52 protein-coding genes and 4 pseudogenes (1 of these 56 running past the window's edge) are annotated in these 57449 nt (G+C 61.7%); 30 read left to right on the top strand and 26 right to left on the bottom strand.

All coding sequences use genetic code 11. The annotated features are described in order from the left end of the window. From gltB to ACP7CJ_RS10380, 9 genes and pseudogenes are all read right to left on the bottom strand, one after another. Window positions 1-2452 carry the 5' portion of a glutamate synthase large subunit gene (gene gltB, locus ACP7CJ_RS10420; RefSeq protein WP_276195950.1) on the bottom strand. It extends 1994 nt beyond the left edge of the window, so only the first 2452 of its 4446 coding nucleotides appear in the window; its start codon is at window positions 2450-2452; its stop codon lies off the left edge, out of view. Window positions 2453-2803: 351 nt separating this feature from the next. Beyond that, window positions 2804-4366, bottom strand: a complete 1563-nt coding sequence (locus tag ACP7CJ_RS10415; protein WP_276195949.1) for an SPOR domain-containing protein — start codon at window positions 4364-4366, stop codon at window positions 2804-2806. Between the two features lie 10 nt (window positions 4367-4376). Then, a complete protein-coding gene (gene aroB / locus ACP7CJ_RS10410; RefSeq protein WP_276195948.1) occupies window positions 4377-5477 on the bottom strand; it encodes a 3-dehydroquinate synthase in 1101 nt (366 codons plus the stop codon). A 125-nt stretch (window positions 5478-5602) separates the two neighbouring features. Continuing rightward, window positions 5603-6121, bottom strand: a complete 519-nt coding sequence (aroK, locus tag ACP7CJ_RS10405; RefSeq protein WP_024072964.1) for a shikimate kinase AroK — start codon at window positions 6119-6121, stop codon at window positions 5603-5605. 4 nt (window positions 6122-6125) lie between these two features. Then, window positions 6126-7379, bottom strand: a pseudogene (locus ACP7CJ_RS10400) (type IV pilus secretin PilQ); the annotation flags it as partial. A gap of 141 nt (window positions 7380-7520) precedes the next feature. Next, on the bottom strand, window positions 7521-8492 hold the full coding sequence (locus ACP7CJ_RS10395; RefSeq protein ID WP_276195947.1) for a pilus assembly protein PilP: 972 nt from the start codon (window positions 8490-8492) through the stop codon (window positions 7521-7523). Then, window positions 8489-9040 carry a PilN domain-containing protein gene (locus ACP7CJ_RS10390; RefSeq protein WP_276195946.1) on the bottom strand — a complete coding sequence of 184 codons (552 nt, stop codon included), beginning with the start codon at window positions 9038-9040 and terminating at the stop codon, window positions 8489-8491. The genes ACP7CJ_RS10395 and ACP7CJ_RS10390 overlap by 4 nt, the downstream gene beginning before the upstream one ends. Next, window positions 9040-9693, bottom strand: a complete 654-nt coding sequence (gene pilM, locus ACP7CJ_RS10385; RefSeq protein WP_276195945.1) for a type IV pilus biogenesis protein PilM — start codon at window positions 9691-9693, stop codon at window positions 9040-9042. Before pilM ends, ACP7CJ_RS10390 begins: the two co-directional genes overlap by 1 nt. 23 nt (window positions 9694-9716) lie before the next feature. Then, complete coding sequence (locus ACP7CJ_RS10380) at window positions 9717-9863, bottom strand: hypothetical protein (RefSeq protein WP_276195944.1); 147 nt, start codon at window positions 9861-9863, stop codon at window positions 9717-9719. 48 nt (window positions 9864-9911) lie between these two features. Here ACP7CJ_RS10380 and ACP7CJ_RS10375 point away from each other — a divergent pair, with 48 nt between their 5' ends. After that, on the top strand, window positions 9912-12377 hold the full coding sequence (locus ACP7CJ_RS10375) for a penicillin-binding protein 1A (protein ID WP_426100467.1): 2466 nt from the start codon (window positions 9912-9914) through the stop codon (window positions 12375-12377). Window positions 12378-12577: 200 nt separating this feature from the next. On the opposite strand, the gene ACP7CJ_RS10370 is transcribed toward ACP7CJ_RS10375, so the two are convergent. From ACP7CJ_RS10370 to rpmE, 3 genes and pseudogenes are all read right to left on the bottom strand, one after another. Further along, the gene (locus ACP7CJ_RS10370) at window positions 12578-13846 is read right to left on the bottom strand and encodes a malic enzyme-like NAD(P)-binding protein (RefSeq protein WP_247406539.1); all 1269 of its coding nucleotides are present in this window, start codon (window positions 13844-13846) and stop codon (window positions 12578-12580) included. Window positions 13847-14061: 215 nt separating this feature from the next. After that, window positions 14062-14151: pseudogene (locus ACP7CJ_RS10365) on the bottom strand (thermonuclease family protein); the annotation flags it as partial. A gap of 14 nt (window positions 14152-14165) precedes the next feature. After that, window positions 14166-14399 (bottom strand): 50S ribosomal protein L31, encoded by a 234-nt coding sequence (rpmE, locus tag ACP7CJ_RS10360; RefSeq protein WP_247406541.1) that lies wholly within the window; start codon window positions 14397-14399, stop codon window positions 14166-14168. A gap of 225 nt (window positions 14400-14624) precedes the next feature. On the opposite strand from rpmE, the gene ACP7CJ_RS10355 reads away from it, so the two are divergent. Further along, window positions 14625-16844 (top strand): primosomal protein N', encoded by a 2220-nt coding sequence (locus tag ACP7CJ_RS10355; RefSeq protein WP_426100469.1) that lies wholly within the window; start codon window positions 14625-14627, stop codon window positions 16842-16844. 3 nt (window positions 16845-16847) lie between these two features. Here the strand turns inward: ACP7CJ_RS10355 and ACP7CJ_RS10350 are convergent, their stop codons facing one another. Next, window positions 16848-17078, bottom strand: a complete 231-nt coding sequence (locus ACP7CJ_RS10350) for a hypothetical protein (RefSeq protein WP_426120558.1) — start codon at window positions 17076-17078, stop codon at window positions 16848-16850. On the opposite strand from ACP7CJ_RS10350, the gene argS reads away from it, so the two are divergent. The 9 genes from argS (at window position 17049) to ACP7CJ_RS10305 (ending at window position 27489) form a co-directional block, all read left to right on the top strand. Beyond that, entirely contained in the window at window positions 17049-18785 is a 1737-nt protein-coding gene (gene argS, locus ACP7CJ_RS10345; protein WP_276195939.1) for an arginine--tRNA ligase, read from the top strand. The two genes, ACP7CJ_RS10350 and argS, sit on opposite strands and share 30 nt — an antisense overlap. A gap of 1 nt (window position 18786) precedes the next feature. Further along, on the top strand, window positions 18787-19488 hold the full coding sequence (locus ACP7CJ_RS10340) for an SPOR domain-containing protein (RefSeq protein ID WP_276195938.1): 702 nt from the start codon (window positions 18787-18789) through the stop codon (window positions 19486-19488). Between the two features lie 271 nt (window positions 19489-19759). Continuing rightward, entirely contained in the window at window positions 19760-20290 is a 531-nt protein-coding gene (gene hslV / locus ACP7CJ_RS10335; protein ID WP_247399883.1) for an ATP-dependent protease subunit HslV, read from the top strand. A gap of 37 nt (window positions 20291-20327) precedes the next feature. After that, complete coding sequence (gene hslU / locus ACP7CJ_RS10330; protein WP_426100471.1) at window positions 20328-21665, top strand: ATP-dependent protease ATPase subunit HslU; 1338 nt, start codon at window positions 20328-20330, stop codon at window positions 21663-21665. 87 nt (window positions 21666-21752) lie between these two features. Beyond that, window positions 21753-22130: a DUF971 domain-containing protein gene (locus ACP7CJ_RS10325; protein WP_276195935.1), complete on the top strand. Its 378-nt coding sequence runs from the start codon at window positions 21753-21755 to the stop codon at window positions 22128-22130. 249 nt (window positions 22131-22379) lie between these two features. Further along, window positions 22380-24059, top strand: coding sequence for a class II poly(R)-hydroxyalkanoic acid synthase (gene phaC, locus ACP7CJ_RS10320; RefSeq protein WP_426100473.1), 1680 nt, complete (start codon window positions 22380-22382; stop codon window positions 24057-24059). 164 nt (window positions 24060-24223) lie between these two features. Then, on the top strand, window positions 24224-25069 hold the full coding sequence (gene phaZ, locus ACP7CJ_RS10315; RefSeq protein WP_247399872.1) for a poly(3-hydroxyalkanoate) depolymerase: 846 nt from the start codon (window positions 24224-24226) through the stop codon (window positions 25067-25069). 88 nt (window positions 25070-25157) lie between these two features. Beyond that, window positions 25158-26840 carry a class II poly(R)-hydroxyalkanoic acid synthase gene (gene phaC, locus ACP7CJ_RS10310; protein WP_276195932.1) on the top strand — a complete coding sequence of 561 codons (1683 nt, stop codon included), beginning with the start codon at window positions 25158-25160 and terminating at the stop codon, window positions 26838-26840. 28 nt (window positions 26841-26868) lie between these two features. Then, the gene (locus tag ACP7CJ_RS10305; protein WP_276195931.1) at window positions 26869-27489 is read left to right on the top strand and encodes a TetR/AcrR family transcriptional regulator; all 621 of its coding nucleotides are present in this window, start codon (window positions 26869-26871) and stop codon (window positions 27487-27489) included. Between the two features lie 23 nt (window positions 27490-27512). Here the strand turns inward: ACP7CJ_RS10305 and ACP7CJ_RS10300 are convergent, their stop codons facing one another. Next, the gene (locus ACP7CJ_RS10300) at window positions 27513-28208 is read right to left on the bottom strand and encodes a response regulator (RefSeq protein WP_426100475.1); all 696 of its coding nucleotides are present in this window, start codon (window positions 28206-28208) and stop codon (window positions 27513-27515) included. Between the two features lie 360 nt (window positions 28209-28568). Here ACP7CJ_RS10300 and ACP7CJ_RS10295 point away from each other — a divergent pair, with 360 nt between their 5' ends. The 6 genes from ACP7CJ_RS10295 (at window position 28569) to ACP7CJ_RS10270 (ending at window position 35052) form a co-directional block, all read left to right on the top strand. Then, window positions 28569-29150, top strand: coding sequence for a fimbrial protein (locus tag ACP7CJ_RS10295; protein ID WP_426100477.1), 582 nt, complete (start codon window positions 28569-28571; stop codon window positions 29148-29150). 82 nt (window positions 29151-29232) lie between these two features. Beyond that, entirely contained in the window at window positions 29233-30009 is a 777-nt protein-coding gene (locus tag ACP7CJ_RS10290) for a fimbrial biogenesis chaperone (protein ID WP_426100495.1), read from the top strand. A gap of 8 nt (window positions 30010-30017) precedes the next feature. Beyond that, entirely contained in the window at window positions 30018-30785 is a 768-nt protein-coding gene (locus ACP7CJ_RS10285) for a fimbrial biogenesis chaperone (RefSeq protein WP_426100479.1), read from the top strand. 147 nt (window positions 30786-30932) lie between these two features. Beyond that, entirely contained in the window at window positions 30933-33500 is a 2568-nt protein-coding gene (locus tag ACP7CJ_RS10280) for a fimbria/pilus outer membrane usher protein (RefSeq protein WP_426100481.1), read from the top strand. A gap of 43 nt (window positions 33501-33543) precedes the next feature. Next, entirely contained in the window at window positions 33544-34506 is a 963-nt protein-coding gene (locus tag ACP7CJ_RS10275) for a fimbrial protein (protein WP_276195926.1), read from the top strand. Window positions 34507-34524: 18 nt separating this feature from the next. Further along, entirely contained in the window at window positions 34525-35052 is a 528-nt protein-coding gene (locus ACP7CJ_RS10270) for a fimbrial protein (RefSeq protein ID WP_276195925.1), read from the top strand. 73 nt (window positions 35053-35125) lie between these two features. Here the strand turns inward: ACP7CJ_RS10270 and ACP7CJ_RS10265 are convergent, their stop codons facing one another. From ACP7CJ_RS10265 to ACP7CJ_RS10255, 3 genes are all read right to left on the bottom strand, one after another. Beyond that, a complete protein-coding gene (locus ACP7CJ_RS10265) occupies window positions 35126-36010 on the bottom strand; it encodes a phasin family protein (protein ID WP_276195923.1) in 885 nt (294 codons plus the stop codon). Window positions 36011-36022: 12 nt separating this feature from the next. Then, entirely contained in the window at window positions 36023-36445 is a 423-nt protein-coding gene (locus ACP7CJ_RS10260) for a phasin family protein (protein ID WP_247397023.1), read from the bottom strand. Between the two features lie 104 nt (window positions 36446-36549). After that, window positions 36550-36825: a polyhydroxyalkanoic acid system family protein gene (locus ACP7CJ_RS10255; RefSeq protein WP_247397021.1), complete on the bottom strand. Its 276-nt coding sequence runs from the start codon at window positions 36823-36825 to the stop codon at window positions 36550-36552. A gap of 144 nt (window positions 36826-36969) precedes the next feature. Between ACP7CJ_RS10255 and ubiE the strand changes: the two genes are divergently transcribed. From ubiE to ACP7CJ_RS10195, 12 genes and pseudogenes are all read left to right on the top strand, one after another. Next, on the top strand, window positions 36970-37740 hold the full coding sequence (gene ubiE, locus ACP7CJ_RS10250) for a bifunctional demethylmenaquinone methyltransferase/2-methoxy-6-polyprenyl-1,4-benzoquinol methylase UbiE (protein ID WP_426100483.1): 771 nt from the start codon (window positions 36970-36972) through the stop codon (window positions 37738-37740). Next, window positions 37740-38363, top strand: coding sequence for a ubiquinone biosynthesis accessory factor UbiJ (locus ACP7CJ_RS10245; RefSeq protein ID WP_276195921.1), 624 nt, complete (start codon window positions 37740-37742; stop codon window positions 38361-38363). The genes ubiE and ACP7CJ_RS10245 overlap by 1 nt, the downstream gene beginning before the upstream one ends. Beyond that, window positions 38360-39964 (top strand): ubiquinone biosynthesis regulatory protein kinase UbiB, encoded by a 1605-nt coding sequence (gene ubiB / locus ACP7CJ_RS10240; RefSeq protein WP_276195919.1) that lies wholly within the window; start codon window positions 38360-38362, stop codon window positions 39962-39964. The genes ACP7CJ_RS10245 and ubiB overlap by 4 nt, the downstream gene beginning before the upstream one ends. 41 nt (window positions 39965-40005) lie before the next feature. Then, entirely contained in the window at window positions 40006-40398 is a 393-nt protein-coding gene (gene hisI / locus ACP7CJ_RS10235) for a phosphoribosyl-AMP cyclohydrolase (RefSeq protein WP_017849884.1), read from the top strand. 2 nt (window positions 40399-40400) lie between these two features. Further along, window positions 40401-40733: a phosphoribosyl-ATP diphosphatase gene (locus tag ACP7CJ_RS10230; protein ID WP_247397012.1), complete on the top strand. Its 333-nt coding sequence runs from the start codon at window positions 40401-40403 to the stop codon at window positions 40731-40733. Window positions 40734-40758: 25 nt separating this feature from the next. Then, window positions 40759-41037 carry a twin-arginine translocase TatA/TatE family subunit gene (locus ACP7CJ_RS10225; protein WP_276195917.1) on the top strand — a complete coding sequence of 93 codons (279 nt, stop codon included), beginning with the start codon at window positions 40759-40761 and terminating at the stop codon, window positions 41035-41037. A 10-nt stretch (window positions 41038-41047) separates the two neighbouring features. Next, on the top strand, window positions 41048-41458 hold the full coding sequence (gene tatB, locus ACP7CJ_RS10220; RefSeq protein ID WP_276195916.1) for a Sec-independent protein translocase protein TatB: 411 nt from the start codon (window positions 41048-41050) through the stop codon (window positions 41456-41458). Further along, window positions 41455-42249 carry a twin-arginine translocase subunit TatC gene (tatC, locus tag ACP7CJ_RS10215; RefSeq protein ID WP_247402944.1) on the top strand — a complete coding sequence of 265 codons (795 nt, stop codon included), beginning with the start codon at window positions 41455-41457 and terminating at the stop codon, window positions 42247-42249. Before tatB ends, tatC begins: the two co-directional genes overlap by 4 nt. Next, window positions 42246-42953, top strand: coding sequence for a 16S rRNA (uracil(1498)-N(3))-methyltransferase (locus ACP7CJ_RS10210; protein ID WP_276195915.1), 708 nt, complete (start codon window positions 42246-42248; stop codon window positions 42951-42953). Before tatC ends, ACP7CJ_RS10210 begins: the two co-directional genes overlap by 4 nt. An 81-nt stretch (window positions 42954-43034) precedes the next feature. After that, window positions 43035-44045, top strand: a pseudogene (locus tag ACP7CJ_RS10205) (methyl-accepting chemotaxis protein); the annotation flags it as partial. Window positions 44046-44078: 33 nt separating this feature from the next. Further along, the gene (locus ACP7CJ_RS10200) at window positions 44079-44951 is read left to right on the top strand and encodes a methyl-accepting chemotaxis protein (protein WP_426244274.1); all 873 of its coding nucleotides are present in this window, start codon (window positions 44079-44081) and stop codon (window positions 44949-44951) included. A gap of 143 nt (window positions 44952-45094) precedes the next feature. Beyond that, a complete protein-coding gene (locus ACP7CJ_RS10195) occupies window positions 45095-47002 on the top strand; it encodes a methyl-accepting chemotaxis protein (protein WP_276195913.1) in 1908 nt (635 codons plus the stop codon). A gap of 22 nt (window positions 47003-47024) precedes the next feature. Here ACP7CJ_RS10195 and ACP7CJ_RS10190 read toward each other — a convergent pair whose 3' ends face one another. From ACP7CJ_RS10190 to ACP7CJ_RS10150, 9 genes and pseudogenes are all read right to left on the bottom strand, one after another. Then, window positions 47025-47759 (bottom strand): amino acid ABC transporter ATP-binding protein, encoded by a 735-nt coding sequence (locus ACP7CJ_RS10190; protein ID WP_426100485.1) that lies wholly within the window; start codon window positions 47757-47759, stop codon window positions 47025-47027. Beyond that, a complete protein-coding gene (locus ACP7CJ_RS10185; RefSeq protein WP_247402931.1) occupies window positions 47752-48711 on the bottom strand; it encodes an amino acid ABC transporter permease in 960 nt (319 codons plus the stop codon). Before ACP7CJ_RS10185 ends, ACP7CJ_RS10190 begins: the two co-directional genes overlap by 8 nt. 146 nt (window positions 48712-48857) lie before the next feature. Continuing rightward, a complete protein-coding gene (locus ACP7CJ_RS10180) occupies window positions 48858-49655 on the bottom strand; it encodes a transporter substrate-binding domain-containing protein (RefSeq protein ID WP_276195911.1) in 798 nt (265 codons plus the stop codon). Between the two features lie 219 nt (window positions 49656-49874). Next, the gene (locus ACP7CJ_RS10175; RefSeq protein WP_276195910.1) at window positions 49875-50675 is read right to left on the bottom strand and encodes a transporter substrate-binding domain-containing protein; all 801 of its coding nucleotides are present in this window, start codon (window positions 50673-50675) and stop codon (window positions 49875-49877) included. Between the two features lie 171 nt (window positions 50676-50846). Next, window positions 50847-53434 (bottom strand): annotated as a pseudogene (mdoH, locus tag ACP7CJ_RS10170) (glucans biosynthesis glucosyltransferase MdoH); the annotation flags it as partial. Then, window positions 53427-55154, bottom strand: coding sequence for a glucan biosynthesis protein G (locus ACP7CJ_RS10165; RefSeq protein WP_426100487.1), 1728 nt, complete (start codon window positions 55152-55154; stop codon window positions 53427-53429). The pseudogene mdoH and the gene ACP7CJ_RS10165, both read right to left, overlap by 8 nt. A 266-nt stretch (window positions 55155-55420) precedes the next feature. Then, window positions 55421-55858, bottom strand: a complete 438-nt coding sequence (gene dtd, locus ACP7CJ_RS10160) for a D-aminoacyl-tRNA deacylase (RefSeq protein WP_247407480.1) — start codon at window positions 55856-55858, stop codon at window positions 55421-55423. Continuing rightward, a complete protein-coding gene (pip, locus tag ACP7CJ_RS10155; RefSeq protein ID WP_276195908.1) occupies window positions 55855-56826 on the bottom strand; it encodes a prolyl aminopeptidase in 972 nt (323 codons plus the stop codon). Before pip ends, dtd begins: the two co-directional genes overlap by 4 nt. A 152-nt stretch (window positions 56827-56978) precedes the next feature. Further along, window positions 56979-57218 carry a hypothetical protein gene (locus tag ACP7CJ_RS10150; protein WP_426100489.1) on the bottom strand — a complete coding sequence of 80 codons (240 nt, stop codon included), beginning with the start codon at window positions 57216-57218 and terminating at the stop codon, window positions 56979-56981. On the opposite strand from ACP7CJ_RS10150, the gene ACP7CJ_RS10145 reads away from it, so the two are divergent. Beyond that, window positions 57217-57449: hypothetical protein (locus ACP7CJ_RS10145; protein ID WP_426100007.1), on the top strand; the 233-nt coding region annotated here is incomplete at its 3' end. The genes ACP7CJ_RS10150 and ACP7CJ_RS10145 overlap by 2 nt on opposite strands.

Raw genomic sequence — 57449 nt, 5'->3', positions numbered from 1 at the left:
TATATTCCTTGAACTTGGCGTAGTCGCCCTGCTGCACGGCGGCTTGCAGGGTGCTGACCACGTCCGGGTTGTAGGCGTGATATTCGCCACCGTGTACGAACTTGAGCAGGCCGCCTTGCTGGATCGGCTTGCGCGCACTCCAGGCTTCGGCCGCCAGGGCTTTCTGTTCGGCTTCGATGTCGACGAAACGCGCACCCTTGATGCGGCTCGGCACGCCACGGAAGCTCAGGTCGCAGACTTCTTCCGACAGACCGATGGCCTCGAACAACTGCGCGCCACGGTAGGAGGTGACGGTGGAGATGCCCATCTTCGACAGGATCTTCAGCAGGCCCTTGGTGATGCCTTTGCGGTAGTTCTTGAACACCTCGTAGAGGTCGCCCAGGACTTCGCCGGTACGGATCAGATCACCGAGCACTTCATAGGCGAGGAACGGGTACACCGCCGAGGCGCCGAAACCGATCAGCACCGCGAAATGGTGCGGGTCGCGGGCGGTGGCGGTTTCCACGAGGATGTTGGAGTCGCAGCGCAGGCCTTTTTCGGTCAGGCGGTGATGGACCGCGCCGGTGGCCAGGGAGGCGTGGATCGGCAGCTTGCCCGGTGCAATGTGACGGTCGGTCAGCACGATCTGGGTACGCCCGGCGCGCACGGCTTCTTCGGCCTGGTCCGCGACATTGCGCACCGCGGCTTCAAGGCCGAGGCTCTCGTCGTAGTTCAGGTCGATGATCTGACGGTCGAAGCCTGGGCGCTCCAGGGTCATCAGCGAGCGCCACTTGGCCGGGGAAATGACCGGCGAGCTGAGGATCACGCGGGAGGCGTGCTCAGGCGATTCCTGGAAGATGTTGCGCTCGGCACCGAGGCACACTTCCAGGGACATCACGATGGCTTCACGCAGCGGGTCGATCGGTGGGTTGGTCACCTGGGCGAACTGCTGGCGGAAGTAGTCGTATGGCGTGCGCACGCGCTGGGACAGCACGGCCATCGGCGTGTCGTCGCCCATCGAGCCGACCGCCTCGTAGCCTTGCTCGCCGAGCGGACGCAGCACCTGGTCGCGTTCTTCGAACGTGACCTGGTACATCTTCATGTACTGCTTGAGCTGGTCGATGTCGTAGAACGCCGAACCGTGGTCGTTGTCTTCCATGGTTGCCTGGATGCGCAGGGCGTTCTTGCGCAGCCATTGCTTGTACGGATGACGCGACTTCAAGCGGTTGTCGATCGCATCGGTGTCGAGGATCTGCCCGGTTTCGGTGTCAACGGCAAGGATCTGCCCAGGGCCGACGCGGCCTTTGGCGATCACGTCTTGCGGCTGGTAGTTCCATACGCCGATTTCCGACGCCAGGGTGATGAAACCGTTGGTGGTGGTCACCCAACGCGCCGGGCGCAGGCCGTTACGGTCGAGCAGGCACACCGCGTAGCGGCCGTCGGTCATGACCACGCCGGCCGGGCCGTCCCACGGTTCCATGTGCATCGAGTTGTACTCATAGAACGCCCGCAGATCGGGGTCCATGGTCTCGACGTTCTGCCACGCAGGCGGAATGATCATGCGCACGCCACGGAACAGGTCGATGCCGCCGGTGACCATCAGTTCGAGCATGTTGTCCATGCTGGAGGAGTCGGAGCCGACGCGGTTGACCAGCGGGCCGAGTTCTTCCAGGTCCATCAAATCGTTGGCGAACTTGGTGCGACGGGCCACAGCCCAGTTGCGGTTGCCGGTGATGGTGTTGATCTCGCCGTTGTGGGCGAGGAAGCGGAATGGCTGGGCCAGCGGCCATTTCGGCAAGGTGTTGGTGGAGAAGCGCTGGTGGAACACGCAGATTGCGGTTTGAAGGCGCTCATCGCTCAGGTCCGGATAGAAGGCGGTCAAGTCCGCCGGCATCATCAGGCCTTTATAAATGATGGTCTTGTGCGAAAAGCTGCAGATGTAGTGGTCGGTGTCAGCGGCATTGGACACGGACGAGCGACGACGCGATGTGAACAGCTTGATCGCCATGTCCTGGTCGCTCAGGCCGTCGCCCGCGATGAACACTTGTTCGATCTGCGGCAGGCGCTCCAAGGCCAGGCGGCCGAGCACGCTGGTGTCGATCGGCACTTTGCGCCAGCCGACGAGTTGCAGGCCGGCCGCGAGGATTTCGCGGTTCATGTTCTCGCGAGCGGCTTCGGCTTTGACCGGGTCCTGGTTGAAGAACACCATGCCCACCGCGTACTGCTTGGGCAGGTCGGCCGCGAAATGTTCTTTGGCGACAGCGCGCAGGAACAGGTCGGGCTTTTGAATGAGCAAGCCACACCCGTCACCGGTCTTGCCGTCGGCGTTGATCCCACCACGGTGGGTCATGCAGGTCAGGGCCTCGATGGCCGTTTGCAAAAGGGTATGACTGGGCTCGCCCTGCATATGGGCAATCAGGCCGAAACCGCAGTTATCCTTGAATTCATCGGGTTGGTACAGACCTGCTTTCATAGACGCTTTCTCACCAGGCTGCCTCTTATATCGAGGCAAATTTCTTTTCAATTCAACCAGTTACCTTCCACGCCGAACGTTCGTCGGCTTTGCAGGGGCAAAAGGGAGGTCATTGTACACACCGACACAGACGCTCACAAATTTAGCGACGAGATGTCGCAAATCTATGTCGCATTTATGAAAGGTTTAAAGCGATATGCTGTGCTAGTCAAAACTTTTTTAATTTTGACCGCTACGACTCAAAAGCCACTGTGACGCAGACACCACAACGCGCGCGGCCTTGAAGGCTGCACGCACTTGCGGTTTTTTTTGAGGTGCCGGGAGGGCGGCCTGGGTAAGGCCGCCGGATCTTCAGCGAGTTGCTGCCAGTTCTTGTTGAACGCTGGCAACAGTGCGAGGCCAAGGTTTACCAGCCTGAACCTTCGCTGGCAAGGCTTTGATAGCGGTATCGGCGGCAGCACGGCTTGAGAAGCTGCCGTAAGTGATCACGTAAAGCGGCTTGCCGTTGAGCACTTTCTTGAAATAACGGTACTCGCCGCCCTGCTCTTTGACGAAGGCTTGAGCGTTGGCTTCGGAGCTGGTGCCGAGGATCTGCACCACGAAGTTACCGCTAGGCTGGCCGGTGTACCAACTGCTGCCGGTGGCGCCGGCCTTGGCAACGGTCACGGGTTTTTCAACCGGCTTGGTGACGGGCGCCGGTGCTGGCTTGGCGGCAGGTGCTGGCGCTGGTGCGACCGGTTTGGTGACGGGCGCCGGCTTGGCAGTCGCGACCGTAGGCGCAGGCGTTGGTTTTGCCGCCGGTTGACCGGCGGGGACGCCCGCAGGTGGCGCGGTGGTGGTCACGGTCGGCGGTACGGCGCTGGAGCCTTCCACCGGCACGCCGTCGTCGCCTTCGGAGATACCGCCGGCCGCTTCGGCGAGCGGGCCACGCATGACAGGCTGGCCGACCATCGGCAGGCTGGTCGGTTGGCCGGAGTTGGCGAACTCGACATTTGGCGTCGGTTTACCCAGTGGCAACTGCGCCTGTTCGGTTGGCGCGCCAGCAGTGGTCGGTGCCTTGCTGCGACCCGGGATCAACCAGGCAGCGGCGACAGCGACCACGACAACGGCGGAAATAGCCAATACGTGCTTCTTAGGCATAGTGAACCCCATCTTTGGACGCTTAACCGCAGAGCGGCTGGCAATCATGGCTTCGATCATGGCATCCCGGGCGACCTGATTGATGGTGCCAGGCCAGCCGTCGGAGCTTTCGTGAATATCAGAGATCTGCTGAGCGGAAAAAAGTTCGATGCCCTGCCCGGCGCCTTCGAGACGTTGCGCCAGGTATTCGCGGGTTTCTTCCTCTTCATACGGCTGCAATTCGATGACGTGGAACAGCTCCTGCTCGCCGCTGATCTGCTCCAGAGCGGCGATCAGGGACGATTCACCGAACAGGAACACATGGGGGCGACCTTCGGGCGTGCCCGCCGCCAGCGCCAGCAGCGCTTCGAGGGCAGATTCGTCAAGCTGCTCGGCGTCATCCACCAGCAGGTAGACTTCTTGGCCGGTCAGGCCCAGTTGCACCACTTGCTTGAGGATCGCATTCGGCTCGGCGCTGGAAACATTCAGGGCCTGGGCCACCTGGCGCAGCACACCCGCCGCATCACCGGCGCCACGGGCCGACACCACCACGCTTTGGACCGATTGCTTGTTGGTGCTGGCGACCAGCGCCTGGCGCAACAGGGTCTTGCCACTGCCCAACGGGCCGGTGACGACCAGCAACAGCTGGCTGTAGCGCGCGAGATGATGCAATTGCCCGAGCACCGGTTTGCGCTGCGCAGGGAAAAATTTGAAACCAGGTACCCGTGGAGCAAAAGGGTCGTGGCTTAACTGGTAATGGCCGAGGAACGCCTCGTCGGCATGCAAACTAGTCATCGGGCTCTTATTAACCTTTAAGCTGGGCCAGGGCGCGGTAATCCGCTCCCAGCGTGGCCTGTAAAATCTCTTTCGGATAATCGTCGGTCACTACCGCTTCGCCTATGCGACGCAGGAGCACCAGTCGCAGTCGACCGTCGATCACTTTCTTGTCTATCGCCATATGTTCGAGGAAATCCGCCTCGGTCATCTCCTGAGGCGGGATCACCGGCAATCCTGCGCGCAGGAACAGGCGGATGCCACGATCCCGCTCCTGGGCGCTGATCCAGCCCAGGCGTTGCGACATCTCCAATGCCATCACTGTGCCAGCCGCTACGGCTTCCCCATGCAACCACACACCATAGCCCATGTGCGTTTCGATCGCATGGCCGAAGGTGTGGCCCAGGTTCAGGGTGGCCCGAACGCCGGACTCCCGTTCGTCGGCATTCACCACCAGCGCCTTGGCGGCGCAGGAACGCGAGATCGCCTCGGTCAGCGCCACCTGGTCGAGCGCGCGCAGAGCGTCGACATGTTCTTCCAGCCAGGTCAGGAACGGTTCGTCACAGATCAGCCCGTACTTGATGACTTCCGCCAAGCCCGCCGACAGTTCGCGCGGTGGCAGGGTGTTGAGGGTCGCGGTGTCGATCAGCACGGCCTGGGGCTGATAGAACGCGCCCACCATGTTTTTGCCCAGCGGATGGTTGATGCCGGTCTTGCCACCCACCGACGAATCGACCTGGGACAGCAGGGTGGTCGGCACCTGGATGAAATCCACGCCGCGCTGGTAACAGGCGGCTGCAAAACCGGCCATGTCACCAATCACGCCGCCACCGAGGGCGACCACGGTGGTGCGCCGATCATGGCGTGCGGCCAGCAGGCCATCGAAAATCAGTTGCAGGGTTTCCCAGTTCTTATGGGCTTCGCCGTCGGGCAGCACCACGGAGATCACCGAATACGCCGCCAGGCTACGGCTCAGACGCTCAAGATACAGCGGCGCGACCGTTTCATTGGAGATGATCGCCACTTGCCGACCGGCAATATGCGGTGCGAGCAACTCGGGTTGGTCCAGCAGACCTTCGCCAATATGGATCGGATAGCTGCGCTCGCCTAGATCAACCTTAAGTGTCTGCATGTGTCCCCGCGTTGAAGATGTATTAACGACCGGCAATGTCGCGATCCGACGTCGCCTGATGGCTCTACGCCACACCCCACAGGGTAATAACGCGCCGCCGAGAATAGCGCATTTCGGGCCTGGCTTTAACGGGGTGGCAGCCGTTGCAGGCGCTCAAGAATGTCGAGCACCACCATCCGAGGTGGCCGCTCATCGGTTTCCACCACCAGATCGGCGATTTCCCGATACAGCGGATCGCGCAGCGCCAGCAGATCCCGCAGGGTTTTCGCCGGGTCGGCGGTGCGCAGCAGTGGGCGATTGCGATCGCGCGCGGTGCGCCCTACCTGCTGCTCGACCGACGCATGCAAATAGACCACCCGACCACCGGCATGCAGTGCCCGGCGGTTCTCCTCGCGCATCACGGCACCGCCGCCGGTCGCCAAGACCACGCCGTCGCAGCCGCACAGCTCGGCAATCATCGCCTGCTCACGGTCACGAAAGCCCAGCTCGCCTTCCTTATCGAAGATCCACGGGATATTGGCGCCCGTGCGCAATTCAATTTCCTTATCGGAGTCTTTGAATGGCAGGCGCAGCTCTTTGGCCAGCAAACGGCCGATGGTGCTTTTTCCAGCGCCCATCGGTCCTACAAGAATCAAATTTCGCACAGAATCAATGACTCACAGCAATCGCCTGGTTATTCATAATACGTGGAGTCAGGAATACCAGCAGCTCGGATTTTTTCTCCGCCAGCACATCGCGCCGGAAAAGGCGGCCAAGATACGGCACATCGCCCAAAAATGGCACTTTATCTACCACTTTGCTTTGGGTATTGGAGAAAACTCCGCCAATGACGATGGTCTCGCCGTCCCTGACCAGCACCTTGGCGTTGACCTCGTTTTTCTTGATCGGCGGTACGTCGTTGAGTTTGTTCAGATAATCCGGCTCATCCTTGGTGACTTTCACCGCCATGATCACGCGGTCGTCAGGCGTGATTTGCGGGGTGACTTCCAGGGACAGCGACGCCTCCTTGAACGACACCGAGGTTGCACCGCTGGAGCTGGACTCCTGGTAGGGAATCTCGGTGCCCTTGAGGATGCGTGCAGTTTCCTTGTCGGACGTGACCACCTTGGGCTGCGAGACGATCTCGCCGTTGCCGGTTTTTTCCATGGCGGTCAGTTCCAGGTCCAGCAGCAGGTTGTCGGTGATAAACGCGATACCCAGGCCGGAAGTGCCGGTGAGCGCGCCCAAGTCGACGAAGGGCGCACTGGGCGGATTGTCCACAGGCTCCGTCCCTGGCGCCGGGGGTTGCTGGACACCACCGGCGCCCCAGTTACCGCGATTGACCTGCCCTCCCCAGCGCACGCCCAGGCTTTTGTCGTAGTCGACATTGGCCTCGACAATCCGCGCTTCGATCATCACCTGGCGCACCGGAATGTCCAACTGCGCCACGATGCGTCGCAGCTCTTCCAGGCGCTCGCCGGTCTGGTAGGCAATGATGTTATTGGTGCGGTCATCCACCGCCACCGACCCACGCTCATCGGTGGTGCCTTCAAGGCCCGTCACCGACTGGAACAACTTGGCCAGGTCCGCAGCCTTGGCGTAATTGACCTGCAGCAGCTCGCGACGCAATGGCGCCAGTTCGGCCATCTGCTTGCGCGCCTCCAGCGTCAGCAGTTCGCGCGCGGCCAACTCTTCGGCGGGCGCCACCAACAGCACGCCGGCCTTTACCCGCTTGTCCAGCCCCTTGCTTTGCAACACCAGGTCCAGCGCCTGATCCCAAGGCACGCCCTTGAGCCGCAGGGTGATCGAACCCTGCACATCGTCGCTGGCGACCAGGTTCAGGCCCGCCACATCGGCAATCTGCTGCAATACAGCGCGCAGCTCGATGTTCTGGAAGTTGAGGTTCAGCTTGTCGCCGGTATAGGTGCCTGATGCCGCGCTGCCGGGGGGCGGCAGTTGGATCAGATCCACACGATTGGGCACAGCAGCAGCCATCGGTGCCGTGAACGCTATCCATAGCGCCACACCGAAGGACGAGAAAGTCCTTTTCATTGTTTGATTCCGTTATGAGTTGACGTTTAGCACGAGGGTTCGCGGGCGCTCCAGCCATGCGCCCTGTTCATCGGGAAACAACTCGACCAATTCGACATGGCCTTCATCAATGGCCGTGACCCGACCGTGGTCCGGCCCAAGGTAATCGCCGACCGCCAGCCTGTGGACGGTGGTCGCGGCACGTAGCAGGGCGAAGGTCTGCATGCCTCGGGACAGCGTGCCGACCATTTCGAACTGGTCGACAGCGATACCTTCCAGGACCCCACGGGCGCGGCCGAGGTCCGGCGCGAGCGCGGGCCGGCCAGGCACGTGATCGACCTGCAAGGCGCGTGGCTGGAACGGATTGCGCAAGGCAAGCGCGTCATAGACAAAGCGCGGCCCCGGCTCGGCGGCCTGGCCCGGCTGAGCGCCCGGCGATGGATTGCGATACGTCTTGGCCAGCAACTCCAGGCGCAATGCCGCCCCATCAACTCGCAGCGCGACATCATGCACCGTGACGATGCGCGGCAAGCCGCCCAAGGCGCTCACAAACATCGCCAGGTCGTGATAAGCCCCGGTGACGCGCAGGCGTAACGGCTGCTCGATATAGAGTGGCCGGGGCTGCTCATCCAACAGCACGATATCGTCGACGAGCACCGCATTGGCCGCGCCCAGCCGGGCAATATCTTCGAGCAAAGCGGGCACCTCGGCCGCGCCAGGCAACTGCTGCATCAGCCCGGAAAAGCTCGCCTGCATCGCCTGAAACTGCAGGCTGCGCGCCTCAAGGCTGGCAGCAAGGCCAGCCTTTTCGGCCACTTGGCGCTGCAAAACGGCGCCCTGCGCCTCGATCCCCTCCAGCCGCTCCCGCGATGGGCTCAGGTACATCCCATCGCCCACCCACAGCACCAGGCCGGCGAGCGCGCAGCCGAGCAGGGCCTTGGCGGGCAAGGGCCAGTTCGCAGCGTTATGGGTGAGAGCGGAAAAGTCGAGCCTGGGCAGGCTCACGGCTGGGCCTCGACGGACTCTCCCTGGCGCACCATCAATTGAAACTCGTTGCTGCCCTGGCCATCTTCCATCCGCACATGTTGCAGCCGAGTGGCGTGGGCGCCTTCGGACGCTTGCAGGCGGCGCATCAGTTGGGCGATGTCCTGGCTGGAGTCAGCGCTGCCTCGGATGCTGACCGTATCGCCCTTCGCCACAACCTCGTGCAAATGCACCCCGTCAGGCACCGCGCGAGCCAACTGATCCAAGAGCTGGGCACCGGCCGAGCGGGCTTCGTTCAAGTCTTGCACGACCTTCATGCGCTCCGCCAATTGCTGGCTTTGTTCCTGCAGGTCATCGATGGTCTTGATGCGCGAGTCGAGGACGGCAACGTCGTTGTCCAAGTGGCTATTGCGCGTCACTTGTCGATTGATCGCCTGGTCGATCACCTGATCGGCCAGCCACACTGCAGCGAGCGCCACGCAGGCAAACGCCAGCAGCAGCACCAGGAAGAATTTGCGCCGCCGTTCCGCCAGCGCCTGGCGCCAGGGCAAAAGGTTGATTCGTGTCATCAAGCGAAACTCCTCAGGGCCAACCCGCAAGCAATTCCCATCCCGTGGGCATCCACGGCCCATTGTGCGCCATCGACTCGATGGCCCGGCGTGAAGCTGGCGAAATCCTGACTGCAAGCGCGCGCCAATGCAAATGCTTCCACATCCACCACCGTCGGCACCAGCCCAGCCAGGCTCAAAACCGCGACCCGAGCCTCTACCTGGGCCTTATGGCACGCCGCGAGCAATACATCAACCCGCGCCAGGTTCTGGGCCGATGGCCCGCGAACCTGGAAATCCAGGGCCATCTCATCCAGCGGGTACGGGATGTACTGGTCGGCCTCCATCTGGATCATCCAGGTCATTTCTTCCTCACTAAGCCCTGCCTCCAACTCGATCACCCGCGTAATCACCGAGGGGCCCGACACGGCCACGGCCGCTTGCCGGGCCGAGGTGCGCAACCGGGCTAACGCCTGGGACAACGCCTGCCCGACGCCGTCGAGGTCGAGCATGCTGCTATCGACCACGGCTTGGGCCGGTAGCGTCTGCGTGGCGTAGCGTTGTACGGTGTAGCCAGTGGGCGAGCGGCCGAGTTCGATCAGCCGGATGCCCGTGTCCTGAATGTCGACACCCAGGACGGTCTCGACTTTTTGCCTGAAAAATCCCTTTCTCATAAAACTCCCTAAAACTTTCCCTGTCATACCGCCTGATTGGCGCGGGGCACCGTGCATTCGGTCGCCTTGTTTGCGAGGCGCGAATGACGCCCCAAGCTGAAAAATGCTTTAATGCCCAGCGTTTTTTCCCGCTTTTTATCTGCAGCTCGGGGCGATTCATCGTTTGCCATGCATGCCCCGGCGCCTAACCCATTCTTTTCTCTGGAAATCCAAAAGCCTTGATTCGTCTGCTGAAGTTTTTCGGGTACTCCATTGTCGCCATGGTTTGCGGGCTGCTGCTCGTCCTCAGCGGCGCCTACCTCTACCTTAGTCCGGGTTTGCCCTCCGTAGAGGCCCTGAGAAGCATCCAGTTGCAGATTCCTTTGCGGGTCTACAGCAGCGATGAAAAACTGATCGCGGAGTTCGGCGAAATGCGCCGCACCCCGATCCGTTTCGCGGATATTCCGCCCAATTTCATCAACGCCCTGCTGTCGGCCGAGGACGATAATTTCGCCAACCACTACGGCGTCGACCCCAGCAGCCTGGTGCGGGCCGCCACGCAATTGGTAAAAAGCGGACACATTCAATCCGGCGGCAGCACGATCACCATGCAGGTGGCGAAGAACTTCTTCCTCACCAGCGAGCGCAGCTTTTCGCGCAAAGCCACCGAGATCCTGCTGGCACTGCAGATCGAACGTCAGCTGACCAAGGACGAGATCCTTGAGCTGTACGTCAACAAGATCTACCTGGGCAACCGCGCCTACGGCATCGAAGCCGCGTCCCAGGTCTACTATGGCAAGTCGATTCGTGATGCCAGCCTGGCGCAGATGGCCATGATTGCCGGCCTGCCCAAGGCGCCATCGCGCTTCAACCCGCTGGCCAACCCGGCGCGCAGCAAAGAGCGGCGCGACTGGATTCTGGGGCGCATGTACAAGCTGGGTAAAATCGACCAGAGCGCCTATGAAAGCGCGGTGGCCGAGCCGTTGAACGCCAGCTACCACGTACCGACCCCGGAAGTGAACGCCCCGTATATTGCGGAGATGGCGCGGGCCGAGATGGTCGGCCGTTATGGCAGCGAGGCTTACACCGAAGGCTTTCGCGTAACCACGACCGTTCCGAGCAACTTGCAGGAAATCGCCAACAGCGCGGTGCATGAAGGCCTGATCACCTACGACCAGCGCCACGGCTACCGCGGCCCCGAATCACGCCTGCCGGGCAAGACCCTGAGCGCCTGGACCACCGAACTCGGCAAGCAGCGCACGATTAGCGGCCTCGAACCGGCCATCGTCACCCAGGTGAAGAAGGACGGCGTGCAGGTACTGACCCGCACCGGCGAAGCGCATGTGGCGTGGGACAGCATGAAATGGGCGCGCCCATTCCTGAATACCAACAGCATGGGCCCGATGCCCAAGCAGCCGTCGGACGTGGCGCAGGTGGGCGACTTGATACGCGTGCAACGCCAGAAAGACGACAACCTGAAATTCAGCCAGGTGCCGGTCGCCCAAGGCGCGCTGGTTTCCCTCGACCCGCAGAACGGTGCGATCCGCGCCCTGGTCGGCGGCTTCGCGTTCGAGCAGAGCAACTACAACCGCGCCACCCAGGCCAAGCGCCAGCCGGGCTCGAGCTTCAAGCCGTTCGTCTACAGTGCCGCCCTGGACAATGGCTACACGGCCGCCAGCCTGGTCAACGATGCCCCGATCGTGTTTGTCGACGAGTACCTGGACAAGGTCTGGCGCCCGAAGAACGACACCAATACCTTCCTCGGCCCGATCCGCATCCGCGAGGCGCTGTACAAGTCGCGCAACCTGGTGTCGATCCGCTTGCTGCAGGCGATGGGCGTGAGCAAGACCATCGACTACATCACGCGCTTTGGCTTCAACAAGTCGGACCTGCCGCCGAACCTGTCCCTGGCCCTGGGGACGGCGACCCTCACGCCGATGGAAATCGCCACCGGCTGGAGCACGTTTGCCAACGGCGGTTACAAGATCACGCCGTACCTGATCGACAAGATTGAAAGCCGCAATGGCGACACCCTGTTCACCGCCAACCCGCCACGGGTGCCGGGGGATGTGGTCAACGGCGTGGTAGCCAGCGATGGCCTGGCCGCACCGAGCAACGGCGGTATCACCATCGAGCCGACCCCAGGCGCCACGCCCGCGGCAAACCCGGCGGCCGCACCTGAACCGCAAGCGCCGGCGGTGGCCGAGCGCGTGGTGGATGGCCGCACCACCTACATCCTCAACAGCATCCTGGAAGACGTGATCAAGAAAGGTACCGGCCGCCGCGCACTGGCCCTGGGCCGCGCGGACATCGCGGGCAAGACCGGTACCACCAACGAATCCAAGGACGCCTGGTTCTCCGGCTACAACGCCGACTACGTGACCACCGTGTGGACCGGCTACGACCAGCCGGAAAGCCTCGGCCGCCGCGAGTTCGGCGGCACCGTCGCGCTGCCGATCTGGATGAGCTACATGGGCGCGGCCCTGAAGGACAAGCCGCTGCATACCCAGCCAGAACCGGAAGGCATCCTCAGCCTGCGGATCGACCCGGTCAGTGGCCGTGCGGCATCGCCGAGCACGCCGAATGCGTACTTCGAGCTGTTCAAGAGCGAAGACACGCCGCCGTCGATCAACGAACTGGGCAATGGCGTGGCACCGGGCAGCCCGCTGCCGGCGGATGAGGCGGCACCGATCGATCTGTTCTGACGGAGTCTGTGTTTGGACACAGATCCAATGTGGGAGCCCGATAGCAGTAGACCAGTCAACTCATCAGGTGACTGACACACCGCTATCGGGGGCTAGCCCCCTCCCACATTTGGTTCTGCGCAGGCCTTGGGTTTATAGCCAGACAGCAAAAAGCCCCGACTCGCGAGAGCCGGGGCTTTTTGTTGGTGCGCTACAACGGCTTAGCCGTTGAACACATCATCCACGCTTTGCAGCGGGTAGTTTTTCGGATACGGCAGGGTGGCCACACCGGTCTCGATCGCGGCTTTGGCCACGGCGTCGGAGATCAGGGTGATCAGGCGCTTGTCCATTGGTTTCGGAATGATGTACTCACGACCGAATTCCAGCTTGGCGCCACCGTAGGCATCGCACACATCCTGAGGCACCGGCAGCTTGGCCAGTTCACGCAGGGCGTTGGCGGCAGCCACTTTCATTTCTTCGTTGATGCGCTTGGCGCGAACGTCCAGGGCACCACGGAAGATGAACGGGAAGCCCAGTACGTTGTTGACCTGGTTCGGGTAGTCCGAACGGCCGGTGGCCATGATCACGTCGTCGCGGGTGGCGTGTGCCAGTTCCGGCGCGATTTCTGGGTCCGGGTTGGAGCAGGCGAACACGATCGGGTTGGCCGCCATGGCCTTCAGGCCTTCAGCGCTCAGCAGGTTCGGACCGGACAGGCCGACGAACACGTCGGCACCGTCGAGGGCCTCAGCCAGGGTGCGCTTGGAGGACGGATGCGCAAACATCGCCTTGTACTGGTTCAGGTCGGTACGCTCGGACTGGATCACGCCCTTGCTGTCGACCATGTAGATGTTTTCCAGCTTGGCGCCCATGCTGACGATCAGCTTCATGCACGAGATGGCCGCAGCGCCGGCGCCCAGGCAGACGATCTTGGCGTCAGCCAGGGTTTTGCCAGCGATTTCCAGGGCGTTGATCATGCCGGCCGCAGTAACGATCGCGGTGCCGTGCTGGTCATCGTGGAATACCGGAATGTCGCACTGCTCGATCAGGGCCTTTTCGATCTCGAAGCACTCAGGTGCCTTGATGTCTTCCAGGTTGATGCCACCGAAGGTGATGGAAATGCGCTTGACGGTGTCGATGAAAGCCTGCGGACTCTCGGAATCGACTTCGATGTCGAACACGTCGATGCCGGCAAAGCGCTTGAACAGCACGCCCTTACCTTCCATGACTGGCTTGGAGGCCAATGGGCCGAGGTTACCCAGGCCGAGAATCGCGGTGCCATCGGAAATCACTGCAACCAGGTTGCCTTTGCCGGTGTATTTGTACGCCAATTCAGGGTCACGGGCGATTTCACGTACAGGCTCGGCAACGCCAGGGCTGTAGGCCAGCGACAGGTCGCGGGCGGTGGCAGTGGCTTTGGTGAGCTCTACACTCAGCTTTCCTGGACGAGGAAGGGCATGATATTCGAGAGCGGCAGTTTTCAAATCAGACATATCGGCATTCCGCTTTTACTGTTGGTCGACGGACCGCCGAGGATACTCGTGTCGTAAAGCCCCTACAAGACTGGACAGTCACAGGTGTCAAGGGCTATGCACTACGACTTTTGGCCAAGAGCTGCGGAATACAAGGAGCGGACTGCTCACAATCTGCTTAAAAGATGTCTACAATTTTTCTTCCGATATCGATTTCAACAAACGCAATCGCGCTGGAGTTCCTGCCTGGCCGCCGACAGCCAAATCGTGGACACAAAAAAGGCGCCCACAAGGGACGCCTTTTTCAACAGCTTGCAAAAGCCCATAGGGCTTTTGAGCCTTACTCTGCTGGAGTAGCAGCAGGCTTCTTGCCGAAAGCACCAAAGCGATCTGCGAAGCGCTGTACACGGCCGCCAGTGTCCAGAGTTTTCTGCTTACCGGTGTAGAACGGGTGGCACTCGTTGCATACGTCAGTGCCCAGTGGCTTGCACAGGTTCGAACGGGTTTCGAACTTGTTGCCGCAGCTGCAGGTGACTTCGATGGTTTCGTACGCTGGATGGATACCGGCTTTCATGGTGACTTCCTCAGGCTAGCGTGCCGCCACTCGACACCATTGTCGAATACCGCACGTAATTAGGCCGCGGATTCTACCAGACCTTTTTAAACGCGCAAGCGCCGCTCTGCATCGATTCAACACGCCAACGCCCCTTTCATCCGAAAACCGCGGCATACCCAACGCATCCCTCGTCTGCTAGGCTCCCGCCCTTCGTCATCACCCTCCTTATAGAGAACCCCTCGCGTGCCCGACGCCATTTTGCGCCTAGCCCTGCCCTCGCCCCTGCGCCGCCTGTTCGACTACCGGGCCCCGGCCGGCGTGCTGCGGGCGCAGTTGCAGCCAGGCATGCGGGTACGGGTGCCCTTTGGGCGCAGGGAAATGATCGGCATCCTGGTGGAGGTGGCTGATCACAGCGAAGTCCCGGCAGAAAAGCTCAAGCCGGCCGTGGCCATCCTCGACGCCACCGCGCCGCTACCGCCGGCGCTGTTCAAGCTATGCCTGTGGACTGCCCAGTATTACCAGCACAGCCTGGGCGACACCTTGAGCTGGGCGCTGCCGGTGCTGCTGCGCCAGGGCGAGTTGGCTGAAGCACGCCAGGAGCGCTTCTGGTCGACGGTGCCCGGCGCACGCCTCGACGACCCGCGCATCGCCCGCGCTCCGCGCCAGCGTGAAGCCCTCGCGACGCTGGCCCAGCACCCCCATGGCGTGGCCCATCAGCTCTTGAGCAAGCTGATGCTGAGCAAAGACAGCCTCGACCTGCTGCTCGCCAAAGGCCTGGTGCAAGTCGAGATCCGCAAGCACGCCCCGGACCCGCGCCATGAACACTGGCTGGCCCAACCGGAATTGCCGCTGAACCCCGAACAGCGTGCGGCCTATGAAGCCATTCGCGCAGGGTTTGACAGCTTTCACGCGTTCCTGCTGGCCGGCGTGACCGGCAGCGGCAAGACCGAAGTCTATCTGCAGTTGATCCGCGAAACCCTACAGGCGGGCAAACAGGCGCTGGTGCTGATCCCCGAGATCAACCTCGGCCCGCAAACCCTGGCGCGTTTCGAACAGCGCTTCAACGCACGCATCGCCCTGGTGCATTCGGCGGTCAACGACCGTGAACGCCTGGAGTCGTGGCTGGCGGCGCGGGACGGCGAGGCCGACATTATTATCGGCACCCGCTCGGCGCTGTTCACCCCGATGAAAAACCCCGGGCTGATCATCATCGACGAAGAACACGACGGTTCGTATAAGCAGCAGGAAGGCCTGCGCTACCACGCCCGCGACCTGGCCCTGGTGCGTGCGCGCCAGGAAGACATCCCGATCGTACTGGGTTCGGCCACCCCTTCCCTGGAAAGCCTGCATAACGCCTACACCGGCCGTTATGGCCTGCTACGGTTGAATGAGCGCGCAGGCGGCGCCAAGCAACCGCGTTTCCTGCGCCTGGATGTAAAAAGCCGGCCACTGGACAGCGGCATTTCCGGGCCGATGCAACAAGCCATCGGCCAGACCCTCGCCGCCGGCCAGCAAGTCCTGGTGTTTCTCAATCGTCGCGGCTTCGCGCCGACCTTGTTGTGCCATGACTGCGGCTGGATGTCCGAATGCGAACGCTGCGATGCGCGCATGACCGTCCACCAGCGCCATGGCGAGTTGCGCTGCCATCACTGCGGCCATGTGGAACGCGTGCCGCGTCATTGCCCGCAATGCGGCAAAGTCGACCTGCGACCGGTTGGCGCGGGCACCGAACGCGCCGAAGAACGCCTGGGCATTCTGTTCCCGGACTACCCGGTGCTGCGGGTCGATCGCGACAGCACCTCGCGCAAAGACGCGATGAACCAGCTGTTCGCCACCATCCAGAAGGGCCAACCGTGCATCCTGGTGGGCACGCAGATGCTTGCCAAGGGGCATCACTTCCCCCGGGTGACCCTGGTGTCGATCCTGGATGCCGACGGCGGCTTGTTCTCCGGGGACTTCCGCGCCAGCGAGCGCATGGCGCAGTTGATCGTGCAAGTCGCCGGGCGTGCCGGGCGTGCCGAGGAGCCGGGCAAGGTGATCATCCAGACCCACCTGGCTGACCATCCGCTGCTGATTCAACTGACCGAACAAGGTTATTTCGCGTTTGCCGAGCAGGCCTTGAGCGAACGCCGCGCCGCCGGCCTGCCGCCCTTTGCTCACCTCGCGCTGCTGCGTGCCGAGGCGCACAAGCCGGGCCAGGCGGAGGGGTTTCTCGATGAAGCCTGCAGCGCCGCCGAACGTCTGCTCGGCGAACTGGGCCTGAGCGGCATCGAATTGCTCGGCCCGGTGCCCGCGCCCATGGAGCGCCGCGCCGGACGGTATCGCGCTCAGCTACTCTTGCAGGCGACGTCACGCGCGCCGCTGCATCGGCTATTAAGTAGCTGGTTACTTGCGCTGGAGCAAATGCCCAGCGGACGCCAGGTGCGATGGTCGATGGATGTGGACCCGGTCGATTTGTATTGATAGTTAAATCGCCATCACCGGCACGCCAGGCCCCGCATTTCGAAATGTGAACACGCTTAAATGTGGCAGCGGGCTTACCCGCGATGAGGCCCGCAGGTCCGCCATCTGGTCTGAACGGTTGGCAAGCCTGCCCTCGCCACGGATAATGCCCAGTTTTTCCACCTGCGCATCGCGCGCCACCGCTTGCGGTCGAAAGAGAACACCATGAAAGACACCATTCGCCAGCTGATCCAACAAGCCCTCACCCAACTCGTCAACGAAGGTGTGTTGCCTGAAGGCCTGACGCCGGCGATCCAGGTGGAAAACACCCGCGACAAGACCCACGGTGACTTCGCCAGCAACATCGCGATGATGCTGGCCAAGCCGGCCGGCATGAAGCCGCGCGACCTGGCGGAGAAAATCATCGCCGCGCTGCCGGCCGATCCGCAGGTGAGCAAGGCCGAAATCGCCGGCCCGGGCTTTATCAATATCTTCCAGAACACCGAGGCCCTGGCTTCACGCCTCGATGCCGCCCTGGCCGACGCCAAAATCGGCGTGCGCAAGGCCGGCCCCGCAGAGCGCGTGGCCATCGACCTGTCGGCGCCCAACCTGGCCAAAGAGATGCACGTCGGCCACCTGCGCTCGACCATCATCGGCGACGGCGTGGCACGGGTGCTGGAGTTTCTCGGCGACACCGTGATCCGTCAGAACCACGTGGGCGACTGGGGCACCCAGTTCGGCATGCTGATGGCCTACCTGCAGGAAAACCCGATCACCAGCAACGAGCTGTCGGACCTGGAAAACTTCTACCGCGCCGCGAAGAAGCGCTTCGACGAATCCGAAGCCTTCGCCGACCGCGCCCGTGGCCTGGTGGTCAAGCTGCAAGCCGGCGACAAGGAATGCCTGGCGCTGTGGTCGCGTTTCCGCGAAATCTCTCTGGCCCACTGCCAGAAAATCTACGAACTGCTCAACGTCAAGCTGACCATGGCCGACGTCATGGGCGAAAGCGCCTACAACGACGACCTGATCAACGTGGTCAACGACCTCAAGGCCAAAGGCCTGCTGGTGGAAAGTAACGGCGCGCAGTGCGTGTTCCTCGAAGAATTCAAGACCGCCGAGGGCGAGCCGCTGCCGGTGATCATCGTCAAGGCCGATGGTGGCTACCTCTACGCCACCACCGACCTGGCCGCCGTGCGCTACCGCAGCGGCGTGCTCAAGGCCGACCGTGCGTTGTATTTCGTCGACCAGCGCCAGGCCCTGCACTTCCAGCAGGTGTTCGAAGTAGCGCGCCGCGCCGGTTTCGTCACGCACCCGATGCACATGGAACACATGGGGTTCGGCACCATGAACGGCGCCGACGGCCGCCCGTTCAAGACCCGTGACGGCGGCACCGTGAAGCTGATCGACCTGCTGAACGAAGCTCAGGAACGTGCCTACAACCTGGTGAAGGAAAAGAACCCGGAGCTGGCGGACGCCGACCTGCGCAACATCGCTCGCGTGGTGGGCATTGGCGCGGTGAAATACGCCGACCTGTCCAAGCACCGCACCAGCGACTACAGCTTCAACTTCGAGCTGATGCTCAACTTCGAAGGCAACACCGCGCCGTACCTGCTGTACGCCTACACCCGCGTGGCCGGGGTGTTCCGCAAGCTGGGCAAGGACTTCAGCGAAGTGCAGGGGCAGATCGTGCTGGAAGCGCCCCAGGAACAGGAACTGGGCGCCAAGCTGGCGCAATTCGCTGAAGTGCTGAACAGCGTCGGCGAGAAAGGCACGCCGCATATCCTCTGCACTTACCTGTACGAAGTCGCCGGGCTGTTCTCCAGCTTCTACGAGAACTGCCCGATCCTCACCGCCGACGACGAAGCCCACAAGCAAAGTCGCCTGCGCCTCGCCGCACTGGCTGGACGGACCCTCAAGCAAGGCCTGGAACTGTTGGGCCTGGAAACTCTGGAGCGTATGTAAGTTGGCTGCCAAGAAAAAACCTGCACCCAAGCGTGGCGCCAGCCGCTACCAGGCACCGGCGAAGAAGCCTATTCCGGGCTGGCTGTGGATGGCCATCGGCCTCACGGTCGGCGCGTTCATCGTATTTCTGATGAAGCTGGACCCAGGCCAGGGCGATGACGTCAAACGGGTCAAACAGGAGCAGCAAAAAGCCACGAAAATGGCCGAAGCCAACAAGACCGCCCCAAGCCCGACCGCGCCGGTGAAGCCGAAGTACGACTTCTACACGCTGCTGCCGGAATCGGAAGTGATCGTGCCGCCCGACGCCGTGCCGGAGAAAACCCTGCCGACGCCGCAAGTACCGACCACGCCGGTCACCCCGGCGGAAGCGGCCAAAATCGACACGGCACGGGCCCAGGCCGCGCTGGCCGGGATCACCCCGCCGCCACCGCCGCCGGTTGCGACCACCAAGGCGGCGCCGGTGACCAAGTTCTTCCTGCAGGCGGGCTCGTTCCCGAAACAGGCGGACGCCGATCGCGTGCGGGCGCAGATCATCCTGCTGGGCCAGGCGGTCACGGTGGAATCCGGCACCGTGAAGGACGCGACGTGGTATCGCGTGTTGGTGGGGCCATTCAGCAACCGTGAACAACTGACCGTGGCGCAGAAACAATTGGCCGGCGCGGGCTTTAGCAACCTGTTGTTACAACAGCGCCAGAGCCGCTGATCTAAAGCCAATACGGATCAAAATGTGGGAGGGGCTTGCCCCCGATAGCGGTAGATCAGTCAATATTTTCGGCGACTGATACACCGCGATCGGGGGCAAGTCGAATCGTCGCACCGCCCCTCCCACATTGGTTTTAGGCGGTTCTCGAAAGTGTGTCAGACCAATAGACACCATTCGTCCGTACCAACCTCCCAAGGTTGAAATCATCCCCGCTACCCCCATATCAGTTCCCACCAGGGCATTTTCGCCCCGCTGCGTGGAGACTCTCCTCTTGACCACCATCGTTTCAGTACGTCGCCACGGCAAAGTCGTCATGGGCGGCGACGGCCAGGTTTCTCTTGGCAATACCGTGATGAAAGGCAACGCAAAGAAAGTGCGCCTCCTGTACCACGGCCAGGTGCTCGCGGGCTTTGCCGGCGCTACCGCCGACGCCTTCACCCTGTTCGAGCGTTTCGAAGGCCAACTGGAAAAACACCAGGGTCATTTGGTTCGCGCCGCCGTCGAACTCGCCAAAGAATGGCGCACCGACCGCTCCCTCAGCCGCCTCGAAGCCATGCTGGCCGTCGCCAACAAAGACGCGTCCCTGATCATCACCGGTAACGGAGATGTGGTTGAGCCTGAACACGGGCTGATCGCCATGGGTTCCGGCGGTGGCTTCGCCCAAGCGGCAGCCAGCGCACTGTTGAAGAAAACCGACCTGTCGGCCCGCGAAATCGTCGAGACCGCACTCGGTATCGCCGGCGATATCTGCGTGTTCACCAACCACAACTTCACCATTGAGGAGCAGGACCTCGCCGAGTAAGCCGTAGGCTTATTCCCGCTTGAGGACCGCAAACACTATGTCCATGACTCCCCGCGAAATCGTCCATGAACTCAATCGCCATATCATCGGCCAGGACGATGCCAAGCGCGCCGTTGCCATCGCGCTGCGTAACCGCTGGCGCCGGATGCAACTGCCGGAAGAACTGCGCGTTGAAGTAACGCCGAAGAACATCCTGATGATCGGCCCGACCGGCGTCGGTAAAACCGAGATCGCCCGGCGCCTGGCTAAGCTGGCCAATGCCCCGTTCATCAAGGTCGAAGCGACCAAGTTCACCGAAGTCGGCTACGTGGGCCGCGACGTTGAATCGATCATTCGTGACCTGGCCGACGCCGCTCTGAAACTGCTGCGCGAACAGGAAATGACCAAGGTCAGCCACCGCGCCGAAGACGCCGCCGAAGAACGCATCCTCGACGCCCTGCTGCCACCGGCCCGCATGGGCTTCAACGAAGACGCCGCACCCGCCTCGGATTCCAACACCCGTCAGCTGTTCCGCAAGCGCCTGCGTGAAGGCCAGTTGGACGACAAGGAAATCGAGATCGAAGTCGCCGAAATGTCCGGCGTCGACATCTCCGCGCCGCCTGGCATGGAAGAAATGACCAGCCAGTTGCAGAACCTGTTCGCCAACATGGGCAAGGGCAAGAAAAAAAGCCGCAAGCTCAAGGTGAAGGACGCGCTGAAGCTGGTGCGCGACGAAGAAGCCGGGCGCCTGGTCAATGAGGAAGAACTCAAGGCCAAGGCCCTGGAAGCGGTCGAGCAGCACGGCATCGTGTTTATCGATGAGATCGACAAAGTGGCCAAGCGCGGTAACTCCGGCGGCGTCGACGTGTCCCGCGAGGGCGTACAGCGCGACCTGCTGCCGCTGATCGAAGGCTGCACCGTCAACACCAAGCTGGGCATGGTCAAGACCGACCACATCCTGTTTATCGCGTCCGGTGCGTTCCACCTGAGCAAACCAAGCGACCTGGTGCCGGAACTGCAAGGCCGCCTGCCGATTCGCGTGGAGCTCAAGGCGCTGACCCCGGGCGACTTCGAACGCATCCTCAGCGAGCCGCACGCCTCGCTCACCGAGCAATACCGTGAGCTGCTGAAAACCGAAGGCCTCGCCATCGAGTTCCTGCCGGACGGCATCAAGCGCCTGGCGGAAATCGCCTGGCAGGTCAACGAGAAGACCGAGAACATCGGTGCCCGTCGCCTGCACACCTTGCTCGAACGCCTGCTCGAGAAAGTGTCCTTCAGCGCCGGCGACCTGGCCGGTGCGCAGAATGGCGAAGCGATCCAGATCGACGCCGACTACGTCAACAGCCACCTGGGCGAATTGGCGCAGAACGAAGATCTGTCTCGCTATATCCTGTAAACCTCACACAGCACTGCTTTGCTTCAATGTAGGAGGGGGCTTGCCCCCTCCCACATTTTGAAGCCGGTTTATTCAGGACCCTCATCAATGTCGAAATTTCCTACTGCTGTAAACCTGCACAAAACCTCAAACACCCTCGGCCTCACCTACGGCGCCGAAGAGGTCTACCAGTTGCCCGCCGAATTCCTCCGGGTACATTCGCCTTCCGCCGAAGTCCAGGGCCACGGCAAACCGATCCTGCAATTCGGCAAGCTCAACGTGCGCTTGAGCAAGATCGAACCGGCCGGTCAGTACGCACTGAAATTGATCTTCGACGACGGGCACGACAGTGGATTGTTCACCTGGGACTACCTCTATCAATTGGCCGTGCGTCAGGACGCGCTGTGGATCGATTACCTCGCCGAACTCAAAGCGGCCGGTAAAACCCGCGACCCGGATCAGTCGGTCGTGCGGCTGATGCTCTAGCCCAGGCTTCTTGCTCTTTAGAGGGCATTTTCTAATTCCATCTGCTTGAATGCCCACTCCTGTGGCCAATGATTGGCCCACTTGCGAAAAAAAATAAACTCGGGTAACCAATGGAACTGGCAAGTTCCCTGCATTTGACGATGCGGTATCAACGGTCACCCGAGTCGCAGTACCTGGCTTGTGTTGTGTATCGAAACGTGGTGCGCAGCGGTACCCGGTACTCGTCTTTCGGACAATGGAGCGTCGTAGATGAGTAACAAGAATAACGATGACTTGAAACGCCAGGCCTCGGAAAACACCTTGGGGCTGAACCCGATCATCGCGTTACGTAAAAAGGACTTATTGGCCTCGGCGAAGATGGTGCTGAGCCAAGCCATCAGACAACCGTTGCACAGCGTCAAGCATGTCGCCCACTTTGGCGTCGAATTGAAAAATGTGATGTTCGGCAAGTCCGTGCTAGCGCCCGAAAGCGATGACCGTCGCTTTCAAGACCCGGCCTGGAGCCAGAACCCACTCTACAAACGTTACCTGCAAACCTACCTGGCGTGGCGCAAGGAACTGCACGACTGGATCGGCGACAGCAACCTGTCGGAGCAGGACATCAGCCGCGGTCACTTCGTGATCAACCTGATGACCGAAGCCATGGCCCCCTCCAATACGGCGGCCAACCCGGCGGCGGTCAAGCGCTTCTTTGAAACCGGCGGCAAAAGCCTGCTGGACGGCCTGTCCCACCTGGCCAAGGACATGGTGCATAACGGCGGCATGCCGAGCCAGGTCAACATGGGCGCCTTTGAAGTGGGCAAGTCCCTGGGCACCACCGAAGGCGCGGTGGTGTTTCGCAATGACGTGCTGGAGCTGATCCAGTACAAGCCAATCACCGAACAGGTCCACGAACGCCCGCTGCTGGTGGTGCCGCCGCAGATCAACAAATTCTATGTCTTCGACCTGAGCCCGGATAAGAGCCTGGCACGTTTCTGCCTGCGCAACGGCCAGCAGACGTTTATCGTCAGTTGGCGTAATCCGACCAAGGCCCAGCGCGAATGGGGCCTGTCGACGTATATCGAGGCGCTCAAGGAAGCGGTCGATGTGGTCACCGCGATTACCGGCAGCAAAGACATCAACATGCTCGGCGCCTGCTCCGGCGGCATCACCTGCACCGCCCTGCTCGGCCACTACGCGGCGCTGGGGGAGAAGAAGGTCAACGCCCTGACCCTGCTGGTGAGCGTGCTCGACACCACGCTGGACACGCAGGTGGCGCTGTTTGTGGATGAGCAGACGCTGGAAGCGGCCAAGCGCCATTCCTACCAGGCCGGCGTACTGGAAGGCCGCGACATGGCCAAGGTGTTTGCCTGGATGCGCCCCAACGACCTGATCTGGAATTACTGGGTCAACAACTACCTGCTGGGCAACGAGCCGCCGGTGTTCGACATCCTGTTCTGGAACAACGACACCACGCGCTTGCCGGCGGCATTCCACGGCGACCTGATCGAGCTGTTCAAGAACAACCCGCTGGTGCGCGCCAATGCCCTGGAGGTGTGCGGCACGCCGATCGACCTCAAGCAGGTCACAGCCGATATCTACTCATTGGCTGGCACCAACGACCACATCACGCCGTGGCAGTCCTGCTACAAGTCGGCGCAACTGTTTGGCGGCAAGGTGGAATTTGTGCTGTCCAGCAGCGGGCATATCCAGAGCATTCTCAACCCGCCGGGCAACCCCAAGGCGCGCTACCAGACCAGCGACAGCCTGGCGGGAAAACCGCTGGAGTGGCAGGAAAATGCGACTAAGCACACTGACTCGTGGTGGCTGCATTGGCAGGCGTGGCAAGCGGAACGTGCGGGCAAGTTGAAGAAGGCACCGACGACATTAGGCAATAAAACCTACGCCGCAGCCGAAGCGGCGCCTGGCACCTACGTGCATGAACGGTAGCGCGCCCTTTTTGGGATTGAAATGGGATCAAATGTGGGAGGGGGCTTGCCCCCGATAGCGGTGTATCAGTCACCAGATCCATTGACTGACCGAACGCCATCGGGGGCAAGCCCCCTCCCACATTTGGAGTGCATTCTAGCTGGAATACTTCACAGGGCTTGAGCATGCCGCAACCGTTCATCTTCCGCACCATCGACCTGGATGGCCAAACCATCCGCACGGCGGTACGCCCGGGCAAGCCGCACTTGACGCCGCTGCTGATCTTCAACGGCATCGGCGCCAACCTCGAGCTGGTGTTTCCGTTCGTCCAGGCGCTGGACCCGGACCTGGAAGTGATCGCCTTCGATGTACCGGGCGTCGGCGGTTCCTCCACGCCCAAGCGGCCGTATCGCTTTCCCGGCCTGGCCAAACTCACCGCGCGCATGCTCGATTACCTGGACTACGGCCAGGTGAATGTGGTGGGCGTGTCCTGGGGCGGCGCGTTGGCGCAGCAGTTTGCCTACGACTACCCGGAGCGCTGCAAGAAGCTGATTCTCGCCGCGACCGCCGCCGGTGCGGTGATGGTGCCAGGCAAGCCGAAAGTGCTGTGGCTGATGGCGAGCCCGCGGCGCTATATCCAGCCGTCCCACGTGGTGCGCATTGCGCCGATGATTTATGGCGGCTCGTTCCGTCGCGATTCGAAACTGGCCGCCGAACACGCGAGCAAAGTGCGCTCGGCCGGCAAGCTGGGCTACTACTGGCAACTGTTCGCAGGGCTGGGCTGGACCAGCATCCACTGGCTGCACAAGATCCGTCAGCCGACCCTGGTGCTGGCCGGGGACGACGACCCGCTGATCCCGCTGATCAACATGCGCATGCTCGCCTGGCGTATTCCCAACGCACAGTTGCACATCATCGATGATGGCCACCTGTTCCTGATCACCCGCGCCGAAGCCGTGGCGCCGATCATCATGAAATTTCTCGAGGAGGAGCGCCTGCGCGCGGTGATTCATCCCCGTCCGGCGGTGTAAGGACCACACCGCCGCGCAACTTGCCGAGAACCGACTATGGTTCTGAATTGGCGTGCCTGTTGATGGTTTGACGAAGGAGTGTTGGCTCATGCGAGAAAGACCCGTGACGAACCCGGCGCCCACCCCTGCCGTGTTCATCAACGCGCAAAATGCGATCACCGGCCTGCGCGGCCGGGACTTGCTGTCGACTCTGCGCAGCGTCGCCGCCCACAGTTTGCGCAACCCGGTGCATACCGCCCGTCATGCCCTGGCCCTCGGCGGCCAACTGGGGCGCGTGCTGCTCGGCGAAACGGTGCATGAACCCAACCCCCACGACAGCCGCTTCATCGACCCGACCTGGGCCCTCAACCCGCTGTATCGGCGTAGCCTGCAGGCGTATTTGAGCTGGCAGAAACAGACCCGCCGCTGGATCGATGACAGCACCCTGAACGCCGATGACCGCGCCCGTGCGCACTTCGCCTTCAGCCTGATCAACGATGCGGTATCGCCCTCCAACACCCTGCTCAACCCGCTAGCCATCAAGGAGTTGCTCAACTCCGGCGGCAACAGCGTGGTGCGCGGCGTAAGTAACCTGTTCGAAGACTTGCTGCACAACAACGGCCTGCCGCGCCAGGTCAGCAAGCACGCCTTTGAAGTGGGCAAGACCGTTGCCACCACCCCAGGCTCGGTGGTGTTTCGCAATGAACTGCTGGAGCTGATCCAGTACAAGCCCATGAGCGAAAAACAGTACGCCAAACCGCTGCTGATCGTGCCGCCGCAAATCAACAAGTACTACATCTTCGACCTGAGCCCAGCCAACAGCTTTGTGCAGTACGCCCTGAAAAATGGCCTGCAGACCTTCATCGTCAGCTGGCGCAACCCGGATGTACGCCACCGCGAATGGGGCCTGTCCACCTATGTGGCCGCGCTGGAGGAGGCACTCAACGTCTGCCGCGCCATCACCGGCGCCCGCGAGGTCAACCTGATGGGCGCCTGTGCCGGCGGCCTGACCATCGCCGCCCTGCAAGGCCACCTGCAAGCCAAGCGCCAACTGCGCCGTGTCTCCAGCGCCAGCTATCTGGTGAGCCTGCTCGACAGCCAGATCGACAGCCCCGCCACCCTGTTCGCCGACGAGCAAACCCTGGAAGCCGCCAAGCGCCGCTCCTACCAGCAGGGCGTGCTGGATGGCCGCGACATGGCCAAGGTGTTTGCCTGGATGCGCCCCAACGACCTGATCTGGAACTACTGGATAAACAACTACCTGTTGGGCAAGGAACCGCCGGCCTTCGACATCCTGTACTGGAACAACGACAACACGCGCCTGCCCGCCGCCCTGCATGGCGACCTGCTGGACTTCTTCAAGCACAACCCGCTGAGCCATCCCGGTGGCCTGGAGGTGTGCGGCACGCCCATCGACCTGCAAAAGGTCACGGTGGACAGCTTCAGCGTGGCCGGGATCAACGACCACATCACGCCATGGGACGCGGTGTACCGCTCCACCCAATTGCTGGGCGGTGAGCGGCGCTTCGTGTTGTCCAACAGCGGGCATATCCAGAGCATCCTCAACCCGCCGGGCAACCCCAAGGCCAACTACGTCGAAAACCTCAAGCTGAGCAGCGACCCGCGCGCCTGGTACTACGACGCCAGCCATGTCGAAGGCAGTTGGTGGCCACAGTGGCTGGCCTGGATTCAACAGCGCTCGGGCGTACAACGCGAAACCCTCACCGCCCTGGGCAACCAGAATTACCCTCCGATGGAAGCAGCGCCAGGCACTTACGTGCGGGTCCGCTGAGCTCAACGATCCTATTTAAGAAGACCGGATGAAGACCCGCGACCGTATCCTCGAATGTGCCCTGCAGTTGTTCAACCACAAGGGCGAACCCAACGTGTCGACCATGGAGGTGGCCAATGAAATGGGGATCAGCCCCGGCAATCTCTACTACCACTTCCATGGCAAGGAGCCGCTGGTGCTCGGGCTGTTCGAGCGTTTTCAGAGTGAGCTGTCGCCCCTGCTCGATCCACCGCCGGGCGCGCAACTGGAGGCCCAGGATTACTGGCTGTTCCTGCACCTGATTGTCGAGCGCATGGCCCATTACCGGTTTCTGTTCCAGGACCTGTCGAACCTGGCGGGGCGCCTGCCGAAGCTGGCAAGGGGCATTCGCAACCTGCTCACGGCGCTCAAGCGCACCCTGGCGTCATTGCTCGCACGGCTGCAGGCGGCGGGGCAGTTGGTCAGCGGCACCCAGGCGCTGGGCCAACTGGTGGAACAGATCACGCTGACCCTGCTGTTTTCCCTGGACTACCAACGCATTCTCGACCGAGAAGGCGAGGTGCAGGTGGTGGTGTACCAGATCATGATGCTGGTCGCGCCGCACCTGTTGCCGGCGGCGCGGGAAGCAACGGAGCGCTTGGCGCTGCGCTATATGGACGATCCGGTTTAACTGTCCGTCTTACAGACACTGCGTCATTGAGGCTCACCGAACTGGTGAGAGAACTTGAACAGCTCGCAGTCACTCCGGATGCCCAATTTTCGATAAGCCGATTGTTTTTGCGTGCTGATCGTACTTGCGCTGCGCGAGAACTTTGCCGCAATCGAATTGACGGTCATACCATCCAAAAAACAACGCAGTACTTCCTGCTCCTTGGGCGTGAGGCAAGCATGCAAGCGTTGCGGGATCGATAACTCTTTGTTCGATCCGGTTGTCGCAATATCGCGAATCGGCGGTATCCCCCGTAGTGTCGGCAACATACAAGGCTGCAAGTAAATCCCGCCTTGGGCGACCGTGCGAATCGCCGTGATCAATTCAATCAGATTCTGGGTTTTGCCCAACACGCCCCAACTTCCGGCTTTCAACGCCAGTGAAACCGTTGCGGGGGTGTAGTGCGAAGAAACAACAATAGGCCTGCACTGGCTGAATCGTCGATTCAGCGTCTGGATCAGACTGAGGCCATCCATGTCCGAGGGCCCCAGGATAAAGTCCATCACCACGATATCCGCCGACCGCTGGGCGAGCGCCTCCAGCAACTCCCTGGCGGTCCCGAAGGAGCCGATGACAGTGAGATCGGCCTCTTTGCTCAGCCCCAATTCGATCCCCTGTCGAACCATCTCATGGTCATCGAGCAACATGACCGCATAGGTATCGGAAAGTGAAGTAGTCATCACGAAACCTGCATAAGTGGATTCAGCTCATGACAAACAAACTCTCGCCATTACACGCTCGGTATATCCCAGGCCAAACCACTGAGCAATACAGAAACAGACTAAGACCGACGCTTTCAGCAGTGTCTGACAGTTGTGTCTTACAGAAAAGTTGCAACAGCGCTATTTAGAAAAAACTCGAATAGGCGCCGATTGTTTTTTCGAACAATCACGAGACAAATTTCGTTACTTCTCTATAGGAAAACCACTGGTTCCAGCGAACAATTACGCCGTCCTCTCCACTTGAAAACGACAAACAAACTTCAGACCCATGGTTTGAAGTGGTGACGGGGCTACCGCTAATTTACGATCGGGAACACTATGAACAACAACGCACTATCCACCGCTGCGGCCATGCTTGCCGTGACCGCCGCCGTCTCGCAACCCGCTCTCGCGGCAACGGATGGCACCCTCAATTTCAGTGGGTTGGTGAACGACGTGACCTGTACCGTCGAAGGCTCGGCGCCGGGCACCGGCGCAGTGGTCAAGGACGTCAACCTGGGAGGCGTCGCCGCTGCGCGCCTGGCGAACCCGGGCGATCGCGCCAACCTGACCGGTTTCACCATTCGCATCGGTGGGCCGGGCGAAGGCAGTTGCGCTAACGGCCGCACCGCGATGGTGGCTTTCGACCCAACCAGCCCGGCCATCGATGTGGCGACCGGGCGTTTGAACATCGATGGCTACAACGACCCGGCCGACACCACCAACGCCAAGAACGTACAGATCGAAGTGACTAACCGCGATGGCTCTCCCATCCACGTCTACACCGAGAAATCGGCGGGGGTGGTGATCGCCGACAACCAGGCCGTCATCCCACTGGCCGCGCAAATGTACGCCAGCGGCGCCGCCACCGAAGGAACGGTCCGCACGCGGGTCGGCTTCCTGGTCGAGTACGCCGATTAAGGGACCAGCATGCCGGCCTTGCACGCAACGGACCTGCGCCGTCGTGCAGGGTCTGCCCGCTGACTCGAAGAGCATTCAGATGATGAAAACAATCGCCCGCCTTGCCCTAGCCTGCTGTGCTGTCGGAGGGTTCTCGCTGCTAGCATCCGGCGCCCACGCGGGCGTGATTATCTACGGCACACGCGTGATCTACCCAGCCGACCGGCAAGAGGTGGTTGTACGCCTGGAGAACAAGGGCAACCGCCCGGCGCTGGTGCAGACCTGGCTGGATGCCGGCGACGTGCGCTCGACACCCGCGACAGCGCAAACACCGTTCAGCCTGTCGCCGCCGATCTTCCGCATCGAGCCCCATCAGCAACAGGCGGTGCGCCTGCGCTATGCCGGCGAATCAGCCCCCGGCGACCGTGAACGCCTGTACTGGCTGAATGTGCTCGAAGTCCCCCCGCTGGCCGCCGATGCCGCGCAGAACAACCAGATCGAACTCGCGTTCCGCAGCCGCTTGCGGGTATTCCTGCGACCGCAGGCACTGCCCTACCCGGTCAGCAGCGCCCCGGCAAAACTGCAATGGCAACTGGTGCGCCACGACCAGGGTTTTGCCCTACAGGCAACCAATCCGACGCCGTACCATATTTCCCTCACCTCGATTGATTTGCTGAGCGACGGCAAACGCTTCAGCAAAGCGCCGAACAAGGCCGCCAATGACAGCCTGCTGTTGCCGGCCGGCGATGTGAAACGCTTTGTGCTGCCGCTGCTGCGCGAACGCCCCAGTGGCGCGCCCCAGGTTGAGTTCACGACGGTCAGCGACTTCGGCGCCCGCGTGCGCCATTCGGCGGGCCTCACCCCTGCCTCCACCCAGTGACTGACGGTATGAACGCTACTTCCCTTTCACACCTGCCAGCCAAGTGCCTGCTGTTGACGTGGGCGCTGTTTGGCGCCGCCGTCGTGCAGGCCAGCGTGGTGATCAACAGCACGCGCATCGTCTACCCGCAGCAAGCCAAGGAGGTGACGGTCCGGCTCGAAAGCAAGAACCAGGCGCCGGTGCTGATCCAGGCATGGCTGGACAACGGCGACGAGCGCTTGACGCCGGACCTCGCCGCAGCGCCCTTTGTCGCCACGCCACCGATCTTTCGCATGGAGCCGGGTAAACAACAGGTCGTGCGCCTGGCCTACACGGGCGACACCTTGCCGTCGGCCGAGGAAAGCCTGTTCTGGTTCAACGTACTGGAAGTGCCCGCGCAAACGCCAGGCGCCCAACAGGGCAATCAGTTGCAGCTCGCCTTCCGCTCGCGGATCAAGCTGTTTTTCCGTCCGCAGAACCTGCCTTACGCGGTCGAGGCCGCGCCTGGAAAACTGCAATGGCGCCGCGTTTCGAACGCGCAAGGCCAGGCGCTGGAGGTCTACAACCCGAGCCCTTATCACGTGACCTTCGAACAGATCGACCTGCTGGAGTCGGGGCGGCGTCATCCCCGCCAGGTCGCCACATCAGGCGCCGAAAACATGGTGACACCCGGCGCTCGCCAGCGCTTCGCGCTACCCACCCTCAACACGCCGCCAGGTGCTGCGGCCACCGTAGAGTTCCGCACGCTCGACGATTTCGGGGCCAAGGTCTCGCACAGCACCAAGGTCGCGCCATGACCGCCTAAATACATCCGCCAGCACCTCTGCAGGCCGGCTGGCCGCCTGACTCACTTCATTCCACACGTTCGGTTGATGCCCTTTTTTCAGGGCAGGGCTTGCCCATGCCCGAATTCGGACAGCACCTATTTTCCGGGAACGGTCACCATGCGTTTGAACATGCCCGCCAGGCCAGGCCACGGGCCCCTGACACACCCTCGATTGCGGCTAACGACGCGATGCCTGTTACTGCTGAGCAGCGCTCATGCCCTGGATGCCCACGCGGCGGAGCATGTCGCCTTCAACCCGGCCTTCTTTGCGGATCGCGCGGGCGGCCTGCAGGTCGATATTTCAAAATTCAGCCAGGGCAACATTGTGCTGCCCGGCAGCTACCGCGCCGATGTCCACCTCAACGGCCAGTGGATCGGGCGCGAAACCGTGTCGTTCGCGGCGGTTGAAGGCCAGAGAACCGCGCAGTTGTGCCTGGCGCGTGAGGCGCTGCTCAGGTTCGGCGTCGACCTGGACGCGGTCGACCGGCAATCCGCCCAAGCCGGTGTCGCAGCCCCCTCACCGTTTGCCGACTGCGCCGACATTGCCACCTACCTGCCGGGCGCCAGCAGCCCATTCGACGCCGGCGAAAACCGCCTGGACCTGCAGATTCCGCAGATCTACCTGGCACGTAAGGCGCGCGGCTATGTCGACCCGCGCCAGTGGGACAGCGGCATCGATGCTGCCTTTGTGCGCTACAACGCCAATACCTTTGCGACCCGCACCAACGGTCGCGCGCTCAGCTCCCATTATCTAGGCCTCAATACCGGGCTTAACCTGGGCGATTGGCATTGGCGCCACAACGGCAGCTACAGCCAAACCGACAGCGCCTCGGGTTATCAAAGCAACGCCACCTACGTGCAACGCGACGTAAGCCCGCTGCAGTCACAACTGATGGTGGGCGAGATCCACACCCCGGGCGAGTTATTCGACAGCGTGCGCCTGCGCGGGGCCAGCCTGTTCAGCGATGACCGCATGCTGCCAGACTCCCAGACCGGCTTTGCGCCCGTCGTGCGTGGCGTCGCCGAGACCAACGCGCGGGTCAGCGTGCGCCAACGCGGCGTGTTATTGGACGAGGTCTCCGTCGCCCCCGGCCCGTTCGTGCTCAATGACTTGTTCCCGACCGGCTATGGGGGCGACCTGAACGTCACGATCACCGAAGCCGATGGGCGTCGGCGCGATTTCGTCGTGCCGTTCGCCGCCAACGCCAACCTGTTGCGTGCCGGCTATAAGCGCTACTCGGTGAGTCTCGGCCAACTGGATGAAATTGGCGTGCGCCACCCTCCCAAACTGCTGCAGGCCACCTACCAGCATGGCCTCAGCAACCTGTTGACCGGCTACACCGGCGCGGTGCTGGCCGACGACTACAGCTCGCAACTGGCGGGTGCGGCATTCAACACGGCGTTTGGCGCGCTGTCTTTGGACCTGACCCACTCCAGCGCTCACCTGAAAGGGCACGGCTTCCTTGAGGGGCAAAGCCTGCAGATGCGCTACAGCAAGAACTTCGCAGACACCGGCACCCACTTTGCGCTCGGCACCTACCGGTATTCCACCGAAGGCTTCCTGAGCGTGGCCGACGCGGCACGCGTGCGTGGCCTCGCCATCGACGGGCTGCGCGTCGACAGCCTGTCGCGGCTGCGTGACCGGATGGATATCAGCCTCAATCAGAGCCTGGGCGTCGGCACGGTGTACCTGACCGGTTCCTCACAAAACTACTGGAACCGCAAAAGCGCCAACCTGACCTTCACCGCCGGTTACAGCGGTGCCTGGAAAGGCATTCACTACACCCTCAGCGCCCAGCGCAGCCGTGACTTGCTGAGCGAACGCGTCGACAAGCAAGTGGACTTGACCCTGAGCCTGCCCCTGGGCAACGGCCCACGCTCGCCGACCTTGACCACCACGGCCTATCGCGGCGATCAAAGCAGCGGCGAGCGCGTGACCCTCGGCGGCAGCCTGGGTGAACGCAGCGAGTTCAGCTACGGCATCGGCGCCAGCCAGACGCACGGCAGAGGCAACGCCAGCAGTGCCGACATGAAATACCAGACCGGCCAAGGTGTGCTTTCCGCCAGCGTTGGCCAGAGCAGTGCCTACCGTTCGGCATCGTTCGGCATGACCGGCGGCATGGTCGCGCATGCCGGCGGCGTGACCTTCGCGCCGGAGTTGGGCGATACCGTCGGCATCGTCCAGGCGCCCGACGCCGAGGGCGCACGGATCAACGGCAACCACAGCGCTCAAATCGGCAAGCGCGGTTATGCCGTGGTCCCCCACCTCACGCCGTACCGCCGCAACGTCGTCGAGTTGGACCCCAAGGACCTTTCCGTCGATGTGGAGCTCAAGAGCGCCGCGCAAAACGTCGCCCCCCGCGCCGGTTCGGTGGTGAAGCTGCAATTCGCCACGGTCAGCGGCCAGGCCTTGTTGATCACGGCCCTGAGCGAGGATAGCAATCCACTTCCCTTTGGTTCGGATGTCTTCGATGAAGACGGCGCCAGTGTCGGCATTGTCGGGCAGGGCGGTAAGGCGTTTGTCCGTGTGGCGCGCCCGCAGGGGCAGTTGACGGTCAAGTGGGGGGCCAATGCCGGGGGCATATGTCGGCTGGACTACGACCTGGGTACGAAATCGACGGCTAAAGGCGCGAACCGCCTGCGCCATCTGAACGCGGGCGCCTGCAAAGGTGGTGCGGGCGGTTGATCCGGCGCAGGCAAGCGCCCTACTTTTTATGGCGGGACTGAAGATGAAACACTCCACAAACCTCGTTTCAATACTGCTCGTGCTTGGCTTGCCAATCGCGGCTCAAGCGGCGTGCGAGAGCTATCCTCCTGACGCCGAGCTTGGCCTCTCCCTCCCGGCCGTGATTACCGTCCCCGACAGCCTGCCGCTGGGAAGTGTGATCGCCCAACAAGCATTCAGCGGCTCTGTGCCTGCCCTCTTCTACAATTGCCGCACCGGCACCCCAGCTTCGGCCTTCGGGCGCTATGCAAGACCGTTGGACCCGACAACCGGGTCCTATCCGACCGAGGCACCGGGGGTTGGCATGCGGCTGCTCATCAGCGACGCCCGCCCATCGACCAGTGCCTATGCCATCGAAAGTTTTTCCGGTGCCGTCGTGCCTCCCGGAAGGCACCCCTCCTTCACAAACGCGAAGGTGACCCTTTACAAAATCGGGCCGGTAACAGACGGGGTCGTGCCTGCCGGAACTATCTTTGAATACAGACTGCACGGCCCCTGGGGTTACTTAGGCCGCTTTAGCCTGCGGCTCAACAACTCGGTACGCTTCGTCAGACCCGCCGCCACCTGCGATCTGGCGGCCGGTGACGTCAACCGCACGATCTCGCTGGACCCGGTTCAAGTCAGCGCCTTCCAAAATGCCATCAGCGCAGGCGCGCGCGACTTCGAGTTGACGGCGAACTGCAGCGACGCCACCCACGTCACCTTTCGGCTCGCCGGCACGCCCGCCCCCGGGAACGACGCGCTCTTCGCCAATACCGGCAGCGCCGGTGGCATCGGGCTGTGGCTGTATTCGCGGATCAATGGGGTGGCCCAGACGATTAGCGCCAACGGCACCGATAGCAGCCGCACGCTGGTGGTTTCCGACAACCGTGCGGTCTTGCCACTCGGCGCCGCCTATCACCAAAACGGCGCGGTCAGCCAAGGCACGCTCGCCAGTACCGCCACCGTCAACATTACCTATAACTGAAACGCCGGAGATTACCCGATGAACATCCGCACGCTGCCGCGACTGCTGGCAATCACTGCTGGCCTCAGCGCCCATGCGGCTCAGGCCGCAACCACAGGCACCTTGAACTTTGTCGGCCAGGTCAACGCCGGTACCTGCAACCTGGCGGCCGGCGATCTGAACCGTACCCTCACACTGCCGACCATCAAGATCGCCGACTTTGATGCAACGCCCTCCACAGGCGCCTTCGATTTCGAGATATCGGCCGACTGCGAATCGGACATCCGCAACGTCACGTTCCTGTTCGCGGGCAGCGCCTCGACCGGCAACGCCGTGCTGTTTGCCAATACGGGAACCTCAGGCGGCACGGCCCTTTGGCTGCTGCACCGCGCGACACCCGGTTACACCATCCCCGCCAACGGCACCGACGCCCAGCGCAGCCGCACGGTGGAGACCAGCAGCAACAAGGCGGTGTTGCCACTCACAGCGGCGTACCATAAAACCGGCGCAGCGGTCACCCAAGGCACCCTGGCCAGCGCCGTGACGGTGTCGATCACGTACAACTGACCGGCCCATTATGCGCACGTAAAAAAACGCCCGACCTTCACAGGCCGGGCGTTTTTTATGTGTCCCGAGTAGATCAGGACTGACTGGATGGCGTCGGGGTTACCGACGCTGCAGTCGGTGCAGGCGCAGCAGTCGGCGCGGTTGCCGAGTTGGCGCTTGAAGCGCTGGGCGCCGGGGTCGCAGGCTTGGCGGCCACGGCCGGCTTCGCTGCTGCGGGCTTCTTCGCGGCTACCGGCTTCTTCGCGGCGGCAGGTTTGGCCAGCGCTGGCTTGGCCGCAGGTTTGGCGGCAGCCGGTTTAGCGGCGGGTTTGGCTGCGGCCTTGGCGGCAGGTTTAACGGCCGGCTTGGCAGCGGCTTTAGCGGCCACTGGTTTAGCGGCAGGCTTGGCCGCCGGTTTAGCCGCCGCAACTTTCGCAGCCGGCTTGGCAGCCGGTTTAACCACGGCTTTGGCGGGCGCTTTGGCCGCAGGTTTGGCAGCCGGCTTGGCGGCGGCTTTAGCCAGTGGCTTGGCGGCAGCGGTTTTAGTCGCTGGCTTAGCCGCAGCAGCAGCCTTCACCGGCGTCACTTTGGCACCGGTGAGTTTTTCGATTTGTTTGGTCAGCGTGTCAACCTTGCTGTGCAGTGCCTTCACTTCACTACGGCTAGGAACACCCAGTCGTGAAATGGCACTGTGGAGACGTTTGTCGAAAGCCCCTTCCAATTCGCCCCATTTATCACTGAGTTTCGACTTGGCGGAACCTGCAGTCGCTTTGGCTGCATCCACTTGTTTGCCGACGGTGCTCTTGGTCAACTTCTCGGCCTTCTCGCCGTCTTTAACCAATGTCTCGAAGAGTTTGCTGCCGTCACTGTCGATCTTCGAGTAAACGCCTAAACCAGCCAGCCAGATCTTGCGGGAATATTCTTCAACTTTCCCGACCCACGAGCTGCCTTCTTTCTGAGTAGTCTTTTTAACAGCCATCCCGATGTCTCCTTAGTGTTTACGCGCGACACGTTCGAGCAATGCCGTCAGCTCTTCGAGCTTAGCAGAGAGTGTCTCCACGTCATGTTTAGACGCAATGCCGATTCGATTCAAGGCACTTGCAACACGCGTGTCAAAAGCTTTTTCAACTTTATCCAGTTGAACTTCTACCCGACCTTTGACGCTGGCGATATTACTCGTTACTTGGTCAATCTGACTGTTGGCCGCATCAAGTTGTTCAAGTGCAACTTTTTTGCCTTTACTTTCAACATGTTGACCGGTCTTAACCAGCTCTTTGAAGTACTCGCCGCCCTCGCTTCCGACCTTGGCATAGACCCCTAGGCCTGCCAGCCAGATCTTGCGGGCATAGGTTTTAACGTCGTCCAGGGCGTGGCTCGGGGCGTCGATTTTTTTCTTCAGGATAACTTTGGCCATGATGCACCTCACGTAAAAAGGGTGGAGGAACGGCCCGCAGAAGTTGAGGGCGTGGGCACAAAGTAGGCAGAAAAATTAGAATCGGCACCCTAAGAACAGCGGGATCAGGCCAAGGCTTTATCCAGGGCTTTCTCGATTTCAGTCTTGATGGTGCCACTCATGGCCGACATCAACAGGCCCAGTTCCACATCAATACGCAACAGATCATCGGCGACCAACACCGTGCCTTTAACCCCCGAACGCTTGAGGTTCAACGTATCGCCCGACCACGAAGGCTGCAGGCCATATTGATCCTGGAGTTTCTGTGCCAGCTTCTCGGCCTTCGCCCGTGCGCCTTCTTTACCCAGGGAATGCGCACGTTCAACAGTGATACGGGCCATTGCAATGACTCCTCTTTATAACGACTTGAACACCTGCCATGCGGCAAAAGGTCTCGGTGAGCACCTATCTTACCTTCAGCCTTGCCAAGACAAAGCAGGCCTTGGGGATTATCATGTCCCGCATTCAATTTTGGTGACAGCGATATGACTGATCAGCGCAAAGGCAGCGATGCCGAACCCACCACTCACTTCGGCTTCAAGAACGTCCCGGAAAGCCAGAAAGCGGAAAAAGTCGCTGAAGTGTTCCACTCCGTTGCGGCCAAGTACGACCTGATGAACGACGTGCTCTCCGGCGGCATGCACCGCCTGTGGAAGCGCTTCACCATCGAGTTGTCGGGTGTACGCACTGGCAACCGCGTGCTGGACATCGCGGGTGGTACCGGCGACTTGGCGGCCAAGTTCTCCAAGCTCGTCGGCCCGACCGGCCAGGTGGTGCTGGCGGATATCAACGGTTCGATGCTCAAGGTCGGCCGTGATCGCCTGCTCGACAAAGGCGTGGCCGGCAATATCGAATTCGTCCAGGCCGATGCGGAAAAGCTGCCGTTCCCCGACAACCATTTCGACTGCGTGACCATCGCGTTCGGCCTGCGCAACGTGACCCACAAGGAAGACGCGATCCGCTCGATGCTGCGCGTGCTCAAGCCCGGTGGCCGCCTGCTGGTGCTGGAGTTCTCCAAACCGGCCAACGCGCTGATGTCCAAGGTCTACGACACCTACTCGTTCGCCTTCATGCCGTTGATGGGCAAGCTGATCACCAACGACGCCGAGAGCTATCGCTACCTGGCAGAGTCGATCCGCATGCACCCCGACCAGGAAACCCTGAAGTCGATGATGGTAGACGCCGGTTTCGACCGCGTGACCTACCACAACATGACCTCAGGCATCGTCGCCCTGCACCGCGGCATCAAGCCCTGATGCTGTTCCAAGGCCTGCTCGCCAGCGTCGAACTCGGTGTCAACCGGGTGCTGCGCCTGGACAGCACCGCCCTGGCGCGGCTCGCGCACTTGAACGGCAAGATCATCGCCGTCGACTGCACGAGCCCGGCCTTGCAGCTGTTTATCCTGCCCAGCGATGAAGGCCTATTGCTCGCGACCCAGTGGGCCGCCGAGGCCGACTGCACCCTGCGTGCGCCGGCCTCGAGCCTGTTGCACCTGGCGCTGAGCCGCAACAAGACCGCCATCCTCCACAGCCCCGAAGTGGCGCTGGAAGGCGACAGCGCGGCGCTGATGGACCTGGCCGCCGTGCTGCAAGACCTGGAACTGGACTGGGAATACGAACTGTCGCGCTGGATCGGCCCCGTGGCCACCCAGTTGATCAGCGGTCACCTGCGCAGCCGCACGCGCTGGTACCAGCAGGGGTTCGCCAGCCTCAACCAGAACCTCGCCGAATACCTGAGCGAAGAATCGCGCACCCTGGTCGGACAACGGGAAGCGCAAGCGCGCTTTCGTGAACTCGATAAGGCCAAAATCGACCTGGAACGCCTTGAGGCCCGCTTCGAGCGCCTGAGCCGTTCCCTTGATCCAAGCGATAACGCATGAAGCTGCTCGCCGTCCGCCGTTTGTTCCGTATCCAGCGCGTCGTCATCCGCTACCGCCTCGATGACCTGCTGTTCGCCCTGCCCTTGCCGTGGTTCCTGCTGGCCGTGCGTTACGTGCTGCCGTGGCGCTGGTTCCCACGCAAGCCACTGGACCTGAGCCGTGGCACGCGCCTGCGCCTGGCCTTGCAGGATTTGGGGCCAATCTTTATCAAGTTCGGGCAGATCCTCTCGACCCGTCGCGACCTGTTGCCCGAAGACATCGCCGACGAGCTGATGCTGCTGCAGGACCGCGTGCCGCCGTTCGATTCGCAGCAATCGATGAAGCTGATCGAAGAGCAGTTGGGCAAGAAGATCAGCGACGTGTTCAGCCGTTTCGACGTCGAGCCCCTGGCTTCGGCCTCGGTGGCGCAAGTGCATGCGGCGCAGCTCAAGACCGGCGAAGAAGTGGTGGTGAAGGTGATTCGCCCAGGCCTCAAGGCGATCATCGGCCAGGACCTGGCGTGGCTGTTCATTCTCGCCCGCGCCGCCGAACGCTTCTCCGCCGACGCGCGCCTGCTGCACCCGGTGGACGTGGTCGCCGACTACGAAAAAACCATCTACGACGAACTCGACCTGCTGCGCGAAGCGGCCAACGCCAGCCAGCTCAAGCGCAACTTTGAAGGCTCACCGCTGCTGTACGTGCCGCAAGTGTATTGGGACTGGTGCCGCCCTAAAGTGTTGGTGATGGAGCGCATCTACGGCGTGCAGGTCACCGACCTCGCGACGCTGACCGACCAGCGCACCGACATGAAGATGCTCGCCGAGCGCGGCGTCGAGATCTTCTTCACCCAGGTGTTCCGCGACAGTTTCTTCCACGCCGACATGCACCCCGGCAATATCTTCGTCAGCACCATCAACCCGTGGAGCCCGCAGTACATTGCGATCGACTGCGGCATCGTCGGCAGCCTGACCCCGGAAGACCAGGACTACCTGGCGCGCAACCTGTTCGCCTTCTTCAAGCGTGACTACCGCCGCGTGGCGCAGTTGCACATCGATTCGGGTTGGGTGCCCGCAGAAACCAAGCTCAATGAATTCGAAGCGGCGATCCGCACCGTGTGCGAGCCGATCTTCGAAAAACCGCTAAAAGACATTTCCTTCGGCCAGGTACTGATGCGCCTGTTCCAGACCGCGCGGCGCTTCAATATGGAAGTGCAGCCGCAGTTGGTGCTACTGCAGAAAACCCTGCTGAACATTGAAGGCCTGGGCCGCCAGTTGTACCCGGACCTCGACCTGTGGAACACCGCCCAGCCGTTCCTCGAACGCTGGATGCGCGAACGGGTCAGCCCGAAAACCCTGCTGGGCAACCTGCAGAGCCAGGTGGAGCAACTGCCGCACCTGGCCAACATGACCCGCGACCTGCTGGAGCGCATGTCCCAGCCCCACGCCAAGGACCCGGCGCCGCCGTGGCACACGCGCAAGGACGACTGGTTCCTGCGCCTGCTGGGCGCCGCGCATCTGGTCGGCGGTGTAATGCTGGCCATCGGCGGGCCGCTGAACCAACTGGGCCACTGGCCGGCCGGTATCATGGTCGCCGTGGGTGTTTATCTGATCGTGCGTCGGTAGCCAATCCGGTTATACACTGTCGCAAATTGCCGGAGCCGAAGATGAAAGACTGGCTGGATGAGATCAAGTGGGACAGTGACGGCCTGGTGCCGGCCATTGCCCAGGACTACAAGACCGGGCGCGTGCTGATGATGGCCTGGATGAACCGCGAGGCGCTGAGCCTCACCGCCGCTGAGCAGCGCGCCATTTACTGGTCACGTTCACGTGGCAAACTGTGGCGCAAGGGTGAAGAGTCCGGGCACGTACAAACCCTGCACGAGATACGCCTCGACTGCGACGCCGACGTGGTGATCCTCAAGGTCGAGCAGATCGGCGGTATCGCCTGCCACACCGGCCGCCACAGCTGCTTCTATCGCGTGTTCGAGAACGGCGAGTGGAAGGTTGTAGAGCCGGTACTCAAAGACCCGCACGCCATTTACTCGGCAGGACACTGAACATGAGCGATACCCTGAACCGTGTGGCCCAGGTGCTGGAAGAGCGCAAAGGCGCGGATGCCGAAAGCTCCTACGTCGCCAGCCTGTACCACAAAGGCCTGAACAAGATCCTGGAAAAACTCGGCGAAGAATCCGTCGAGACCATCCTTGCCGCCAAGGATGCCGAGATCAGCGGCGACTGCAGCGATGTGATCTACGAAACCGCCGACCTGTGGTTCCACAGCCTGGTCATGCTCGCTCAACTGGGGCAGCATCCGCAGGCGGTGCTGGATGAACTGGACCGTCGCTTCGGCTTGTCCGGGCATGTCGAAAAGGCCTCGCGCCCGTCCGCCTGAATAACTTTTACAGAGGAATTGCAGCATGGGCATTTTTGACTGGAAACACTGGATCGTTATTCTGGTGGTAGTCGTTCTGGTATTTGGCACCAAGAAACTGAAAAACCTCGGCACCGACGTGGGCGAGTCGATCAAGGGCTTTCGCAAGGCCATGAACGACGACGAAAAGCCGGCCGACCCCGCCGTCAACCCGGCGCCACCGGTCCAGCCTGTGCACCCCCAGGCGGCCCAGCCGATCACCGAGCGTCGGACCTTCGACGTGCAGGCTGAAAAAGTTGAAGAGCCGATCCGCAAAGACTCGTGAGCACTGACTAATGTTTGGTATCAGCTTCTCTGAACTGCTGCTCGTCGGCCTCGTGGCCTTGCTGGTCCTGGGGCCGGAACGCCTGCCCGGTGCCGCGCGCACGGCTGGCCTGTGGATCGGGCGCCTGAAACGCAGTTTCAACGCCATCAAACAGGAAGTTGAACGGGAAATCGGCGCCGACGAAATCCGCCGCCAACTGCACAACGAACACATCCTGTCGTTGGAGCAAGAGACGCGCAATATTCTGACGCCGGTGCAGGAGCAGGCCAAGCCGGTGGCGCCCGTGGCCGAGCACAGCATCGCGCCCACGCCCGCAGTTGAAGCAACGCCCGCCACCCCGACCACGCCAACCGAGCCAGCGCCGGCGCCCATCGCGGCGCCTGCTCCCCATGACCCTACATTGCCGCCGCGAGCCCCATGAGCGCTGATAAACCGGAAAACGACCAGCACATGCCGCTGGTCTCGCACCTCACCGAGCTGCGTACCCGCCTGCTGCGTTGCGTGGCGGCGATCTTCGTAATTTTTGCCGGGCTGTTCGCCTTTACCCAGCAGATCTACACCTTCGTCTCCACGCCACTGCGCCATTACCTGCCAGCGGGCGCGACGATGATCGCCACCGACGTATCGTCGCCGTTCCTCACGCCGCTGAAGCTGACGATGATGGTCTCGCTGTTCCTCGCGATCCCGGTGATCCTGCACCAGATCTGGGGCTTTATCGCCCCCGGCCTGTACAAGCATGAGAAGCGCATCGCAGTGCCCTTGCTGGTGTCGAGCATCCTGCTGTTCTACACCGGCATGGCGTTCGCTTACTTCCTGGTGTTCCCGCTGATCTTCAAGTTCTTCGCCGCCGCCACCCCGGCCGGCGTTGAGATGATGACCGACATCACCAGCTACCTCGACTTCGTGATGACGCTGTTCTTCGCCTTCGGCGTGGCCTTCGAAATCCCGGTGGCCGTGGTGTTGCTGGTGTGGATCGGCGTGGTCAACGTGCAATACCTGAAGAAGGTCCGCCCCTACGTGATCATCGGCTGCTTCGTGGTCGGCATGATCCTGACCCCGCCGGACATTTTCTCCCAGACATTGCTGGCAGTGCCGATGTGGATGCTGTTCGAGATCGGCATCCTGTTCAGCAGCCTGATCACCAAGCGTGGCGAACACCCCGACGACCAAGCCGCCGACGACAACGACCAGCCGCCAGCAACCCAGCCGTGAACCTGCTGCTGCTTGAAGAGGCCGACTTTATCGCGGCCGACCGGGTGATCCTGCGTGACCGGCGCCTGGTGCATATGCAGGACGTGCACCGCGCGACGGTGGGCGACAACCTGCGGGTCGGGCGCATCGGCGGGCTGATGGGCAATGCACAACTGCTGCGCCTGGAAGCCCACGAAGCCGAGTTGCAAGTAGCCTTCGACCTGCCGCCACCGGCCAAACTGCCGCTGACCCTGTTGCTGGCCCTGCCCCGCCCGAAAATGCTCCGCCGGGTGCTGCAAACCGTCGCCGCCATGGGCGTGCCGAAGGTAGTGCTGCTCAACAGCTACCGCGTGGAAAAGAGCTTCTGGCAAACCCCCTTCCTGGAGCCCGAGGCGATTCGCGAGCAATTGATCCTCGGCCTGGAGCAGGCGCGGGACACGGTGCTGCCCGAGATCATCATCGAAAAACGCTTCAAACCCTTCGTCGAAGACCGCCTGCCCGCTCTGACCGCAGGCACCCTTGGCCTGATCGGCCATCCCGGCGATTACCCATCCTGCCCGCGCGGGCTGGATGAGCCGGTGACCTTGGCTATCGGCCCGGAAGGCGGCTGGATTCCCTACGAGGTCGACCTGCTGACCAAGGCAGGCCTGCAACCGGTGCAACTGGGTGCACGCATCCTGCGCGTGGAGACCGCCGTCACCGCCCTGCTCGCCCGGCTGTTCTAGCCACCCTATTCCTACAGATTTTTCATGCGCCGCCGATAACCTTCGAATAATTCCAAGCCTTGCTCTAGGGGAGTTCGCAGCATGTATCGTTGGTTAGCCGAAAAGCTGGGGAATGTCAGCGTCAACCACAAGCTGGGCGTAGGCTTTGGCCTGGTGTTGCTCCTTACCTTGTTGATCACCTTCACCGGCTGGACCGGCCTGGGCGATGTGACCAGCCGTGGCGACAAATTGGGGTATATCTCCAGCCTCAATGTCTTGACCAAAGACCTGCGTATCGCCCGCCTGGACTATGAAATGCGCCGTGGCGAACAAGGCACGGCAGCCGTCAGCGACCTGCTGAACCGGCTGGACAGCGGCATGAAGACCGCCCGTACACTGATCGAAAACCCCACGGACATCGCCCTGGTCGATGAGCAATTGGCCGCCGTGGACCAATACAAACGCGCATTCAGCGATATGGCGCAAGCCGGCGCCAACCGCGAAGACGCGCGCAGCAAGCTGGGCAATACCGCCGACAATGCCGTGCTCAAGGTGAATGAAGTCGAGAAGTCCCTGCTGCAAGGCGACAGCGTCACCCAGTTCAATAGCGTGGTCGAACTGAGCAAGCTGATCCAGCAAGCGCGCTTCCAGGTTCGCGGCTACACCTACAGCGGCAAGGTCGAGGCTGAGCAACCTGCGCTCGACGCCATCGACAACGCCCTGAAGAAGATCACTGAACTGCAAGGCGCATTGCCGGCGCAATACCAGGCGGACCTGCAACAGGCCAGTGTCTCGCTGCAAGCCTATCGCGCCGCTGTCAGCCAGTTCCGCGACTCCCAGGTGGCCACCGCCGTCGCACTCAAAACCATGAGCGCACAAGGCGATATCCTGCTGAGCCGCAGCGATAAACTCACGCTTTCCCAGACCGCAGTGCGCGACACCGATGCCGCCCAGGCCAGGTACCTGCTGCTGCTCGCCACCGTACTGGCATTGATCTTTGGCCTGGTGGCCGCCTGGGCGATCACGCGCCAGATCGTCATCCCGCTGAATCAGACCCTCAAGGTGGCCGAGCGCGTTGCTTCGGGCGACCTGAGCCACGACCTGACATCCACACGCCAGGACGAACTGGGCCAACTGCAACGCGCCATGCAAAGCATGACCGTGGGCCTGCGCGAACTGATCGGCGGCATCAGCGACGGCGTCACCCAGATCGCCAGCGCCGCCGAACAATTGTCGTCGGTCACCGAGCAGACCAGCGCCGGGGTCAACAATCAGAAAATCGAGACCGACCAGGTCGCCACCGCCATGAATGAAATGGCCGCGACCGTGCAGGAAGTTGCGCGCAACGCCGAGGAAGCCTCCGAAGCGGCCTTGGTGGCGGACCAGCAGGCCCGCGAAGGCGACAAGGTGGTCGGTGAAGCCATCGCCCAGATCGAACGCCTGGCCACTGAGGTCGGCAACTCCACCGAGGCCATGGGCCATCTCAAGCGCGAAAGCGACAAGATCGGCAGCGTGCTCGACGTGATCAAGTCGGTGGCCCAGCAAACCAACCTGCTGGCGCTTAACGCTGCGATTGAAGCGGCACGAGCCGGTGAAGCCGGGCGTGGCTTCGCGGTGGTGGCCGATGAAGTGCGCAGCCTGGCTCAACGCACGCAAAAATCCACGGAAGAGATCGAAGAGCTGATCGGCGGCCTGCAAACGGGCACCCAGCAGGTGGCAACCATCATGGACAACAGCCGCGGGCTGACCGACAGCAGCGTCGAGTTGACTCGCCGCGCCGGCAGCGCCCTGGAAAACATCACCCGCACCGTGTCGACCATTCAGGCGATGAACTCGCAGATTGCCACCGCCGCCGAGCAACAAAGCGCCGTGGCCGAAGAGATCAACCGCAGCATATTGAACGTGCGCGATGTGTCGGAGCAAACGTCCTCGGCCAGTGAAGAGACCGCCGCCTCCAGCGCTGAACTGGCGCGCCTGGGCATCTACCTGCAAACCCTGGTTGGGCGCTTCCGCATCTGACCGGCGCTGGGCGGCGAGCCATCCGGGTCGCCGCACTTCAGCAACTTGTGAAATTTCCTACGCACTTATCAGCCCGCCCTCACCCCAAATCGATTTAGCGTTTGCATGGTTGCGCAGCGCTTTTTCAGATTTGGAGGTTCACCATGTTTCCTCGGCTGACCCACTTGCTGGTCAACGCCAGCGTCCGACTCAAACTCGCCCTGGGCTTTGGCCAGGTGCTGATCCTCAGTTTCATCATTGCCATGACCGGCTGGCAGGCCTTGAATGCCGCCCTGTTCCGCTCCAGCAACCTGACGGTGCTGGGCCAACTGGCGGCCGACGCCGAGGCGATGCGCGCCGACCGCATCGTTTACCGCACCCTCACGGACACCGCCAGCCTGGGCAAAATGACGCAGCAGATCAAAAAAATCGATCAGCATCTCGACTACCTGTCACAGCACGTCATTGATCCGACCGACCTGCAGCGCCTCAAGGAAGCGGAGCGTCTCGTGGCCAGCTTCAAAGCGGCGCTAATGGAATTGCCGCCCTTGATCGAACAGCGGGAAAACACCCGGCCGCCGCTGCATAAGATCGCCCTGCAAGCCAGCGATACCCTCGCGCAACTGGCCAGCGAACTGCCTGACCAGCAAGACCAGCAGGCCCTCGACGCTATAGAGAGCCTGCGCCAAGCCATGGAACAGGCCGAAGATCGCGCCCAGAGCCCCGCCTGGGCCGCCGAGTCGCTGCAAGCCTATGCCGAAGCGGTGGGCAAGACCCTCGACGCCCTGGATATCGCTCAAGCCGCCGTCACAAGCCTACCCGTCGACTCTGTCGTGCTCACCACGGATCTGGCCACCTACCGCACCTTGCTGATCAAACTCAAGGAGACCCAAGTCACCGCCGAAACCGCGCAGAACCGGTTTGAACAGCAACTCAACCAGTTGCTCGAACAAAGTGACCTGGTGAGCCAGGGCCAGATCCTCAAACGCGACCGGGAAGCGGAGCACACCCGAACACTGCTGGTCAGCGTCACGCTTGCCGCTCTGCTGCTCGGCGCCCTGGCCGCCTGGTGGATCGCCCGGCAGATCACCCTGCCGTTGCGTGAAGCCTTGGTCGCCGCCAACCGCATCGCAGCGGGCGATTTAAGCGAAAACCCCGCCGTGGAGCGCCGTGATGAAATGGGCCAGTTGCAGCAGAGCATCGGGCAGATGATCCGCAACCTGCGCGGCCTGATCAGCGGCATTGGCGACAGCGCCCGGCAAATCGCCAGTGCGGCCACGCAGTTGTCGGCCGTCACCGAACAGACCCGCGCCGGCGTCAACAATCAAAAGGACGAAACCGATCAGGTCGCCACGGCAATGAATGAAATGCTCGCCACCGCCCAGGAGGTCGCGCGGCATGCCGAACAAGCGTCGATCGCGGCGAGTGAAGCCGACCAACAGACCCGCGTCGGCGACAAGGTGGTTGCACAGGCCGTTGAACAGATCGGCCACCTGGCCAGTGAAATGGCCCTCTCCAGCCGAGCAATGCTGGCGTTGCAGCAAGAGAGCCAAAAGATCGGCAGTGTGCTGGACGTGATCAAATCAGTGTCCCAGCAGACCAACCTGCTGGCGTTGAACGCCGCCATCGAAGCCGCGCGCGCGGGCAGTGCCGGAGAAGGCTTTGCGGTAGTCGCCGATGAAGTGCGCAGCCTGGCCCGGCGCACCCAGGCGTCGGCCGAGGAAATTGAAGAACTGATCCTCAGCCTGCATTCCGGCACCCAACAGGTGGCGGACATCATGGACAGCAGTCGCAGCCTGACAGACAACAGCGTCGGCTTGACCCGCGACGCCGGCGACGCCCTGGCGGCGATTGCCCGCACGGTGTCGGTCATCCAGGAAATGAACCCGCAGATTGCCGCCGCCGCCGAGGAACAAAGCGCGGTGGCCGAGGAGATCAATCGCAGTGTGTTGAAGGTGCGCGATGTGTCCGAGCAAACCGCCGCCGCCAGTGAAGAAACGGCGGCAGCGAGCGCTCAGTTGACCCAGTTGAGCCTGGACCTACAGACGCTTGTCAGCAAGTTCCGACTTTAACGCTTCCATAGTGTGAGCGTGATTACAGCACCTGGCGCAGGAAGGCCTGGGCGCGCGGGTCTTTCGGCGCATCGAAGAACTCGGCCGGGGACGCGTCTTCAAGCAGCTTGCCATGGTCGAAGAACAGCACGCGGTCCGCCACTTCACGGGCAAAGCCCATTTCGTGGGTGACACAGACCATGGTCATGCCTTCCAGGGCCAGGGTTTTCATGACGTCAAGCACTTCGCCGACCATTTCCGGGTCGAGGGCCGAGGTGGGCTCGTCGAACAGCATCACCTTGGGTTCCATCGCCAGCGCACGGGCAATCGCCACCCGCTGCTGCTGGCCGCCGGACAGCCGCGAGGGAAACTCGTTGGCCTTTTGCGCAATGCCGACCTTTTCCAGCAACGCCAGGGCCTTGGCTTCACGCTCTTGCTTGCCACGCTTGCGCACGACTTTTTGCGCCAGGCACAGGTTCTCCAGCACCGTCATGTGGGGGAACAGGTTGAAGTGCTGGAACACCATGCCGACTTCGCGGCGATAGGCGTTCACGTCGGTTTTCGGATCAGCCAGTTGCAGCCCGTCGATGCTCACCGAACCCGAATCGAACGCTTCCAGGCCATTGAGGCAGCGCAGGAAGGTCGACTTGCCCGAGCCAGACGGACCGATCACCACCAGCACTTCGCCCTTGGCGACCTGGGTGGTGACGTGGTCCACCGCGCGCACCACTTGGCCACGGGTGTCGAAGACTTTTACCAGATCGCGGACTTCAATCACTTTGCGCGAGCCTCCGCTCAAGCCGGCTGGCCATTTTCGACAGCGGCAGGTTGATCAACAGGTACAGGCCTGCCACGCAGAACAGGATTTCAAACGGCGAAAACGAGGTGGTGATGACTTCGCGGCCGCTCTTGAGCAACTCGGTAATCGCGATCACCGACACCAGCGAGGTGTCTTTCACCAGGCTGATAAATTGCCCGGCCAGGGGCGGCAGCACGCGCTTGAGCGCCTGCGGCAGCACCACATGGCGCATCGACTGGCTGGCACTCAAGCCCAGCGAGCGCGCGGCTTCGTTCTGGCCTCGGGTGATCGATTGCACACCGCCTCGGACGATTTCCGCCACGTAGGCCCCGGTGAACAGCGACAGCGCAGCGATCGCGGCAAACTCCCGGGACAGGTTGAGCACCGTACCGATAAAGAAATAGAAAATGAAAATCTGCACCAATAGCGGGGTGCCGCGCACCAGTTCGACGTAGATCGTCGACAGATCGCGCAAGGTCGGGTTGCTGGACAGCCGGCACAAACCCGTCGCCAGGCCGATCGCCAAGCCCAGGACCCCGGACACCACGGACAGCCACAAGGTGGTCCATAAGCCCCACATCAATGGCCCCAGCGCCCACTGCCGGGTCACGCCCACTACATCGCCTTCGGCCACGTCATCGCCACGTGCGACTTGCAGGCTGTTGTCGGCCACGGTGAGCTTTTGCTCGGTGCCCGCATCGTTGCGCAGGGTGACTTCAGCCACATCGCCTTTGCGCACCAACTCGACAACGGTGGACACATCCGCCGCGCGCTGGGACGTTTCGGCCTGATAGGCGAAATATTGCGGCACGCGGTTCCAGCGCCATTCGTAGGACATCAGCGACGTGGCGTAGTACAAGGCGCCCGCCAGGCCGACCAGCACGACCACGGTCAGCAGGTGCCAGGGCCATTGGGCTTTTTTCTGTTTCATTTCAGGTTCCGGGATGTGTGTCGCCTGTCATACCGCCATCGCGAGCAAGCCCGCTCCCACATCTCGACCGCATTCTCATGCTGGAACTCGGTCGAGTGTGGGAGCGGGCTTGCTCGCGATAGGCGCGACTCGGTATTCCGCCAGCCTTATTCCATGTCCTTGAGCCACTCGGAGCTCTTGAACCACTTGTCATGGATGCGATCGTAGGTGCCGTCGTTCCTGATCTGGTGCAGGAAGTTGTTGATGTAGTTGATGCTGTCGTAATCGCCTTTCTTCAGACCGAAGGCCAACGGCTCGAAGGTGAAGGGTTCTTCAAGGAACACCAGCTTGCCGTTACCGACTTTCTTCTCGGCGACGACGTTGTACGGCGCGTCATACACAAAGGCATCGGCCTTGCCGTTGACCACGTCCAGCACGCCTTCCTGTTCGTTGTCGTAGCCGTGGTACTTGGCCTTGGAGATCAGCTTTTTGGCCACCATCTCGCCGGTGGTGCCGAGCTTGGAGGTCAGGCGGTATTTCTCGTCGTTCAGGTCTTTGTAGGACTTGATGGTGCCTTCCAGGTCCTTGCGAATCAGCAGGGTCTGGCCAACCACGATGAAGGGTTCGCTGAAGTTCAGGCGCAGGTTGCGTTCCTGGGTCAGGGTCATGCCGCTGCCGATCATGTCGAACTTGCCGGTGAGAAAGGCCGGGATAATGCCGTCGTAGCCGGTGGACACCAGCTCCAGCTTGACGCCCATGGACTTGGCCATGGCCTTGAGGATGTCGACTTCGAAGCCGATGATTTCACCGCGCTTGTTGGTCATTTCGAACGGCATGTAGGTCGGGTCCATGCCGACTTTCAGCGTGCCACGCTTGACCGCATCGTCGATGGCTCCGGCCTGAGCCGCGTTGGCCGCGACCAGCGCGGTGACGCCGAGCAGCAGCATCGAAAGATACTTTTTCATCATCAAGTCCCCTGAACGATTCTTATGAGGGCGGCGCGCAAAAGGGCTGCACCATTTCGGGGTGCGATCCTAACCCACTCGCTGCCCGGCACAAAGGTTTCGCGGGTAATTGTTGTCGATGCATGTCGGAATATCCCTACAGCGCCGCGCAGAGGCGCAGGGATAGACACCTTATCGCCCGGCTCAGGCAATGGGTTGATGTGTAAGCACTTATGACTTTCAGTCGACCTCCGTCATCCAGTCGGTGTCCTTGAACCACTTGTCGTACAGCCGATCGTAGGTGCCGTCCTGCGCCACTTGGTTGAGAAAATGGTTGATCCAGTTCAGGCTGTCGTAATCGCCTTTTTTCAGGCCGAACGCCAGGGGCTCGTAGGTGAAGGGTTGCTCCAGCGCCAGTAACGCCTGGTTTTCCGGCCGAGTCATCGCGATCAGGTTGTAGGGCGCGTCATGGATAAACGCATCGGCCGCACCGATCACCACCTGGCGCACCCCTTCCTCCGGCGTCGCGAAACTGCTTAGCCGAGCCGCCCCGAGGAATCGTCGCGCCGCAGCCTCTGCGGTAGTGCCTTCAGTGGTGGCGATGCGGTAGCCGGCTTCGTTCAGGTCCTCGATACTGGCAACCTTGCCGGCGAGGCGGGGATGCAGCAACACCGTTTGGCCTACCACGATAAAGGAGTCACTGAAATTCAGCTTGAGGTTGCGCTCCTGCGTGACCGTCATGCCGCTGCCAATCAGATCAAACTTCCTCGCCATCAGCCCCGATAGCAACTCGGTGTACGGCACCGCCACCAGCTCAAGTTCAACCCCCAGGGCACGGCTCATCGCCTGGAGCAAATCGACTTCAAAACCGACAATACGCCCCTGTTTATCGGTCATCTCGAATGGCACGTAGGTGGGCGTGGTGCCCACTTTCAGCACGCCACGCCGAACGGCGTCGTCCAGCGCGCCGGCCTGCACCAGACCACCGTGAATCAATGCGACAGCGCCCATCAGCAATGCCGAACAATACCTTTTGATCATGAATCCCCCTGTGGTCGAGTCAAATTTCGGGGGGCGATGCTAACTCAGACACAGGCACGGCAATACGCCTCGAACCGGGGACTTTTGTTTCGAAATAACAAGGAGTTAGGGTGCAAAGGAAGAAGCGGGAAACGCTGTAGGACCAGCGCTTGAGATGCCCCCGAGGAGAACCCTCGGGGGCGTCTGAATCAGGCCGGTTGAGCCTGGGACGACAGCGGTTGCAACGGCAGCAATGGCGCGTGGGGATCAGACTTGATCGACTCGCGCCAGGCCCCCAACCACTCGGCATGCCCTTCGCTCCAGACCTGCTCGTGCAAGCGGGCCAGGGCCACCGGGTCACTGAGCAAGGCCAGGCGTTCGGCGTTGGTGAGGCCGGCAGGGCCGACTTTCAACGCATAACGCACGCGCTCGCCACGCAGGTACTCGATCGGCTCCGCCTCACGGTGACGCGAGGTCGCCAAGGCGCAAGCCAGGGCGTTCTGCTGCGGGTCGACCACCGAACGCACAAACCCGTCGTTGAGGGCGTGCCAACGGTTTTCGTGGGTGTACTTCTCGGTCGACAGCAGCGCTTGCGGCGGATTGTATTCCTCAGGGATCAAGAACAGGCTCTCGTCACGGGACTTGAGACCCAGCTTGACTCGACTGGAAATCACCGACACCGGGATCGACAGCATCAGCGAACCGACGATCGGGATCAGCCACCACAGGAAGCTCGGGTTCAACCACACCACCAACAGCGCCCAGAGAAAGCCGAGCAGGGTTTGCGGACCGTGGCGCTTGACCGCTTCACCCCATGGGGTGGAGTCGTCGTCACGCTGCGGCGAATTCCAGGTCGCAGCCCAGCCGAGGAACGCGGCGAGGACGAAGCGGGTGTGGAAGATCATCCGCACGGGCGCCAGCAGCATGGAGAACAACATCTCCAGCAGCATCGACATTGTCACCTTGAACTTGCCACCGAACTCTTTCGCGCCCTTGGCCCAGATCAGGATGACGCTCAGCAACTTCGGCAGGAACAGCAGCACGACAGTGGTGGAGAACAACGCCACCGCCTTGTCCGGATGCCATTGCGGCCACAGCGGGTACAACTGGCGCGGCGCCATGAAGTACTGCGGCTCCATCAAGGTGTTCACCGCCAGCAACGCGGTGGACAGCACCAGGAAGAAGAACCACAACGGTGCCGACAGGTAGGACATCACGCCGGTGAGGAACACCGCACGGTGGACCGGGTGCATGCCCTTGACCAGGAACAGGCGGAAGTTCATCAGGTTGCCGTGGCACCAGCGACGGTCACGCTTGAGTTCGTCCAGCAGGTTCGGCGGCAGTTCTTCGTAGCTGCCCGGCAGGTCGTAGGCAATCCACACGCCCCAGCCGGCACGGCGCATCAGCGCGGCTTCAACGAAGTCGTGGGACAGGATCGCACCGGCGAACGCGCCTTTACCCGGCAACGGCGCCAGGGCGCAGTGCTCGATAAATGGCTTCATCCGGATGATTGCGTTGTGACCCCAGTAGTGGGATTCACCCAACTGCCAGAAGTGCAGGCCGGCGGTAAACAGCGGACCGTACACACGGGTGGCGAACTGCTGCATGCGCGCATACAGGGTGTCCATACCCGACGCCCGTGGCGCGGTCTGGATAATCCCGGCATCCGGCGTGGCTTCCATCAGGCGCACCAGGCTGGTCAGGCATTCGCCGCTCATCACGCTGTCGGCGTCGAGAACGACCATGTATTTGTAATCACCGCCCCAACGACGGCAGAAGTCGTCGAGGTTGCCGCTCTTGCGTTTGACGCGACGGCGACGGCGACGATAGAAGATCTTGCCGAAGCCACCGGCTTCGCGGCACACGTCGAGCCAGGCTTGCTGCTCGGCAATGCAGATGTCGGCGTCGTTACTGTCGCTGAGCACGAAGAAGTCGAAGCGGTCCAGATCACCGGTAGCCGCGACTGATTCAAACGTCGCACGCAGACCGGCGAATACGCGGGGCACGTCTTCGTTACAGATCGGCATCACCAGCGCGGTACGCGCATTTTTCGGAATCGGCTCGTTACCGGCACTTTTACCGGAGATCCGGTATTTATCGTGGCCAGTCAGCAGCTCGAGGAAGCCCATCAACGCGGTCCAGAAACCTGCCGACACCCAGCAGAACAAGATCCCGAACATGATCAGGATGCTGGTTTGCAGCGCGTAAGGCAGTACCTGGGTCGCGGTTTGCAGCAGGGTCTGGTTGCGGATCTCGTCGAAGTCGACCAGCGACCACCCCTGGTACGGCATGATGCCTTTCATATACCAGCCGGCCACGATGGTCTGGCCGAGCATCAGCGTCAGCAGGATGTAGCGACGGATCGAACCGACGGTGCGCCAGCGCGCCGCCGGCAGCACGCGTTCGTCTTTCGGCGGCGTCGGCGGGTTGGTGCGGCCGGTCAGCCGGCGCCAGCCGCGCACCAGGATATTGGTGCGCCACGGCTCAGGCACAACCTTGGTCCGACGAATCGGCGGAGTGGCCTTGAGGCACACACGGCCGCTGGCGTCGAGCGCCAGCATTTCGGCATCCTCCAGCTCTTCCGCCGTGCTGAGGGTCAACCGGCGGCCAACCGACGCTTGGGCAGCGTCGACCGGCGCATCGAACACCTTGGACGACAAACGTTCGTGCAGTTCGCTGAAGGATGTGCAGCCCGCCAGTTCGGCGCGCTGCTCTGCGGTCATCGGCAGGTGCGCCAGATACTCGGACAGAGTCTCTGGCTGGACTTGAGAATTACTCATCGGCAGGCAACTGATAGCTCCAGGTTTCGGTCAGGACTTGCTCGGTCTTGATCGGCTCCGGTGTGGCTGGGGCAGCTTCTGGCTGCTTGGCTTCCTTGTCTTTCTTGGCCTGTTTCTCATGCTGTTTGGCCAGCACTTTGTCGGCTTTGAGTACTTGGGTCGACACCTTCTCGGGCTCAGGCTGCACGATGTCCTGGACCAGGGCCGCACGCATTTCAGTCGGTTTGCCTGCGTCCTTGATCTTCATGCGCAAGGTCAGGCGCCAGCCTTTGGTGTGCTCGTTGTAACGCACGCTGTTTTCGACCAACTCAGCGTTGTCACCCACGCTCACCTGGCTGCGAACCGGCGCGTCCGGCGGCAGTTTCTTCAGGGACGGGCCCTCGAAGTCCACCAGGTACGCGACGCTGCCATCCGGCTGACGGATCAGGTTGGATTGCTTCACGTCGCCGGTGGAACGCAGGGTCTGCTTGACCCAGGCGCTGTCCGGCGAATGGAACGCGGCGTCGTCCAGGGTCCAGTGCAGGCGATAGGCGACATCCAGCGGCTGGCCGACTTCCGGCAGTTTTTCCGGGCTCCAGAAGGCCACGATGTTGTCGTTGGTTTCGTCGGCGGTCGGGATCTCTACCAGGTCGACGGAACCCTTGCCCCAGTCGCCTTCAGGCTCGATCCAGGCGCTTGGCCGCTTGTCGTAGTTGTCGTCCAGGTCTTCGTAGTGACTGAAGTTGCGACCGCGTTGCAGCAGGCCGAAACCACGCGGGTTCTCTACGGTGAAGTTACTGACCGACAGGTGTTTAGGGTTGTTCAGTGGGCGCCAGATCCACTCGCCATTACCGGCATGGATCGACAGACCGCTGGAATCATGCAGCTCGCGACGGTAGTTGAGGACCTTGGACGGCTGGTTCGCGCCGAACAGGAACATGCTGGTCAACGGGGCAACGCCCAGCTTGCTGACCTTGTCGCGCAGGAACATCTGGGACTTGACGTCGACCACGGTGTAGGTGCCAGGACGCAGGATCAGGCGATAGGCACCGGTGGCACGCGGCGAATCCAGCAGAGCGAAGATCACCAGGTGCTTGTCACCCGGCTTTGGACGCTCGATCCAGAACTCGGTGAAACGCGGGAACTCTTCGCCGGACGGCAGCGCGGTATCGATCGCCATGCCACGGGCGGACAGGCCATACACCTGGTCCTTGCCCACGACGCGGAAATAGCTGGCCCCGAGCATGGTCAGGATTTCGTCTTGCTTGTCGCCCTTGTTGATCGGGAACAGCACACGGAAACCGGCATAACCCAACTGCTCGGTGGACTTGGGATCAAACTTGACGTCGCCGAAATCGAAGCGCGTCGGGTCGTATTTGATTTCCTGAACGTTGTCGGCGGTGACTTCGTTGATTTTCACCGGTGTATCGAAGTGCATACCCTGGTGATAGAAGGACAGCTTGAACGGGGTGTTCTGATCGGCCCACTCGGCTTTTTCGTTACGGAAACGAATCTTCTGATAATCAGCGAATTTCATTTCGCGGAATTCGTTCGGCAGATTGCTGCGCGGAGCTTCGTATTTCTGCCCGGCCAGCTCTTTTGCCTTGGCCGACACATCATCCAGACTGAATGCCCACAGTTGACCCGCGCCGAACAGGCAAAACAGGGCGGAGCCCGTCACCAGTGCGTTTCGTAACCGTTTGGCAGACAATTTTGGTGCATTACAGGGACTAACAATCACGAGCAACCCTCGCCGAAAACAGATCAAAAAACCAACGGCCAGCTATCTATATGCCAGGTTGGCGAGCATTGTTCCGACTCCCCTGGGGCAAAATGATTCCCCTGAGGCTGTCGGACAAGTCTCTACCTAAGTCAAAAATGGACCAAACAACGCTGATCCCCGTAGCGCGCGATTATCTAGTAGCCCGCGAGACAACGCATCAGGGACAACGAAGTATTTATAGCGAAACCCTGCGTTTTTAGGCATTAACGTCGTTTTTAATACATTCATGTCTGTAAGAGGAAGGTCACAGGGCCATCATTGACCAAATGTACCTGCATATCCGCACCAAAACGCCCGGACGCCACCTTGCCATGCAATTGTTGCGCTTGTAACAGCAAGTGTTCAAAAAGTGCTGCGCCCAGAGCCGGCGGCGCGGCGGTGGAGAAACTTGGCCGCAGCCCGCTTTTGGTATCCGCCGCCAGGGTGAACTGCGACACCAGCAGCAAACCGCCGCCGATATCCTTGAGCGACAGGTTCATCTTGCCGTCGTCGTCGCTGAACACCCGATAGTTAAGCAGCTTATGCAGCAGTTTGTCGGCGCTCTCGACGGTGTCCGCAGGTTCCACGGCCACCAGCACCAGCAAACCCTGGTCGATCGCCCCCACGATTTCGCCCGCGACCTCGACCCGGGCGCCACGCACCCGTTGCAACAGGCCCTTCATGCTTCTTCAGGCGGCAGGTCCAGCAGGCGGCGCGCCATCTCGCCGGTCGCGCGCACCAAGGCATCGGTGATGCCGGGCTCGGACGCCGCATGGCCCGCCTCGCGGATCACCTGCAGTTCACTGTTCGGCCAGGCCTGGTGCAACTCCCACGCGTTATCCAGCGGACAGATCATATCGTAGCGGCCGTGGATGATTACGCCAGGCAGATGGGCGATCTTGTGCATGTCTCGAATCAGCTGGTTGGGTTCCAGGAAGGAATTGTTGGTGAAGTAGTGGCACTCGATGCGGGCGATCGACAGCGCACGCTGGGGCTCGGCGAAACGCTCGATCAACTGCGGGCTCGGGCACAGGCCCAACATGCGCCCTTCCCAGGTGGACCAGGCCTTGGCGGCGTGCATCTGGGCAATCTGGTCGTTGCCGGTCAGGCGTTTGTGGTACGCGGCGAGCAGGTCGTGGCGCTCGTCCAGGGGGATCGGCGCAAGGTAATCCTGCCAGTAATCCGGAAACAGACGGCTGGCGCCTTCCTGGTAAAACCAGCGGATGTCCTGGGGCCGGGCCAGGAAAATCCCGCGCACGATCAAACCGTGCACGCGCTCGGGATGGGTTTGCGCGTAGGCCAGCGCCAGGGTCGAACCCCAGGAGCCGCCGAACAAGACCCATTTATCGATGCCCAGGTGCTCGCGAATGCGCTCAAGGTCGGCGACCAGGTCCCAGGTGGTGTTATTTTCCAGGCTGGCGCGGGGGGTAGAACGCCCGCAGCCACGCTGGTCAAAGGTGATGATGTGGTACAGGTTCGGATCGAAATAGCAGCGGCTGTTGGCGTCGCAACCGGAGCCAGGGCCACCATGAATGAATACGACGGGCAAGCCTTCGGGAGAGCCACTTTCATCGACGTACAGGGTGTGGGTGTCGTCGACAGCCAGATCGTGCCGGGCGTAGGGTTTGATCTGCGGGTACCAAGTCTGCATTGCGCGCTCCGTAGGGGGTCGGGTTCATCCCTGGGGGGACGTCTTTTATTCTGCCGTCTGGCACTATAAACCCGAATTGTGCAATGAGCATGTCCTTGAGCGCTTAGACCTGTGTCAGCAGTTCGCTACCCAGGTGAGCCAACAGGCAGCTATCAAAGCCAGTCGCCCTCCTCCACCTCGCTCTGCGCCCGCAAACAGCCATGGACCAGACTTTGGCCGCAGTACAGCAGCGCGCTTACGCCCGCCGCGTGCAGGTGCTTGGCATACAAGTGGAGAGTTTGGCCGATCAACCTCAGGAGCATTCCTACAAGCGCATCGGAAAGTCTCACCTGAGCAATACCGCCACTGCGTGATTTGATCCGGGTCTTTTTCAGACACGGATCGTTACGCATGACTGACACGCCTTGGGCTGCCCGCGAGGGCGATGCGCTTCTGCACAGTTCAATGCTGGCCGACGTTTTAGGCGGAGTCCTGGAGATTGCCGCCAACGTGGCCGTGACCGCATTGGCGACAGCGGCGGTGGTTGCGGCGGCGGGTGTCACCGTGGCGACTGGCGGTCTCGGCTGCGTGGTACTCGGCGCTGTGGTGGGTGCGGTGGTCGGCGTCGGCATGAGCAAAACCGG

The sequence above is a fragment of the Pseudomonas sp. PSPC3-2 genome (assembly GCF_049897085.1).
Classification (GTDB): Bacteria; Pseudomonadota; Gammaproteobacteria; order Pseudomonadales; family Pseudomonadaceae; genus Aquipseudomonas; species Aquipseudomonas paraveronii.
Note: the sequence above shows the minus strand (reverse complement) of the source record. Positions and strands in the feature narration are given on the sequence as shown.

Excerpts from the sequence above, each read along its gene's own strand:
- ACP7CJ_RS10415 (WP_276195949.1), bottom strand. The coding sequence starts at position 4,366 with ATGACTAGTTTGCATGCCGACGAGGCGTTCCTCGGCCATTACCAGTTA.
- aroB (WP_276195948.1), bottom strand. The coding sequence starts at position 5,477 with ATGCAGACACTTAAGGTTGATCTAGGCGAGCGCAGCTATCCGATCCAT.
- ACP7CJ_RS10390 (WP_276195946.1), bottom strand. The coding sequence starts at position 9,040 with ATGACACGAATCAACCTTTTGCCCTGGCGCCAGGCGCTGGCGGAACGG.
- pilM (WP_276195945.1), bottom strand. The coding sequence starts at position 9,693 with ATGAGAAAGGGATTTTTCAGGCAAAAAGTCGAGACCGTCCTGGGTGTC.
- ACP7CJ_RS10380 (WP_276195944.1), bottom strand. The coding sequence starts at position 9,863 with ATGGCAAACGATGAATCGCCCCGAGCTGCAGATAAAAAGCGGGAAAAA.
- ACP7CJ_RS10370 (WP_247406539.1), bottom strand. The coding sequence starts at position 13,846 with ATGTCTGATTTGAAAACTGCCGCTCTCGAATATCATGCCCTTCCTCGT.
- rpmE (WP_247406541.1), bottom strand. The coding sequence starts at position 14,399 with ATGAAAGCCGGTATCCATCCAGCGTACGAAACCATCGAAGTCACCTGC.
- argS (WP_276195939.1), top strand. The coding sequence starts at position 17,049 with ATGAAAGACACCATTCGCCAGCTGATCCAACAAGCCCTCACCCAACTC.
- hslU (WP_426100471.1), top strand. The coding sequence starts at position 20,328 with ATGTCCATGACTCCCCGCGAAATCGTCCATGAACTCAATCGCCATATC.
- ACP7CJ_RS10325 (WP_276195935.1), top strand. The coding sequence starts at position 21,753 with ATGTCGAAATTTCCTACTGCTGTAAACCTGCACAAAACCTCAAACACC.
- phaC (WP_426100473.1), top strand. The coding sequence starts at position 22,380 with ATGAGTAACAAGAATAACGATGACTTGAAACGCCAGGCCTCGGAAAAC.
- phaZ (WP_247399872.1), top strand. The coding sequence starts at position 24,224 with ATGCCGCAACCGTTCATCTTCCGCACCATCGACCTGGATGGCCAAACC.
- phaC (WP_276195932.1), top strand. The coding sequence starts at position 25,158 with ATGCGAGAAAGACCCGTGACGAACCCGGCGCCCACCCCTGCCGTGTTC.
- ACP7CJ_RS10305 (WP_276195931.1), top strand. The coding sequence starts at position 26,869 with ATGAAGACCCGCGACCGTATCCTCGAATGTGCCCTGCAGTTGTTCAAC.
- ACP7CJ_RS10300 (WP_426100475.1), bottom strand. The coding sequence starts at position 28,208 with ATGACTACTTCACTTTCCGATACCTATGCGGTCATGTTGCTCGATGAC.
- ACP7CJ_RS10295 (WP_426100477.1), top strand. The coding sequence starts at position 28,569 with ATGAACAACAACGCACTATCCACCGCTGCGGCCATGCTTGCCGTGACC.
- ACP7CJ_RS10290 (WP_426100495.1), top strand. The coding sequence starts at position 29,233 with ATGAAAACAATCGCCCGCCTTGCCCTAGCCTGCTGTGCTGTCGGAGGG.
- ACP7CJ_RS10285 (WP_426100479.1), top strand. The coding sequence starts at position 30,018 with ATGAACGCTACTTCCCTTTCACACCTGCCAGCCAAGTGCCTGCTGTTG.
- ACP7CJ_RS10280 (WP_426100481.1), top strand. The coding sequence starts at position 30,933 with ATGCGTTTGAACATGCCCGCCAGGCCAGGCCACGGGCCCCTGACACAC.
- ACP7CJ_RS10275 (WP_276195926.1), top strand. The coding sequence starts at position 33,544 with ATGAAACACTCCACAAACCTCGTTTCAATACTGCTCGTGCTTGGCTTG.
- ACP7CJ_RS10270 (WP_276195925.1), top strand. The coding sequence starts at position 34,525 with ATGAACATCCGCACGCTGCCGCGACTGCTGGCAATCACTGCTGGCCTC.
- ACP7CJ_RS10265 (WP_276195923.1), bottom strand. The coding sequence starts at position 36,010 with ATGGCTGTTAAAAAGACTACTCAGAAAGAAGGCAGCTCGTGGGTCGGG.
- ACP7CJ_RS10260 (WP_247397023.1), bottom strand. The coding sequence starts at position 36,445 with ATGGCCAAAGTTATCCTGAAGAAAAAAATCGACGCCCCGAGCCACGCC.
- ACP7CJ_RS10255 (WP_247397021.1), bottom strand. The coding sequence starts at position 36,825 with ATGGCCCGTATCACTGTTGAACGTGCGCATTCCCTGGGTAAAGAAGGC.
- ubiE (WP_426100483.1), top strand. The coding sequence starts at position 36,970 with ATGACTGATCAGCGCAAAGGCAGCGATGCCGAACCCACCACTCACTTC.
- ACP7CJ_RS10245 (WP_276195921.1), top strand. The coding sequence starts at position 37,740 with ATGCTGTTCCAAGGCCTGCTCGCCAGCGTCGAACTCGGTGTCAACCGG.
- ubiB (WP_276195919.1), top strand. The coding sequence starts at position 38,360 with ATGAAGCTGCTCGCCGTCCGCCGTTTGTTCCGTATCCAGCGCGTCGTC.
- hisI (WP_017849884.1), top strand. The coding sequence starts at position 40,006 with ATGAAAGACTGGCTGGATGAGATCAAGTGGGACAGTGACGGCCTGGTG.
- ACP7CJ_RS10230 (WP_247397012.1), top strand. The coding sequence starts at position 40,401 with ATGAGCGATACCCTGAACCGTGTGGCCCAGGTGCTGGAAGAGCGCAAA.
- ACP7CJ_RS10225 (WP_276195917.1), top strand. The coding sequence starts at position 40,759 with ATGGGCATTTTTGACTGGAAACACTGGATCGTTATTCTGGTGGTAGTC.
- tatB (WP_276195916.1), top strand. The coding sequence starts at position 41,048 with ATGTTTGGTATCAGCTTCTCTGAACTGCTGCTCGTCGGCCTCGTGGCC.
- tatC (WP_247402944.1), top strand. The coding sequence starts at position 41,455 with ATGAGCGCTGATAAACCGGAAAACGACCAGCACATGCCGCTGGTCTCG.
- ACP7CJ_RS10200 (WP_426244274.1), top strand. The coding sequence starts at position 44,079 with ATGCAAAGCATGACCGTGGGCCTGCGCGAACTGATCGGCGGCATCAGC.
- ACP7CJ_RS10195 (WP_276195913.1), top strand. The coding sequence starts at position 45,095 with ATGTTTCCTCGGCTGACCCACTTGCTGGTCAACGCCAGCGTCCGACTC.
- ACP7CJ_RS10185 (WP_247402931.1), bottom strand. The coding sequence starts at position 48,711 with ATGAAACAGAAAAAAGCCCAATGGCCCTGGCACCTGCTGACCGTGGTC.
- ACP7CJ_RS10180 (WP_276195911.1), bottom strand. The coding sequence starts at position 49,655 with ATGAAAAAGTATCTTTCGATGCTGCTGCTCGGCGTCACCGCGCTGGTC.
- ACP7CJ_RS10175 (WP_276195910.1), bottom strand. The coding sequence starts at position 50,675 with ATGATCAAAAGGTATTGTTCGGCATTGCTGATGGGCGCTGTCGCATTG.
- dtd (WP_247407480.1), bottom strand. The coding sequence starts at position 55,858 with ATGAAGGGCCTGTTGCAACGGGTGCGTGGCGCCCGGGTCGAGGTCGCG.
- pip (WP_276195908.1), bottom strand. The coding sequence starts at position 56,826 with ATGCAGACTTGGTACCCGCAGATCAAACCCTACGCCCGGCACGATCTG.
- ACP7CJ_RS10150 (WP_426100489.1), bottom strand. The coding sequence starts at position 57,218 with ATGCGTAACGATCCGTGTCTGAAAAAGACCCGGATCAAATCACGCAGT.